The 57,671-nt window shown below is 43.0% G+C and carries 20 protein-coding genes (2 of these 20 cut by a window edge); 1 reads left to right on the forward strand and 19 read right to left on the reverse strand.

The features are described from left to right. The 13 genes from N3I35_15825 to N3I35_15885 form a co-directional block, all read right to left on the reverse strand. Positions 1-287: the 5' portion of a citramalate synthase gene (locus N3I35_15825; protein MCX8131548.1), read on the reverse strand. Its footprint begins 772 nt before the window's first position; 287 of the gene's 1,059 nt are visible here — the first part of the coding sequence; the start codon lies at positions 285-287; the stop codon falls past the left edge of the window. A 17-nt stretch (positions 288-304) separates the two neighbouring features. Further along, complete coding sequence (locus tag N3I35_15830; protein ID MCX8131549.1) at positions 305-1,165, reverse strand: ABC transporter permease; 861 nt, start codon at positions 1,163-1,165, stop codon at positions 305-307. A 91-nt stretch (positions 1,166-1,256) separates the two neighbouring features. Then, on the reverse strand, positions 1,257-2,069 hold the full coding sequence (modA, locus tag N3I35_15835) for a molybdate ABC transporter substrate-binding protein (protein ID MCX8131550.1): 813 nt from the start codon (positions 2,067-2,069) through the stop codon (positions 1,257-1,259). Between the two features lie 10 nt (positions 2,070-2,079). Continuing rightward, entirely contained in the window at positions 2,080-2,391 is a 312-nt protein-coding gene (locus tag N3I35_15840) for a (2Fe-2S) ferredoxin domain-containing protein (GenBank protein MCX8131551.1), read from the reverse strand. 45 nt (positions 2,392-2,436) lie between these two features. Next, positions 2,437-5,055: a nitrogenase cofactor biosynthesis protein NifB gene (nifB, locus tag N3I35_15845; GenBank protein ID MCX8131552.1), complete on the reverse strand. Its 2,619-nt coding sequence runs from the start codon at positions 5,053-5,055 to the stop codon at positions 2,437-2,439. 26 nt (positions 5,056-5,081) lie between these two features. Further along, the gene (gene nifE, locus N3I35_15850; protein ID MCX8131553.1) at positions 5,082-6,470 is read right to left on the reverse strand and encodes a nitrogenase iron-molybdenum cofactor biosynthesis protein NifE; all 1,389 of its coding nucleotides are present in this window, start codon (positions 6,468-6,470) and stop codon (positions 5,082-5,084) included. Between the two features lie 41 nt (positions 6,471-6,511). Next, the gene (gene nifK / locus N3I35_15855; GenBank protein MCX8131554.1) at positions 6,512-7,873 is read right to left on the reverse strand and encodes a nitrogenase molybdenum-iron protein subunit beta; all 1,362 of its coding nucleotides are present in this window, start codon (positions 7,871-7,873) and stop codon (positions 6,512-6,514) included. Further along, the gene (gene nifD, locus N3I35_15860; GenBank protein MCX8131555.1) at positions 7,863-9,473 is read right to left on the reverse strand and encodes a nitrogenase molybdenum-iron protein alpha chain; all 1,611 of its coding nucleotides are present in this window, start codon (positions 9,471-9,473) and stop codon (positions 7,863-7,865) included. The genes nifK and nifD overlap by 11 nt, the downstream gene beginning before the upstream one ends. 17 nt (positions 9,474-9,490) lie before the next feature. Continuing rightward, on the reverse strand, positions 9,491-9,874 hold the full coding sequence (locus N3I35_15865; GenBank protein ID MCX8131556.1) for a P-II family nitrogen regulator: 384 nt from the start codon (positions 9,872-9,874) through the stop codon (positions 9,491-9,493). Between the two features lie 15 nt (positions 9,875-9,889). Further along, positions 9,890-10,216: a P-II family nitrogen regulator gene (locus N3I35_15870; GenBank protein ID MCX8131557.1), complete on the reverse strand. Its 327-nt coding sequence runs from the start codon at positions 10,214-10,216 to the stop codon at positions 9,890-9,892. 43 nt (positions 10,217-10,259) lie between these two features. Next, positions 10,260-11,081 (reverse strand): nitrogenase iron protein, encoded by an 822-nt coding sequence (gene nifH, locus N3I35_15875; GenBank protein MCX8131558.1) that lies wholly within the window; start codon positions 11,079-11,081, stop codon positions 10,260-10,262. Positions 11,082-11,285: 204 nt separating this feature from the next. Further along, positions 11,286-11,858 (reverse strand): ANTAR domain-containing protein, encoded by a 573-nt coding sequence (locus N3I35_15880; protein ID MCX8131559.1) that lies wholly within the window; start codon positions 11,856-11,858, stop codon positions 11,286-11,288. Positions 11,859-11,914: 56 nt separating this feature from the next. After that, positions 11,915-12,703: a radical SAM protein gene (locus N3I35_15885; protein ID MCX8131560.1), complete on the reverse strand. Its 789-nt coding sequence runs from the start codon at positions 12,701-12,703 to the stop codon at positions 11,915-11,917. Between the two features lie 431 nt (positions 12,704-13,134). Here N3I35_15885 and N3I35_15890 point away from each other — a divergent pair, with 431 nt between their 5' ends. Next, complete coding sequence (locus N3I35_15890) at positions 13,135-13,677, forward strand: DUF6512 family protein (GenBank protein ID MCX8131561.1); 543 nt, start codon at positions 13,135-13,137, stop codon at positions 13,675-13,677. Positions 13,678-13,765: 88 nt separating this feature from the next. On the opposite strand, the gene N3I35_15895 is transcribed toward N3I35_15890, so the two are convergent. The 6 genes from N3I35_15895 to N3I35_15920 all read right to left on the reverse strand — a co-directional run. Continuing rightward, on the reverse strand, positions 13,766-14,983 hold the full coding sequence (locus N3I35_15895) for an MFS transporter (GenBank protein MCX8131562.1): 1,218 nt from the start codon (positions 14,981-14,983) through the stop codon (positions 13,766-13,768). 292 nt (positions 14,984-15,275) lie between these two features. Then, on the reverse strand, positions 15,276-17,609 hold the full coding sequence (gene fabD / locus N3I35_15900) for an ACP S-malonyltransferase (protein ID MCX8131563.1): 2,334 nt from the start codon (positions 17,607-17,609) through the stop codon (positions 15,276-15,278). A 57-nt stretch (positions 17,610-17,666) separates the two neighbouring features. Next, on the reverse strand, positions 17,667-23,675 hold the full coding sequence (locus tag N3I35_15905) for an amino acid adenylation domain-containing protein (protein ID MCX8131564.1): 6,009 nt from the start codon (positions 23,673-23,675) through the stop codon (positions 17,667-17,669). Between the two features lie 78 nt (positions 23,676-23,753). Continuing rightward, entirely contained in the window at positions 23,754-33,923 is a 10,170-nt protein-coding gene (locus N3I35_15910) for an SDR family NAD(P)-dependent oxidoreductase (protein MCX8131565.1), read from the reverse strand. Positions 33,924-33,966: 43 nt separating this feature from the next. Further along, positions 33,967-48,867: an SDR family NAD(P)-dependent oxidoreductase gene (locus N3I35_15915; protein ID MCX8131566.1), complete on the reverse strand. Its 14,901-nt coding sequence runs from the start codon at positions 48,865-48,867 to the stop codon at positions 33,967-33,969. Next, positions 48,868-57,671 carry the 3' portion of an SDR family NAD(P)-dependent oxidoreductase gene (locus N3I35_15920; protein MCX8131567.1) on the reverse strand. 1,702 nt of this gene lie beyond the right edge of the window, so the window shows 8,804 of its 10,506 coding nt (coding positions 1,703-10,506); its start codon lies beyond the right edge, outside the window; the stop codon is at positions 48,868-48,870. It lies immediately after the preceding gene.

Below are 57,671 nucleotides of genomic sequence, written 5' to 3' on the forward strand. Positions count from 1 at the left end.
TCGAAGTGAAGAACATTACTGTTTATTACAACAGCCTTAAAAGAAAATAGTGATAATCCTTCCAGTGCTGATTCCGAATCAACTCTGTATAGAAAATCCGGTTCTGCAGGTAGTTCGCCTGCTATTTCAAGTATGCGAAGGTCTACTTCTATAAAATCTACACCAAGGGTATTCAGCATCCGGCTCAGATTTAAAATATCTATCCTTCTTAATTCCTTATTAGAACAAAATACTTCCGGCAGTGTCCTGTCTATTATTTTCTTGTTTCTTTGTCTATTAATATCCATTTCCATCACCCCCACACTCAACCTCTGAAAATAATCTTCAGTATGAAAAGCAGGAGAAAAGAAATTACTAAAAGTAATATTGAAACAGAAGCAGCCAACATTATATCCGTTTGCAGGAGAGTATATATTTGAAGTGGAATCGTACGGGTTATTCCGCTCATATTCCCAGCAAACATTATCGTAGCTCCGAACTCGCCCAATGCCCTTGTCCACGAAAGCATAAGCCCGGCTATCAAAGGCTTTGCCAGCATGGGAATTATTACTCTTATAAATGTCTCCACTTTCCCCAAGCCAAGCAGATAGGAAACTTCAAATATTTCAGCGTCAATTGTGTCCATACCTGTTTTCAATACTTGTATGTAGAAGCCTGATGCAACAAAAAACTGTGATAAAACAACCGCAGCAGGGGTAAAAACCACTTCAATATTCAGCCGGTCAAGACAGGCTCCTATAAACCCTGTTCTACCAAACGCCAGGAGCAGGCCGATTCCTGCAACAGCCGGAGGTAATACAGTAGGCATACATACCAGGATCTCCAGTATCTTCGAAAATGTATTTTCTTTTTTGGTTGACAGGTAAAACACTACAGGCGTGCATATTAAGAAAATAAGCAGGACAGTAAAAAGAGTGGTTTGGGTACTTATCCTCAAAGCAGCCATATTATCAGTTTTTGCAAGCGAAGAAAAGATGTTTTTTATACCTGCTGAAGAAAAAATGGCATAAATCGGGATAGCAATCACTATAAAGTACAGAATACTAAAAAGCAATGTTACGGGACGCAATAACCATTCCCTGTCAAATCTCAGCCTATGAACCGCTGCAACATTTTCTACATGCATTTTCCCATAGGTACAATTCCCATTTACTGTCCTTTCCATAAACCCACATCCCATCAACTTAATAATGCTTTGTATTTATAAAAGAAAACAAAACCTGCAATGTGTTACAATTGATCATTAACATCATAATCTAGTCATCAGTAATAAAATTATGCTTTTTCAAAATTTCCTTCCCTCTGTCGGATAATAAAAAATTGAAGAATTTAAGGGCTTCCGTATTGCTCTCGGAGTCTTTTAAAACGGCTGCCGGGTAATCTGAGCTGAATCTTTCAAAAACAGGCAGACTTATATATTCAATCTTTCCTGATAAAGCCCTAGTAATATCCGTCCTATAGACAATACCAACATCCACTTCATTTAACACGACCTTACCGACAACATCCTTAACATTAAGCTCTATGGTTTTTATATTACTTTCTATCCTGCTTTTTTCCTCATCATCCATTTCACCATTGCCCAAAGCCTCTTCAACCACCTGTTCCCAGTACATCCCTACAGGTACGCTTTTGTCACCTACAGCAATTTTCATACCATCCGCGGCTAAATCACCCAGTTTTTTTACACTGTAACTGCTGCTTGAATTTTTGATCAGTACAAGTTTGTTTTTTGCAAATATTGAATATTTATTTAGGTATCCCTTTTCTTTAAGTTCATTAATATATCTGGTATTTGCGCTTGCAAATATATCAGCTTTCACACCATTTTCAACCGACGTCTTCAATACCTGGCTTCCAGCAAAATTAAAGACAACTTTCGCTCTGCCGTTTTCAAGCCCTTCAAATTCAGCTCCCAGTTCAGTAAAACTCTCGGTAAGGCTTGCTGCAGCAAATACTATGATTTCCTGCGGTTTATCCTGGTCAACATGTGTTTTTCCAATCCCGCAACCAATAAATATATATGAAAAAACTATACAGGTAAAATACACACATATTCTTTTAGCCATTTCCCCAACCTCATCTTATTTCGAGTCTCTCAACCTTTTTGCCATTTTCAAAATGAGATTCTACAATTTCTGCTACATCCCCGGCAGTCACTTCCTTGTACCATACTCCTTCAGGATAAACAACCACGATAGTACCCGTGCTGCATATTCCGAAGCATCCTGTATTTGTTACCATTACCTCCCCCGACAACTCTCTGCTGTCGATCTCTTCCATTAACGCCTGGACTATTCCCACTGAGTCCTTTGAATGGCAATATCCCTTCTGCTGCCCATTAATCCTTGAACTTGTACAAACAAATACGTGATATTTTGGTTTTACCATGATTGCACTCTCCTCTTATATCCTTAATAAATACGCTGGTCAGACTTATACTACACCTGCCATATGCTCTTCTTTATCCACGATTTCGGTTATAGCCTGTCTAATAGCATCCTCAACCGGACTGCATACCTGGATAACCCTGATATTTTTTTCTTCGAGCCTTTTCATAGGACCGTACCCTATCCGCATTACAAGGATCGCATTGCAGTCCTCAATCATTTTTATAATACTGGTGATTTTGGTTTCCTCGCTGTCACATTCTTCCCCGCCGTCACAATATTTTATAACACGGCGTTTTTCTATAAAGCTTATGGCTGAATCAATATATCCATATATATGAAACTCCTCTGCATGCCCGAAATGCTGGTCAACAAGCACACCCGACTTAGTGGCGACAGCAAAGGTATAGGAGGCCTTTTTACTTTCCTTTACCTTTATGCTGCATCCCCCGCATTTGCTGCTTCTGAATTCGGATGACCGGTCCTGTCCCAATGTGCCGACAGCGTCAGCCCTGCACTGTTTACAATGGTACATCTGCTTCAAATCAATTTCACATCTTTTTCGTAAAGCATTGAGTTCAATGTTGTTTGTCATTGGCATATTTTCAAAAACACTTCCTTTTGCAGGTATAAGAGGCATTATATTTGTCATGAAAGCACCACATTCTTTGGCTTTCTTCACAACCAAGCCGATGTGATCATCGTTTATTCCCTTTATCATTACAATGTTTACTTTGCATACAACACCTTTCCACGAAAGATATTTCAGACCTGCCAGCTGGTTTGCTATCAAAACTTCAGCAGCGTACTTTCCTGTAAGTTTAGAACCCATATAGTTTACTTCTTTATATATTTTTGCACCTATCTCAGCATCAATTGCATTTATGGTTATAGTAACGTGTGATACCCCAAGCTTTATAATTTCTTCTGCATAGAACGGAAGCATCAATCCATTAGTGGATAGACAAAAGGTAATATCAGGCTCCGCTTCCCTTATCAGCTTTACAGCTTTCCTTGTGTTCTCAAAGTCAGCCAGTGCATCACCAGGTCCCGCAATTCCTACTACTCTCAGATTGTCGATCTTTTCTCTTATCAGTACAAATTTTGCTGCTGCTGCTTCCGGAGACAGTACTTCACTTGTTACCCCAGGCCTGCTTTCATTTACACAATCAAACTTTCTATTGCAGTAGTTGCAGGATATGTTGCATGCAGGCGCTACAGGTATATGCATCCTTGCATTGCTGCATGCCCCGCCCGAGAAGCAGGGATGCGATGCTGTTTTATCCTCTTTTCCCATACCTTCATATCCCCTTCCGTCGAAGTATTTGCTAAACATAACTGACCTGTATTTCTCATATTTCTTTTCGAGAAGTGTGTTGGTTATCTCATCCAAAAGCCTTAATGTCCCGCTGTACCCGGTATATGCCAGTCTTTGTCCTCCTACCCTGTCGTGAATAGGGAATCCTGCTCTGACTAGCGGAACACCCTCTTTTTCAGTAATCATCTTGCCATCCGAGTTCCCTATAAGGATATTGGCATTCAATTCTTTAACATACGACTGTATTGTTTCAAAGTCAGTTTCGTCAATAACTACAGGTGCTTCATTGTTCCGAATGCCTTCCACAAGCTGCTTTAAAACCTTATTCTGACTCCCGGTGCTTATGAGAACAGGCGTTATTCCATTTTCAAGGCACATGCTGCTGATTGCAAACACCAGTTCAGGCTCACCATATATGACTGCTCTGCCTTCAGCATTATGTTTATGTGAATCAATCATTCCATCTAGGAGTCTCCCCCGTTCTTCCTGCAAGGAAGGCGGTACAGGTTTTCCTGCCAGTTTTGAAAGAATATTGATAAACTTATCTGTATTTCTGACCCCTATCGGCAGCGGACACCGGAACAACGGAACATTGAAATTTTCCTTCAAAAACACGCCTGGCGATATGCTTTCAGGGATTGTAAGCCCCAGTTCTATCGTCGCTATGGCTCCTCCCATCATCTTTATGTCCTGCAGCCTGGTACCTCCTTCAGGTATTCTTTTAAAATCTTTATTATAGGGTGAATCCAACGTTCTGGATACATCAGGAAGCAATACATAATCTATATTGAACGCTTCTAAAATAGCCTTGATGTTTCTTACGTCTCCGGGATTTAAACTGGGAGTTATAATGTTAATCCTTTTATTTGGTTTGTCGTCTGCTGAAAATTCCTTCACTATACCTGTTAATGCAGCAAAGTATCCTTCAAATTGTGTACCCCCGTAGCCTGGGGTACAGAGCGGAACTACAAAGCACCTTTCCAGGCCTTCTTCCTCCATGTATTCCCGGGTGATCCTTTTAATGTCCTCTCCTATGGTTTCCGCCAGACAGGTTGTTGCTACGCCGATTATCTCAGGATTATAGAGCCTTATAACATTCCTGAGTGCTTTTTTTAAGTTGCTCTCACCGCCGTAAACCGTGCCCTCTTCATTCAGTGAGGAGGATGCTACATCTATGGGTTCATTATAATGTCCGGCCATATGCCTTCTGATGTAAGTACTGCAACCTTGGGAACCATGGAGGATAATCATGCTGTTTCCTATGCCTTTAATGGCTGATACAGCCCCCATCGGCATGCACATCTTACAGGGATTTATATTTAAATTTACAAAATTGCGGTTTTTCATAGTTAACCTCCAGTTCCAGCAGCTTATTATGCTTCATTCAACAGTTCCCATACCGGGCTGTTTATAGTCCGATCAACTTCTTTTGCAAAATTGACCGCACCTTCAAATCCGCATAGGGGATGTTTTCTTTCATGGTTATGGTCACAAAATGCAATCCCGAGCTTGTAAGCCAGAGGCCTTTCCTTGACACCGCCAACCAGAATGTCAGCGCCTTTTTCTTTTATAAACCTCTCAAGCTCTGCCGGGTTTGTATCATCCAGTATTACAGTTCCAGGCTTTGACAAGCTTTTAATTATTTCGTATTCATCCTTTTTTCCTGTTTGTGTTCCAACCATAACTGTCTCAATTCCCAAATCCTCAAACTGTTTTATTAGAGATATTGCTTTAAACCCTCCACCCACATATATAGCCGCTTTTTTACCTTTTAGCCTGTTTTTGTACGGATTTAGCCGGGCATGTGCTTCTGCCTCCCATTGCGCTATAAGCTCCCTGGCTTTTTGTACAGTTTGCGGGTCTTTAACTGCTTCTGCAACCCTTATCAGCGAATTTTTTGTATCTTCAATACCAAAAAAACTTACCTTGATAAAGGGTATGCCGTACCTTGCCTCCATCTCCCTGGCAAGATACGTCATTGACCCTGCACACTGTACTATATTTAATGACGAACCGGTTGCTTTAATAATTTCTTTGCATCTTGAGTCCCCTGTAATTTTAGCTGTAACTTCAATTCCAATCTCTTTCAGGTAGTTTGTTATGATCCACATTTCTCCGGCCAGATTAAAATCGCCGAGAAAATTAATACCCCTAGCCCGTGGTAAACCACTCCTATACTTTACATTTTCAAGCTGTACCGGCTTATCAACGTGCGAATACTCCATAAGTTGTATCAGCGCATTGCAAGCTGCCTTGTAGCCCATGGATTTATTGCCCGCAAAACCACTTGATTTCACTGGAATGACCCTTATGGAATGCTTCTTTTCCGCAGCCTTGCATACACTTTCAATGTCATCCCCTATTACACCCACAATACATGTAGCGTATACAAAAATGTATTCTGCATTAAACTTTTCAACAATTTCATCTATTGCTCCAGCTAATTTTTTTTCTCCTCCAAAAATGACATCATTCTCCCTGAGGTCTGTTGAAAAGCTGTTTCTATAGGTTTCCGGCCCGCTTGACAGACTTCCTCTTATATCCCATGTATAGCTTGCGCATCCGATAGGGCCATGAACTATATGAAAAGCGTCAGTGATGGGATTGAGCACAACTCTTGCTCCGCAGTATACACATGCGCGCTGGCTTACAGAGCCTGCCACACTGTCTGCTTCACACTTGATATTTCCTCCCTTTTCACTATTACAGCATATAGATGCTTTTCTTTCATCCAGTATCGCTACTCCTGGATTGCTTCTCATAACAGTCACCCTCTCTATAATTTGTTTAACCCTACCCACTGCTACATAATAAGCTCCATATCCTCATCTGCACAATCTCTGTCTTGCCTGTCAAGCAGTGTATTACTTATCATCTCTATCAACCTCATGGCACCCTTGTAGCCTACTATAGGCATATAGGAATGAACACTCCTGTCAAGGATGGGAAATCCAACCCTTACAAAGGGTATATCCTCTGCCCGTGATATATACTTGCCATAAGTGGTACCTAAAAGCAGATCAACAGCTTCTTCCTTTATCCACTGGTGAAGTGTGAATAAATCTCCCCCACTCTTCACCTTTCCTTCTATCCCGGCTTCCTTCAGCATATCTCCTACGCTTCTTTCAAAAGCCTCTCCCGGTGTTCCTGTAAGTACATATTTCGGTATCATTCCAAGATTTATGGCAAATTCAGTAAGAGCTGTCACCACATCAGGGTCTCCAAAGATTGCACAAGTTTTACCATGATAATGGTAGTGACAATCAACCATAACATCCACAACCTGGCCCCGTTCCTCCTCAAGCTCTTGAGGAATCTGCTTTCCAGTTAGCTTGGAAAGAGCCATCAGGAAGTCATCTGTCGCTTTGATGCCAATCGGAGTTTTTAATACCCTTGCAGGAACCTTGCATTTTTTTTCAAGCTCATATGCACCGTCTGAAGCTGCAAAATATCCAAAGGCCAAAGTAGCTGTTGAATTTCCTGCATCAATGATTTCCTGCGGCTTTGTGCCTCCCGAAGGATACATTTCATACTTTCCTGTCATCGGCGCGTCAAGCACTCCGCTGGTATCCGGCAGCATGATAAATTCAATTCCCATAGTTTTTATGATCCTCTTCATTTCCCGCATGTCTCCCGGATTTACAAAGCCGGGTATTATGTTGATTTTCCCATTGCTGCTTCCGCTTTTCACAGAAAGGTATTTCACCATAGCCTTAACCATATTTGAAAATCCGGTTATATGTGAGCCGACATAGCTGGGCGTATTGGCATGAATAACTATCTTCCCTTCCGGCACCTGTGACTGCATTATGAATGTCGGAATATCGTCTCCTATCGTTTCGGAAAGACATGTTGTATGAATAGCAACAACATCCGGATCATAGATTGAGAATATATTTTTTATAGCTGTTTTCAGGTTTGCACCCCCTCCAAAGACAGATGCACCTTCTGTAAAAGAGCTTGTTGAAGCCATTACAGGATCCCTGAAATTCCTGGTCAAAAACTTTCTGTGATATGCACAGCACCCCTGTGAGCCATGGCTGTGAGGCAGGCATCTGTGTATCCCCAGAGCTGCGTACATGGCACCTACAGGTTGGCATGTTTTAGCAGGATTTATTACCAATGCTTCTCTTTTCACATAATCTTTCGGTGTATTATCCAACATTTTCATTCCCCCCTATATAACTTCCTTCAATCAATGGTTCCATTTTCCACGGAGGATTAACAAACTTCCAGGAAGGTGTGGTAAGTCCCATTACAATATCCCTTGCAAAGTTCACAGCCCCTCTAAAACCAGCGTATGGGCCGCTGTAATCATAGGAATGCAGCTGTTTTGAGAAAATCCCGGCTTTGTGTGCTACATATTTATCCTTTATTCCCGAACAGAAGATATCTGGTTTCAGCATCCTCAAAAATTCTTCTGTCTCATAATGGTTTAAATCATCAACGACAATACTTCCATTTTTCATATCTTTCATCATTCCTGCATAATAGTTCAACGGAATTTCATCTTTCAGTTTTTCATATCTTTCATTAGATAAAACTACTCTATAATGCTTCTCATCGGGCTCCAGTTCCAGATTCTCTATGTTTTTGCTGTCAGCATCTTCCTTTATGAGAGGTATAGCTTCTCTGCCCTCGTAATCATCCCTGTGTGCAAATTCATATCCTGCAAGTATTGTCTCAACTCCGAGATCTTCAAGCAGCTTGTGATAGTGATGCGCCCTTGACCCTCCGACAAAAAGCGCCGCTGTCTTTCCACTACAGATACTCTTGTATGTTGACATCTGTGGAGTTATGTCAGCAAGTTCTTCCTCTATAACCTCTTCAGTCCTTTTTATCAGAGCAGGGTCATCGAAATATTTTGCAATATCCCTCAAGCTCTTGATTGTACTCTTTACTCCAATAAAATTTACCTTTATCCAGTCTGTTCCGTATTTTGTTTTCATCATTTCGCCGATATAGTTGATCGAGCGGTGGCACTGCACTACATTAAGATCTGCCATATGAGCATTTTTCAATTGCTCTACAGTACCATTCCCGGTCATCATAGATACAATATTGTAGCCGATTTTCTTTAAAATCCTTTCAAGCTCCCAGCCGTCTCCGCCTATATTGTATTCCCCCAGGACATTTATGGAGAATTTACCTGCCACAGCATCTCCTGTGCCGATAATATGCCTGATAAGCCCATTATTCGCAATATGATGTCCTCCTGACTGGCTTACACCTTTGTATCCCTCACAGCTGAATGCCAGTACTTTGATTCCGTATTCCTTTTGTGCCCATGCAGCAACCGCATTTATATCATCTCCAATCAGACCGACAGGACATGTGGAGCATATCATTACAGTCTTGGGTTTGAAAATTTCTACCGCTTCTGTTATAGCCTTTCTAAGCTTTTTTTCGCCCCCGAAAACTATATCGCCTTCCTGTAAATCTGTTGAAAAGCAGTAGTTAAGAAGATTCATTCCGCCGTCTTCAGATCTCCCTTTGTTCCTTCTTGTACCCCACGTATAATATCCACAACCTATAGGACCGTGTGTCAAAATTACTGCATCCCTCAGAGGTCCAAGTACAACACCCTTGCATCCAGCATAGCAGCAGCCTCTGTTGGTTATGATTCCGGGAATAGTCCTTGTATTGGCAGTTATGGTTTGCTGCTCCTGTTCCACCCCACTGTTCTTTACCAGAATGTGTTCCTTCCTGTTTTTGAAAACACCCGCAGGGTAATTCTCAATAATTCTTCCCAATTTTCCTCTCATTGTGATTCCCTCCGTTTTCAGACTGCATCTTCTCCCATTTCACCTGTTCTGATTCTTACTGTTTCAGAAACCGGCATTACAAATATCTTCCCATCGCCAGGATTTCCTTTGCTGTTCACTCTGATTATGGTATCAACCGCTTTTTTTACTTCATCATCCTTTACTACAAGCGAAAGAAGCCTTTTAGGTATTAATCTGTGCTCTTCAGTGATAGTCTCTGCAACTACCGGCGGCGCACTTTGCATTCCCGTTATCATGTTCTGAATCAGAGAAAAATCTACTTTCTTTCGGCCCCGCCCTATCACCTTACGACAGTTTAGTGCCGGAAACCCATCTGCCAGAAGGGCTTGCTTAGTCTGGTTAATCATATTCATTCTAATAACAGCCATAACTTCTTTCATAACAGCTCCCCCTTTCTAAAGTTGGTTTACACCGGAGCTTATCGTATAAGCTTCCTCCACAGGACTGACAAATATTTTCCCATCACCGAATGCACCCTTTTCGCCTGTTTTTGCATTTTTCATAATTATTTTTATTACATCATCCTTATCTTCGTCTTTTACAACCATCATCAGCATTTCTTTTGGAATCTCATCATAAAATACATCTCCAACTTTTACTCCTCTTTGTTTGCCACGACCCATAACATCCATCTTCGTCACAGCTGGAAAACCCGCATCACATAATTCTGACAATACTGCTCCAACTTTTTCGGGCCTGATAATTGCTCTTATCATCAACATAGGAATCTCCTCCTTGTATTTATTAATTCTTCAGCCTGTCTTGCTAAATATCCAATATGCCGTGCTCCATCAAAATCGCTTCCAATCTGTCTTGCGGCATCGGCTTTGGTACTACAAACATGTCATTGCTGTCAATCGCCCTGGCGAGGCCTCTATATGCGTCTGCCTGAGCAGCCTGAGGGTCATAGTCTATTACAGTTTTTTTGTTAATCTCTGCTCTTTGAACCATATTGTCTCTAGGCACAAAATATATAAGCTGACTCCCAAGCTCTTTAGCGAAAGCCTCCAACAACTCCCTCTCTCCGTCAACCTTTCTGCTGTTGCAAATTATACCGCCAAGGCGGGTGCCCCCGGTATTCGCATACTTTTGAACACCCTTGCAAATGTTGTTGGCAGCATACAACGCCATCATCTCGCCACTTGCAACAATATAAATCTCCTGTGCCTTTCCTTCTCTGATAGGCATTGCAAACCCGCCGCAGACAACGTCTCCGAGTACATCATAGAATACATAATCCAGATCATCGGTGTAGGCTCCCAGCTGCTCCAGCATGTTGATCGAGGTAATTATTCCTCTTCCTGCACAACCTACTCCAGGTTCTGGCCCACCGGATTCAACGCATCTGATTCCAAAAACTCCATTTTTCATTATGTTTTCAAGTTCAACTTCTTCACCTTCTTCCCTGAGAGTATCCAATACACTCTTTTGAGCCAGACCTCCAAGAACAAGCCTTGTTGAATCAGCTTTTGGGTCACACCCGACTATCATAATGTTTTTTCCCATTTCGCCTAAACCTGCTGTCAGGTTTTGAGTTGTTGTGGACTTTCCAATGCCACCTTTTCCATAAATAGCTACCTGTCTCATAGTTAATACCTCCTGCTTTTGAATTTATAGTTTAAAAAACAAAAAGGCACCAAAATCAATAATTGATTCTGGCGCCTTGGCCTTTTGATATAAAAATCTTTCAGTGGATTCTATATCGGATATTAAATTTATTAACCTTATTATAACTGATGTTCCTAATAATGTCAACCCTATTTTGCAATTTTATTACTAAAATCCTGCATTTTAATTTCTGGCAAGTATAATTGCTTCTGCAATTTCCTTCATTGCAATCCTGTTATCTCTGCTTTTTTTCTTAATAGCTTCATATGCTTCAGATTCGGTATACCCTTCTTTTTCAACCAAAATCCATTTTGCCTTTTCAACAACTTTTCTGCTAACAATCGTATCATTAAGCTTTTTTACCTTTTGCTCATATTCCATAACCCTCTTGTAATTCATAAGTGTCAAATCAGCAATCTGAATTACTGCTTCATCAAATACAGGTTTGGTCAAATATGTTATTATTCTGGAGTTCCTTAAAAAATTAAGAATCTCATCATTCCGTGTCTCAAAGACAAGGACACATGCAGTAAGCAGTTCTTCATCCAGTACTTCAAGAGTATTCCTGATTTCCGTAAACTTATTGGTAATTTCAATAACGACAAATTCTGGATAACAGCTCCTTACATGCTTTAAAATATTATGAGTATCATTGGAATATCCCAAAAATATATGTCCATTTGAAACAAGGGAATTTTTGATCACTGAAAGAGTCTTCTTATCATTCCCAAATAAAATGAATTTTGCATAATCCACCTTTATCCCTCCAGTAGCTCCCTCATTGATAAGATTTTGTAAACATTGTACAGACTTTAATTCGTAAAAGTTTTTATTTCAACTATACTTACTTTCTTTGAAAAAAGCTCGCAAAGCATAGTCATTTCAGTCAAACTCGGCGTATGAACAGCTTTAAGTTTTCCATTCGGCAGCGCAGGTATGAGTCTCATGGATTTTACTCCAAGCTCTCTGCACAATTCACTGATATTGAAAATATCATCTCTGTTAATATCCGGGAAAAAGATAGTGTTTATCTTAACTTCTATCCCATTCTTTATACAAAGCTTTATTCCCTCAATCTGACTTTCCCTCAAAGTGTCTGCTATCTTAGCCTTATCGTTTATAATCCTTTCATCCTTTATTAATCTTGAATATAGTTTATAGCTCGATTCCGGATATATGGAGTTTAGGGATACTTCCACCATTCCAACATTTAAACGCAGTAAATCATCTATCCTTTCCTTCAGCAGCAGTCCGTTTGTGCTTATGCTGAATATATGATTAGGCAAATGTACATTAAGCCTTTTTAAGACTTCAAAGGTTTGTTTATTAAATAATGGTTCACCAGGGCCTGAAATCTTAATAACCTTTATACTCTTGTTTTTATTTGCACATGAAACCGCCCAGTTAACCGCTTGCCGCGGAGTCATTACCCGGCTTAACACTGACGGATTATTTGCATTACAAATACAATCACTATCTCTAGAACAGAAGTTACACATCATATTGCACGCAGGAGCAACGGGAAGTGCCAGTTCTTCAAACCATGCAGTTATCAACCTGCTTTTAGCGGATATTTTTTCCTTTGCTATGCTTCCAATCATAAAACCACTCCCCTTTCAAAATTAAAGCAATAACCGGAATAAAACTACAAAAAAAGCTCTCCCATAACAGCATTATCTGTTTCAGGAAAGCTTCCACGCTAATCGTCATAGGTTACATCAAGGTAACCTAGATTATTAATATAGTAAAAATAATAGCATAAATAAAATATATTTGCAAGTTTATTGTATCAAAATTTCATAATTAATTTTATGGTACAGAATCCTCCCTTTACATAATAGATAATACAGTAAACTCACCGTAAACATTGAAAGTAAATTAGAGTACTCCTGCATTTCTGTAGAAATTAATCATTTATCCAGCTTCACCCGGGTAATATACCTGCTTAACGCTATTTCTTATTATTGCCCCATTCATAGGTCAAGCTGTTTCTACATATACTATAATATTCTTTTATAGGGGTGTGGCTGTTGTGAATAGTTCCAGATCTTTATCCCCCGATAAAGCAGCACAAAACTGGATACTCTTAGGTATACCTGTCCTCAGTATCGCAGGCTGTCTTATGCACTTTGTATACGAATGGTCAGGTAATCTGACAGCAGTAGGCATCTTTTCCCCAGTAAACGAAAGTGTATGGGAGCATTTGAAATTGACATTTTGGCCTATGCTCATCTGGTGGATTTCAGGATATTACCTGCTAAATAAAAGAGGAAAAATATCAGCAGCCCAGTGGTTTTCTTCCTGTACTGCAGCAGAGTTAGTATGTCCTATGGTTATAGTATCCTTCTTCTATTCATATACGGGCGCTTTGGGTATCGAATCACTCATACTTGATATCTTTTCATTATTCCTTGGCATAATTGCAGCCCAGAGCTTTTCACTTCACTTATATAAAAATGCAGAATTCGGCAATTATTGCTTGTATATTTCTATTACTACACTTGCTTTACTTGCAGCCGCCTTCACGATTTTTACCTTTACCCCCCCGCAGCTCCCTCTGTTTATGGATTCGTAAAAAGGCGGTTATGCTAATGGAACATATCACCTGTATATATTGAAACACCCTTTTATTTTAAACCACAGAAACTAGGTTCATATCCATCTTATTCAGAAATTGGCTTCCCCGCCTCAATCAACGCCTTATTACCTATGAGGAAAAATCCCTGGATAAACATCAGTATACCTGTTCCCATCAACAGCCATTCAATCACGATTACATCGGACAGAGGACCAAACACAAGCATTCCCAGCGGCATCATAGAACTTGATATCATACCTAAAACACCAAATACCCTGCCTAGAAAGTCTTTTTCTACCTTCTGCTGTAATAAAACCGTTGCAGGTGTATTGAACATCGGCATGGTAACTCCAACCAAGCCCATGAAAATCAAATACAACCAAAAAACCGGAATAAGACCAAACGCGAAAGTACATCCACCTATAAAGAGACTTGCAAGAGTCATCGTATGAATTTTGTTCTTGAATCCACCCCAGGAAGCCATTGTGATACCTCCCGCCATCATACCTATTGAAAAAGCGATTTCAATAGCAGTCAGGCGCCAGACATCGTCACCAAAGTTCCGTGTAACCTGCAACGGGGTCAAAAACGCAACAGGCGCTGCAAGGAAAAAGAAAAAGGCGCAAAATATAAAGAATTTTTTGACATAGTCATGGTTTTTTATGTAGACAAACCCTTCCCGCATATCGGCAAAATAGCTTAGGGTTTGTTTTTCCAGGGCCTTTGCATGAGCCGGCACCTTTAAGAATAAAAATAACGTTACAACTGCTACAGCTGCTGTGATAACATCTATAAAGAATATGATTTCAATAGTAGCAAGGGTAAGCAGTGCACCGCTGAGCATCGGAGCCAGAAGCATAACCATGGATTGGATAGTGCTGCTTGTCGCATTCACCTGTGTAAGTTTATCTTCCGGCACGAGCTGGGGAATGAAAGCTCCGACCGCAGGTGTTTGAATCCCTGTACCAAAAGCTCTTATAGTAGAAATCACAAAAAGCAGCCATACCTCTCCGTATCCCATCAAGAACAGCACGGCCAAAACAAGCGTTGCTATGGCAATCATACAATCTGCCAAAATAATAAGCATCTTGCGATTGTAGCGGTCCGCCCATACTCCTGCAAAGGGCGAAAGGAAGAAAGTCGGCAGAAAACCGCAAATAATTGCTATGGTCATCATTACACCTGACTGTGTTTTCAATGTAATATACCATGTAATCGCGTACTGAACCAGCATAGATCCAAAAAGAGATATGGTCTGACTGGTTAAGAAAAGAATTATGTTATGTTTCCAACTCTTATTCATACTTATAATATACTCCTATTCCATATTTCTATAACAGTTTGCTGTGCTCGCCTTAACGATAACGCAATAACAGTGTTTTCCTGCTAACACAGTACTATTTATTTTAGAGTATTATCGCAGCTTAATATTACAGATTAGTATCTTATCCTTTTATACACACATAATTCTAACTTATTCCAAGCTGTTTGTCTGTACAAATTTATAGAATTTCCATATTTGATGTTGTGCCCTGCTTCCAGAAATAATTTCTTTTGCAGGGCACTGTTTATTCTTTATTCAGAAATATAGTAATTCATGCTAAAGCTTTAAAACGTTCATTCAGATATTTTGCCGCCTCAGTCATCAGCATCTTTCCTATTTCATCTACATGCCTATTCTTCCAACTTTCAAGGTTTGTACCCTTTACCCATTGATTAAACGCACCGAGAGAAGGCCCGCAGTGTATCTGATAATCAATTCTGCTGCTTTGGTCACCATTTAATGCAAGCAGATTTGTATAGGCAAAATACCATCTAAATATCATAGCCATCTTATGCTTGGGGTTTCTTTCCGCCTTCTCGATTTCCTCAGCAGAATAGCGGGCCTTAACCTTTTCATACACTTCATCAATACTTCTTTTAAAATACCTTTCTTCCAGTTCTTTTTTTGTTTTACTGTCAATTTCGTCCAAAGAATTGTATTGACGGTACAGGTCATATAATCTATTTGCTCTTGCCGGAAAAAACACCCCTCTTTTCAACACCTGTACTTTAGCACCTATTTCAAACATATCTCCTGCAGGTGCATAATCAGTATCCTGTATGTTTACTTCCTGCAGTAAATCCTTAACTTCATTGCTGGTGCCCGATTCAAAAGTACACTGGTTTACCGAGCCTGTCATAATAAAATCCGCCCCCAATACAAATGCCGCCGCCGCAGCTTCAGGAGTACCAATACCACCTGCAGCTCCAACCCTGATATTTTTGTTGTAGCAGTATTTACTCATCATATTGTTTCTTAATTTTATGATAACCGGCACTAATGCATAAGCCACCCCATGATCGGTATGTCCGCCCGAATCTGCTTCAGCACACAGATCATCGGCCATTGGAATTAACCTTGCCAAGTCGGCCTCATCTTTAGTTATTTTGTTTTCCAGAAGCAGTTTATTCACAATCCGCTCCGGAGCAGGACTTAAAAAGGCTTCTGCAACCTCTGGCCTGGATATCTTTGCAATTATTCTGTTTTTAGCTTCCGCTCTACCCGCCTTATCCTTTGTCAAACCTTTTAGCCTGTATTTTACCAGAGCGGGTGTTATGCTCATAAACCCAGCGGCTTCAACTCTCCGTACTCCATGCTTCAAAAACATATCTACCAGACGTTCTTCTCTGTCCAGCCTGTTAGGATTGTGAAGAAGATTCATTCCATAAGCTTCGCCATTTTTTAGTTCACTCTGAATATATTTTATTGCTTCTTCTATTTCAGCACTATCAAGTCCGCCAGTTCCGAAGAAACCCATCATTCCAGCCTTTCCTACACTCACTATCATTTCCTTTGAAGCAATTCCTTTATACATCGCCCCTGTCAGATATGCATATCTGATGCCATAATCACTCTTAAATTCACTGCTTCCAAGGGATTCCGGAGTAATATGGCAGCACGATCCAGCAGCTTTGTTTTCTTTGCTTGCCGAAACCTCCCTGCCTACAGCTGATACCTCCTCATAAACGCACCCAACAGGTTTTTCAATCACTTCCTCCTCCATATCCTCTTCAATCTCATCATCAGTAATAAGAGGCTGAGCTTCTCTTTGTATCGTTTTGACAAGGCCGGTAAGAATATTCCCTGGCCCAACCTGAACTATTTCTTCCACATTCTTCCCCATGAGATACCTTATACTCTCTGTCCATTTGACTGAGTTGGTTATCTGTATGGCTAGAGTACTTTTTAGATCTTTTTGTCTGTAAGGCCTTGCATATACATTTGAAATTACCGGAGTTTTCATTTTTAAAAATTCAAACTGCTCCATAAATTCTTCAAAACTCTTCCTTGCATCCTCCATATATCTTGAATGAAATGCCCCGCTTACTTTCAACACAATATATCTCATGGCACCGGAAGCTTCAAATATGGATTGCGCCTGTTCAACTGACTTTTTAGGTCCTGACACTACTATTTGTGTCGGAGCATTGAAGTTTGCAATATCCAAATCAATTAATTTATTCTTATCGATGACTTCCCTAACCTTTTCTTCACTCAAGCCAATAACCGCAGCCATTCCCCCTTCGGTTGCCTGACTCATTAGTTCCCCTCTTTTTTTTACAAGCTTTATCCCCGTCTCAAAGTCAAAAACTCCGGAAGCTAAAAGGGCATTATATTCACCCAGGCTGTGCCCCGCCACATAATCCGGCTCCTTTCCCAACTGTTTTATTTTTTTTAGATAGGTCAGTGCATTTACTACATACAGTGCCGGTTGTGTAAAATTTGTCTGCCCTAACTGCTCCTCAGGATCTTCCATGCATAACTTTCTTATAGAATACCCCAGTATTTTATCCGCTTTCGCGGTCAGTTCACCGAATTCTTCAAACAGGTCGCCTCCCATACCTTTTACCTGAGAACCCTGTCCCGGAAAAACATATGCTATCATGCTATACCCCTTCCTTTCTATATTAAGATTAGACAATATTTATAAACGCTTATTTTGCTATATCAAACGCATAAATTCGCTTAATTTCTGCTCTGGATTATCAACAAAGCCTTTTAGTAAAATATGCATATTCTTCAACATCTGAGAAATCTCCTTACTATCGAAGCAGCGTTTATAGTAAACCATATTTATGCATGTTCCTACATCCAGCGGAAGTATTTCCACCCTTAGAGGTTGGTCTGTCTGAGCCAGAGCACGGATGGAACCTGCACCGATTTGTGAAAACTTTTTAAAAGCAGCCGATAGCTGGGGAATCTGTTCGCTTACTGTATAGCTTTCAAACAGCAGGTTTTCTCTTGCTATTCCGCACCACTCATAGATTTTCCGTATCGGAGTATATTCATAGCTTATTACCTCCATTCCATTCCCTTGCAGTTCTTTCAGCCAGGGCAACAGGCCTGCTCCTAAATCGATCCGAACCCGTACAGGAAGGATATTAAAATGCTGCCCCACACTATCTTCTATACCTGCAAGCGCAGTACCACGTCCGGAAAAGACAGAACCGAAAACCACATCATTTTTGCCGCTCCTACGGGCTAACTGCAGTGCCCATGCTGCTTGCACCAAAGTATACATTGTTATATGCTGTTGCTTTGTAAAAACTGTAAGTCCTTCCATCAGTTCCTGCGGTATTACACTCCACTCAGCATGCATTACAGCTTCTTCATCAGTACTATGCCCGTTTATGACCTGTACCAGGGGAGTCGGTACTGTAACGCCATCAAGGTTTTCCCTCCAGAATCTTTCAGCCTTAACCAAATCCTGCTGACGCTGCCATGCTATGAAGTTTCTGTATGAAGAAACCGGTTCGACTTCTATCTTTCTACCTTCACAATAAGCTTCGTAAAAGTCAAGCAGATTCCTCATTATAACGGGATAGCTCCACCCGTCCTGTACCATCAGATTTATAGCATGAATAAAATAGTATTCATCCTCATTTATTTTAATAAGAGATATGCGCGTTTGAGGTACAGGTCCATTTATTTTAAAATCCTCTTTGCGGAAGACATTCATATATGCTTCCAAATGCGTTTTCTGAATATCCAGGGGAATATGAGTCCAGTCTTCCTGCTCCATCCTTATGCTCACATCCCTGAACACAACCTGCATAGGTTCATCCAACCCTTCCCATACAAACGATGTGCGTAGGACAGGATACTTCTTTACTATATTTTGCCATGCCTTTTCAAAAGCAGAGACATTAAACTCTTTTCCTTTTATAACATAAACCGTATCAACCATATAGAGGCCCGTATCATTGGCATTGAGTCTGCGGAAAAGCATATTCTCCTGTACTGCACTTAGAGGATATACATCCTCTATACCTTGTATTTCAGAAAGCATCCCGTTGATTCTTGCCCGATCATGCTCAGTCAGTTGAATTTCCAGCCTTTTCCCATGTAAAGTTAAATTGGAGTCTGTTGGGTTTATCTGTTTATCATCTTCAATCAAACACATATTTATGATTTCTGCCAGACCGGCTATGGTCTGGTGCTGGAAAATTTGTTGCGGAGTAAGCTCAATGCCCTTCTGTTTAGCTCTGGCCACTACCTGTATGCTTTGAATGGAGTTTGCACCTAATTCAAAAAAATTGTTCTTTATACCGACACGTTCCAGGCCTAATACATCTGCCCAAATTTCAGCAAGGATTTTTTCTGTTTGTGTTACGGGCTCAACATAGTCCTCTTCCATATCGGGTATTTCCAACAACGGTGCAGGAAACGCCTTCCTGTCCAGCTTCCCGTTCGAATCCACCGGCATTTCCTTGAGAACCATAAAGGCAGAAGGTATCATATAATCCGGAAGTTTCTCCTTTAGATAACTTCGCAGCTGCGGTATCAATGTCCGGGTAATCCTATCCAGCAAGGGATTGTTTGCATAGCATTCCAGCTGTTTACCGGCAGGTGCGCTGAAAGGGTGTATTGCAATTGTCATATCATCTTCATTATCTCCGGATATCTGTTTGCGCCTTAAAATCACCTGAAGCCTGCCGTCATTACACCCGTTTGCCCAGGCAATGCTGGCATTATACTGCAGCTCACAGCATAGATCCCATAATTCCTCCGGATCTACCCCTGTATCATCCTTACAGCTGTTTATAATCTGTCTCAGTTCACCTACGCTCTCAGGGCATCTGGTGTCAGAGAGCAGTTTTAAGCACCTGTTGATAGATCCAAGCCTCTTATTTGGAACATTAGTAATACCGAGTATATCCGTTCGGCTGCTTACCAAGGTTTGACGAAGCCGATCCAAATCCAACATTTCATTTTGCCAGTCCAGCCATGGAAAATCCATGACATGCTGCACTTTTTTACCGATATGAAGTATGACATCATAGCGGTATATGCTCATCTCATTAAGGTGACAGCCGCGTTTTATCTGGAATTCCACGTGACTGATTTGAGGTGTTTCACTTTGAAGTGCCAAAAAGAATTCAGGATCAATAACCAGCTCATTCTCCTGATGCATGCGCTTTTGGGTACGATGCCTCAGTTGTTTGATTGTCAGCGAATCCTGAGCCTTCGCGAGCTCTACGTCAGTATGGAATGCCTCCAGCAGGGGCAGACTTCGTATATCACCAATAAATATATATCCGGTATGGGCTATCAATTCTGCTGCATTTCTAATTACCCCGGACAGATACTCAATTCCCGGGAAATACTGAACTACCGAGTTCATGACAACAACATCAAATTTTTTGCCCTCAAGCCCGGAAAAATCATCAGCATTTTTCCTCAGTAATTTTACATGAGATAAATCCCCTCTCCGTTCTAACAAATGATCAGTGACATAATCGACGGCTGCCGCAGAAATATCTGTTCCCCAGTATTGCTCACAGCTTGGAGCAATCCGGGACAGCAGAAGCCCTGTACCACATCCGATTTCCAGTACATTCCGCGGCTTTAGTGCGAGGATACGTTCAACTGTAGAATCTACCCATTCACGCATCTCCTCCATGGACAAGGGAAGTCCGGTGTAGCTGCTGTTCCAGCTAGATATATTGAAGCCTTCATCCTTTTGATGTTCGCTTGTATCATATGCCTCGTCAAACACCTTTTCCCATTCTGAAACCTGTACATAAGGCAGTTCCTCGCCAGTTAAGCCTTCAACCTCTTCCTGCACGTGCAAAGCAGGATTCACATATGCTACCAGTTGTTTTTGCCCCGGTATATATTCGTTATCCCTCGCCAGAACTACTGCTTTCTGGACAGTAGGGTACTGTTCGAGAACAGCTTCAATCTCAGGCAATTCTATCCTAAATCCGCGCACCTTTACTTGAAAATCAATTCTACCGAGAAATTCAATATTGCCATCTGGCATATAACGTGCCAAATCTCCGGTTCTATAGAGCCGCGTCCCTTGTTCAGTACTGAAAAGATTCGGAATGAATCTCTCATCTGTCAGCTCCTGACGTCTGTAATAGCCACGAGCCAGCTGAACACCACCGATATGCAACTCACCAGGCACTCCGACAGGTACAGGGTTTAAATACTTATCAAGCAGATATATCTGTGTGTTCGCTACCGGGCGGCCGATTGGAACTGTCCTCAGACCGTCTTTCTGGCTGCAGGCCCAGAAAGTAACATCAATCGCCGCTTCTGTCGGGCCATAGAGATTGTGCAGTTCTGCGTGAAGCCGTTCAAAAAAGTATTCCTGAAGGGAAAGTGATAATGCCTCTCCACTGCAGATAACCCTCTTTAATGAATTACAGCCTTCAATTTCCTTTTCTTCTAGAAATACCTGCAGCATGGAAGGCACAAAATGAACAGTAGTAATATTTTCACTTTTAATAAGCCTGGCTAGATAAGCCGGATCCTTATGGCCTTCCGGCTTGGCTAAAACCATACAGGCACCTGTAGCCAACGGCCAGAAAAACTCCCATACCGATACATCAAAACTAAATGGAGTCTTCTGTAAAATCCGGTCACTCGTATCAAGCTGATATTGCTGCTGCATCCACAAAAGCCGGTTTACAATACCCCTGTGCGTGTTCATGGCACCTTTGGGCTTGCCTGTGGAACCTGAAGTGTAAATCACATATGCAAGATTATTACTTACAGCCCCGCTAGCTGTACCTACTCTGCTCTCCTTACTGATAATATCCCAGTCAGAGTCCAGACATACAACTTTGGCTCCATGCTCAGGCAGATCAGCGTACAGATGCTTTTGGGTCAAAAGCAGCGGTACTTGTGCATCAGCCATCATAAAAGCTAAACGCTCCCTCGGATATGCAGGGTCTAAAGGAACGTAGGCACCACCTGCTTTAAGAATGCCCAGCAGCCCTATCACCATCTCTATGGACCGTTCCACAGAGATACCGACAAGAACTTCCGGCCCTACACCCATCCTGCGGAGATAATTTGCAAGCTGATTGGCCCGCTGGTCAAGCTCCTTATAAGTCAATTTCGTATTCTCAAAAATTACTGCCGGAAAGTCAGGTGTAAAAGCAGCCTGTGATTCAACCAGTTCGTGCAGGCAAAGATTCTGTTGAGGGTAATTTATAGCAGTATCATTCCAATCAAATAACAGCTTCTCTTTCTCTTTCTCAGATAAGATAGGAAGACCGGAAATCCTTTGTTCTGGGTTTGACACAATACCGGCAAGTAGTATTTCATAGCTTTCCAGCATCCGCATTATGGTAGATTCACTAAATATGTCTGAATTATATTCCACTTCACCATCCAGCATATCGTCTTTTTCTACTAGCTGTATCCATAAATCAAACTTAGATGTATCATTTCGGATTTCTTCACCACCTTCATAAGCAATATCAAATTCATTTGTCGGTATCTGGAACTTTTGAAAGTTCTGCAGGACAAAACACACCTGAAAAAGTGGATTCTGACTCATATTACGCTCAGGCTGCAAGTCTTCCACCAATAACTCAAATGGCACATCCTGATGCATATAAGCCCCATTTGCAACTTCACGTACCCGTCCCAATAGCTCCAGAAAGCTTGGATCACCCGACAGGTTCGTTTTATACACAAGTGTGTTGGCGAAAAAGCCGATCAAATTCTCAATTTCTGTCCTATTCCTGTTTGCTATGGGTGATCCCACTAATACCTCTTCTTGTCCGCTGTACCGATGCAGCAGAATATTTAGTGCACCAAGCATAACCATATACAAAGTAGCATTTTGTTGCTCACTTAGTGATTTAAGCGATTTTGTAAGAGAAGTCGGCAGTCTGAACTTGAAATTGCCTCCCTTGAAAGTCTGTACAGGCGGTCGTGTATGATCCAAAGGTAGTTCAAATGCATTTTTTTCTCCTCCAAGCTTCTCCCGCCAGTAATCCAGCTGTGATTCAAGCACTTCGCCTTGCAGCCACTGCCGCTGCCATATTGAGAAATCAGCATACTGAATGGGAAGTTCGGGAAGAGGAGACTGCTCCCCTTTGGAAAAGGCTATATAGTGAGTGACTAACTCTTTAAAGAAAACACTCAATATGGACCAGCCATCAATTACTATATGATGTACATTTACTAGCAATATGTATTTCTGATTCCCCATATTAAACAAAGTAACACGCAAAAGAGGGCCTTGAGACAAACTAAATATATATTTTGCTTCCTCTTTGGCCAGTTGTCCAAATTCAGCCTCCCGCTCAGATTCGGGATATACAGTCATATCAATAACAGGAAGCTTCAATATCAACTCCGGCGAAATTACCTGGAAGGGCTGCCCGTTATCACTCTCGAAAGTAGTCCTCAGAACCTCGTGCCGACGGACTATTTCATTGATGCTCTGTTCAAATATTTCCTCCCGTATGTTGCCCGATAAATGCAGCGCCATAACCACGTTATAGGCAGGGCTGTTTGGAACCAGCTGATCCAGGAACCATAGTCTTTGTTGTGCAAAGGAAAGCGGTATCCGTTCCTCCTGTTTACGTTTTGGTATAGCTGCAGCATTGACCTTAACTTTTGAATGTTTCAGCTTTTCCAGAATCGCTAGTTTTTCCGGCGAAAGCATGGATTTACGTTCTGAAAAAATATTATTATCCGACATATTTACTCCCCTTTTACTAAAATATTAATTTGACACCATGTGTCAGTTGGATTTTATGACTAGACCTTGACACAATAATCATATTGTAAGCTGCATTGCTGCATCCTCCGGAAGCTCTTCAAGCTTTTCTATGATCTCACGTTCAAGTAATTCTGCCATACCTGCAACTGTTGAAGCCGTAAAGAGCTCTTTCAAGCTTAGTTCAAAGGGATAGCTCTCCCTTAACCTGGAGATCACCCTGGTAGCCATAATAGAGTCTCCGCCCAACTCCTGAAAATTATCATAGATTCCGACCTTTTCAATGCCAAGCACCTCCTTCCAGATTTCCACAATAGTATTTTCAAAATCATTACGCACTCCATCATTATTTTCACCGGTATGAGCTACGACCTGGTCTTGCAATGTTTCTGCCGGTGAAAGGTCTTTTATCTTATATGGTGCCGCTATGTCATCTGCCTCTTTGCCCGTTTGAGCTACCCAATACCTCTTTGGGCTAAAAGGATAGGTAGGAAGCGGTATTTTGGAAAACCGCTCATTTGAAAACAGCTTTTCAAACTCTAGTGAATATCCCTGTGTATACAGGCTTGCAATAGTAGACAGGTATTCCAGATATTCGTCAGCAGAATCCGTATTCAGGCAGTTTTGAATGCATTCATTTCCAAACCTTTTCATGAACGCCTGCTCTTTATTAGCGCTTTCCACAGGTTCTGATAAATAAACCTGTGAAGGCTTATCTCTTCTCAACCATTTCTTTAGGAGCATACCCAGCTCATCCCAGCTCCTGGCCACACATGCCAGCCTGTAAGCAAAGTGTTTTCTTCCCAGAAGAAGAGTATAGCTCACATTCCCACAGTCTATCCTGGTTTCCTTCTCACAATACTCAATCAGCTGTCCGGCCTGTCTCTGAAGCTGCTCAAGAGAACGTGCGGATAAAACTATCAGATAACCGGGTTTTTCTGAATGCTTAGACTCTATAGCCGGAGCTTCTTCAATAACCATATGTGCATTGGTCCCACTGAAGCCAAAAGAACTGACAGCTGCACATCGTTTGGTAGCAGGCATTACCTCCCAATCCTTGAGATGTGTATTAATATAGAATGGGCTGCCCTCAAATCGGATATTAGAATTAACCGATTCAAAGTGAAGTGATGCAGGAATCTGTCTATGCTTTAGTGACAACAGGATTTTTATCACTCCGGCAACTCCTGCAGCAGTAGCAGTATGACCCAGATTAGTCTTGATTGATCCTATCGCACAGTATTCCTTTTTGTCTGTATCTTTCCGGAAAGCTCTGGCCAATGCTCCAAACTCGATTGGATCACCCAGTTTTGTGCCTGTACCATGAGCTTCAACCATCTGGATATCTCCGGCACTAATATTAAAGGCATCATATACATAGCGTTCCAAGCTTTCCTGAGAATTGGCACTAGGTGCCGTAATTCCATTAGTAGTCCCATCCTGGTTAATTCCCGAACCCCGGATAACTCCGTAAATATGGTCACCATCCTCAATGGCATCCTTAAGCCGTTTCAGAACAACTACTCCGACACCCTCGCCAGGGACAAAGCCGTCTGCCTTCTGATCAAACGTACGGCATCTCCCCGAGGGTGACATCATTTCTGCCCGGTTTCCTGCTATATAGTATTCGGGTGTACACTGTATGAATACCCCGCCGCCTAGTGCCATTTCCGTTTCGCCTGTCCAAAGCCCCTGACAGGCCAGATGAATTGCAACCAAAGAACTTGAGCACGCAGTATTGACTGATATTGCAGGTCCTCGAAGGTTTAGGTAGTAGGCTATGCGGGCAGGAATAACGGAGCTGTTGTTGCCCCACATTGCTTGCGCCGGGGCATCATTGCCAAACAGCCTGTTATAGTCTCCATCTCCGCACCCAACATAAACTCCGCATATACATCCCTCGACACCTGCTCCTGCATATCCGGCGTCCTCCAATGCCTTCCATGACTCCTCAAGAAAAAGCCTCTGCTGTGGATCCATATAGGTAGCTTCTAGTCCGGAAATATTAAAAAAGGAAGAATCAAACTTTTCAATACTCTCTAAAAAACTACCGTATTTGCAGAATTTTTCATTATCCGTGTGATATTGTGAAAGGTTCCATCTTGTAACCTCTTCAACCAGGTCGACGCCATTTGCAAGATTCTCCCACAAGTCATTTACCGTCTTTGATCCTGCAAACCGTCCACTCATACCAATAATAGCAATTGGCTCTTTTGAACCCGCACCTTCTGTACACTCCTGTTTCTTTCCGGTTTCATCCCCTTCCAAAAGTTCCTTTCTTCTAAGAATTCTCTTGGTTTTTGGGTAAACGATATCACTCTCTTGCACATCTGAGCTGGAACTGTTGTCTAAATCCATACATTTCGCATTCTTTTCCAGCCCTTTGACAAGTATATCTTTATATTGCGAAAGAATATGTGCTGTCAGTTGGTTTACAGAGCTGTAACTAAAAAGGCTTGTAGTTTCCAGGTCGATCATCAGCGCCTGGTTAATAAGCTGAACCAACTGAACTCCGGTAATGGAATCCAAACCATAGTCAGCGAAGGATTCATCAAAGTCTATGGCCTTGGCATTTACTTTTAATGCTTCCGATAATTTTTCTATAATTAATTCTTTAACATGATCCTGGACAATTTTCTCAGTTATGCCGGCATCCCCTTGTTTTTTTACTCTTTTCTCTGCTGACTGCTGCTGTATCTTCCTGAAGCACTCTTCCGATGCCTTCTCTTCACCAGATCCCAACCAGTCCGTTTCCTGCTTACTTGTCTTATAAGCCGGTTGCACATGGGGTTTTGATTGCTGTCTTTTGCGGATTATCCCGTTGCTTTGGGCGACAATAATCTGCTGTCCCAGCTTATGCGCCTCACTTGCCGGAAAAATAACCGGACTCAATCCTTCACTCTCCAGTACCGCTTTCCACGCATCAGGAAATAATCCGGGACAGCCCGGGATACGCAATGAAGTATCTTCATATAGCCACCAACCCTCCAGCAGTCCAAATGTCAGGTGGGTACACAAGTTGTTACTGCTTATTTCGTTTAGCAAAAGCAGCCCGTTTTTACATAAAGTTTCCTTAACATTGCGTAAAGTTTTGCGGATATTTTTTGTTGCATGCAACACATTGGTGGCAATTACAATGTCATACATTCCTGCTCCGATATCCTGTACCATTATCGGTACCTCTGCGTCAAATATCTTATAAACCAAATATGGTACCTTAGGACCATACTCCCTTTCTGCATGCATTAAAAATGCTTTGGATAAGTCTGAATAGCAATATTCATGTACATGATCCCGGTATGGCTCAAGCCTTTTGAAAACCATAGCACTGGTTCCCCCTGTACCTGCACCGATTTCAAGTATGCGGATCCGTACAGACGGCTCCTGCTTTATCCGTTCCTGGATATAGTAAACTAGGGTGTCGGCAAGCACTTTGTTAAAATAATCTGCAATCGAATTGTTTTTATAAATTCCTTCAACCAATTCCATAGATGAGCAGGGAAACATTATCTCTGTAGCGGCTGTTTTTCCTGTAAGTATTTCCGGCAAAACCCTCAGTGTTTCATTTACCAGGACTACATAGGCCTTAATATCCGGATTATTGACCCAAAGGCTCTTTTTTCGCTCCCATTCTTTCCATAAATCATTTATGTCTTCCAGGTCTGTATCAACAACGGAATACTCCTTTCCATCATAAGCAAGATAATTATTTCTCAGCAAAACCGCTGTACTTTCTTCAAGCCACCTGCTATAAAAGCCTTTCAACCCTGTTTTCACTTTATAGTCCGGTAATGATTGAGATTTCATAGTAAAAATGCCGATAGACTGAAGCTGTCTTAATAACAAACGACAAAGAAGATCATCAATCTCCTCTACCAGCCTGATTTGCTCAGAGTTCTGCTTTATAATATGCTGCGGGTGCTCCGGCACTGTAATGCAGGACGGAAGCTCCTGGTCTGAATCCGGACAAAGCTGTTTTGACAGCAGCTCCTTGTACTCTGATATCAATCGTTTTGCCAGTCCATGAAGGCTGTCGCATTCAAAAACCATTCCAGGCATCAAATCAAACTTGAATTTCAGATTGAGTATGTTTACGAATTCTGTGAGAGTCGCCGGTTTAAAGCCATATTCATTTAATCCGGTTGAGGCGTCAATAGCTTGAACATTGACTCCTAATACCTCAGCCGCCGCATTAATGATAACTTCCTCCAATTTGGCAATAAGTCTGTCAGTATTGTTTCCGATTGTAGAGCAGGCTGCACTATCCGATTTCGAGATATCCGAGCTATGAGCCTGGTTTTCAAGCATAACGGAAGGAATTTTTTCAGGTATGAAGGAAACCAGTTCTTCAGTACTTACTTCTTCCATAACCAGGGGTTTAGTTGTTTTTATCAGAGAAATCTGATTTATAGGCCCATCCAGCAAAAACTCCAATGCTTCCATAGCTTCAGGAGGCTCGATTGAACCTATACCTGCCTGTGCCATTCTCTGCTGATAATCGATGGAAGCAACACTCCCTGTACTACCCCAGTAACCCCAGTTCATTACTTTAACTGCACATTTCCATTCTGTAGCGAGTTGATGGGCAAAAGTATCAGCAAATGTACAGCCTGAAGCATAATTGCTTTGTCCTGCAGCTTTTGAGAAAGACTGCAGAGAGGAAAAAAACATAACAAAATCCAGTGATTCCCGTTGAAAAACCTGTGCCATACAGATGCTCACGTTGGCTTTAGCCGAAAATACGTTTTCAAACTGTTCTTCTTCCATATTTGCCAGGCTTTGATCCGATAACACCAGCGCAGAGTGAATGACTCCATTTATCTTGGTATATTTTTTCTTGATCTCTAAATAAGCCTGCTCAAGAGAATCGCGGTTTGCTGCATCTGCTGAAATATAGACAGGTGCAATTCCCTGGGTAGCAAGTCTGTCTATTTTTGATTGGATCACTTCATCCTTTTCCCGCCTGCCTATCCAAACTATACGGACTTTGTAGGTTCTGACCATATATTCACTCCAGGCTTCACCAATACCACCCGCTCCTCCTATTACGACATATACGCCTCCGGCCTTGTACGACTTCCCGGCACAAGACTGGGGGTCTACAGGTATTAATTTCTGTCCGTACCATTCAAATCTTCTATAAGCTGCAAAATTCCCTCTTGAATTTGCAGACAATGAAAAAATATCAGCGGCAGGCCATTCGCAACCGGATTCCAGATCAACAGCCCGTATCTTCCAGCCTGGATACTCTTTTGCCAAAGAGCCAATCAGCCCGTGGAGGCTTGCGTGGGCAGGATTTACTATGTCATTTCCCGTAACAGGCTGGGCTTGAGCAGTAATTATACTCCAACCCAGATCCTTTTTACCATAGCCTGAGCGCAGCAAGGCTTTTATTAGCCTGAATGCCCGGATAACCTCACTTCCCTGTTCTATGGCGACTGCATTTCCTGCCTGAGAAGCAAAACTGCTGTCTCGAGCAATCCAGATTATATGATCTACAGGTCCGAGACTCTCTAATTTTTCCTCAATTTCCCCAATAGTATCTTCTGATTGAATCTCCATTGACATTACTTCAGGGTAGTACCCCTGTATGCACTCTTTGTTCTCTTCATTCCCTCCAACAATGACGATTTTTGAACCCGGTTTTGGGAAATCTCCTTTTTTCTCTATCTGAATAACATCCCATACCGGAGTCAGGATATTAACCTCCGTATGCAGTTCTCCGGAGGTTTCACTCTGATATGGGTTTGTCACGCCATCTTCCTGAACTTTTTTTTCAAATACCCTTGATGAGAATCCCTTCATTCTAATGCACAAATATCCCATATCGTTATATACATCAATATCAAGTTTTTCTACCTTTCCCCCTGCCACGCTTCCTTCACTGTACTGTACATGAGCCCACATAGTGGAAGTGCATTTATCAAAGGTTTCAAGTTCTTGCAGGGCAAATGGCAGTACAGGCCTTGCGGGTGTGACATCTCCAGGGTTTATCAAGCCGTCTGGCCGGATCTTTAAGCCTATGCATGACTGTAATGCAGCATCCATCAAGCCGGGGTGCAGCACAAACCGGTCTGCTGTATCAGAAATACACGAGGGCAGTAATATTTCCGCGATTACTTGCCCATCTCCTACAAATATCTTTTCAAGTCCCTGATGGCTTGACCCGTATTCAATTCCCATTGCACCAAATGCTTTATAGCACTGTTCCCGTAAAATCACGCCCTTGCTGCACATAGCTTTAACTGTTTGAATATCCAAAACCGGAACTTCAGCGTCCCGTTTCATTTGTACGCTTCCTTTGCTGTGGATCACGCGGCCACTTCCGGCCTCTCTGGGTTTGCTATAGATTTCATAATTAACTTTTTTACCATTCTCAGCGTTAAGTGCTATATGTATTTGAACAGGCTCTTCATTCAAAGAAACCGGCCTCAGCCATACTACATCTTTAATGCGGACTCCCGTCCAGTCTTCTTCACAAACTTCAGCCGACTGCTCCACTGCTGCCCTGGCCATCTCAAGGTATGCTACCCCAGGCAGGACACTCTGTCCCAGCACTATGTGATCCCGCATGAAAAACTCCTGGCCTGTAAAGGTCGAGGTAAACCGCTGTTCATATAAATTTGAAGTGTTTTTATGCAGCAAAGGGTGAATCATATACTGGGCGGCCGGATCTCCGTATGACCTACAGACATCGCTGCCATCGGCCTTCTGCACCCAATAACTTTCTTTTGCAAACGGATAAAGAGGTAGACTGATCCTGAGCGGCTTATGATCCTTGTAAAGAATGTTCCAATCAACTTCCAAGCCCTTGACCCAAAGACTTAAAAGTTTTTCATATTTCCCTTTCGTTATCCATACCTCCACTGTCCTGGCCATATCTTCATCTGCAGCGAAGAGAGCTACAGTGTCTTTATTGGTTTTAACCTGTCCTCTGTACAATTCTGTAATACTTTCATTGCCTTCCAAAAACTGTACAAGCTTATCCTCAAGGTCTTTGAAGGAATTCACAGTAGCAGCCAACCGCTCTTCCATGGCTTCCCTACCTACCTGCAGGGTGTATGCAACATCCGCAAGATTGCTGTCAGATAATTTTTGCTCCCTTATTGCGGTCAATATTCTCTGAACCTTTGCTCTAAGACCTTCCTCATTCTTTGCCGACAACACTATTACAGCGGGCTTCTCAGGTGAAACAGCAATTTCACGCCCCTCCTGCCGGGATGAAATGTATTCCTGTATTACTATATGGGTGTTGGCTCCACCTGCCCCAAAGGAGGAAATACCGGCAATCCTCGGATACTCCCGCGACTCACCATTGATTTCAACTACCGGCCGTTTCCATTCTGTCAGCTCCTGTTGGACTAAAAAGGGAGTACTGCTAAAATCAATATTGGGATTAAGCACCTTTGAATGAAGTGATGGTACCAATTGGCGGTACTTAAGCTGAAGCAGGACTTTTGTGACTGCAGCAATACCTGCAGCACTTTCACAATGACCTATGTTGGATTTTACAGAACCAATGGCACAATAATTCTTATCACGTGAATATTCTTGAAAAGCTTTAGTCAGGCCGGAAACTTCTATAGGGTCCCCTAATGATGTTCCCGTCCCATGAGCTTCAATATAGCTGATTGTGCGGGGATTCACCCTTGCTATCCGCAGCGCTTCGGAAACCAATTTATACTGGGCATTTGGATTGGGTACCGTATAGCCATTGGTTTTTCCTCCGGAATTTACCATACTGCCTTTGATTACTCCATAAATATGGTCACCATCAGCGACAGCTTTTTCTAAAGGTTTTAGTACAATTGCTCCAACCCCTTCTCCATCGACAAACCCGTCCGCATTATCACCAAATGCTTTACATTGTCCATCGGAGGACAGCATTGTTGCTTCCGATAACCTCAAATAATGGACGGGGTCCATAATAAGGTTTACTCCCCCCGCAACAGCACATTCACTCGTTCCGTTGTACAAACTTTCCAATGCAAGATGGATCGCTGTCAAAGATGAGGAACAGGCAGTATCTACTGCCATACTAGGTCCCTGAAAATTAAACACATATGAAACACGGTTGGCAACCGACCAAAAGCTTTGCCCGGTGGGATAGTTTCCATTCATGACGCCTACGAACACGCCTATTTTTTTGTTTTCGGATAAATTGTAAGGCGTATACCCTGCATCTTCGATACTTTCATATGCCACTTCAAGGAAGAGTCTCTCCTGAGGATCCATCCTCTCAGCGTCAACAGGAGATATATGGAAGAATAGCGGATCGAACTTATCAATATCCTTTACAAATCCACCCCATTTGCTGTATATAAAACCTTTCCTTCCCCTCTTCGCATCGAAGTACTTCTTCCAATCCCAACGGGCTTCCGGGATTTCAGTAATACAATTCTTTCCTTCCTTTAAATTGTTCCAGAATTCATTTGCATTGTCTGCTCCTGCATAGCGCCCGGACAGGCCAATAACCGCAATATCCCTAGATATAGCAGACAATTCTGTTTCCTGCTCACGGTCTTGCAGGAAATGGAGTCTTTTCCCAAACGAAGCTTTATTTTTTACTGTCAAAGGGGCATCTTTTGAAGCGTAGCCTGCACTTTCTGCATTATTTTCACCTACCGCTTCCTCCAGGCCTACAAGTTCAGACAAAGAATCTTTTTGCGTTTTTATAAAGTGTTCAACCAGAGCATCAATAGTCTGATATTCAAACAGCAATGTACTGCTGATATCACTTAGTACTTCACGCAATGCATTGGTGAGCTGGATAACCAAAATCGAATCTATACCGTATTTCTCCAATTGCTCTGAAGAATCAACCTTGTGGTATGGAATTTTCAGTATACTGCTTACCAATTTTCTAAAGTATGCCCTGCTTTTTTCTCTTAGTAAATCCACACTGTTTGCTTCTATCTGCATTTCCGAAGGTTTTTTGTTCAAAGACATTCTTTTCTTGAATTCTGGGGCATTATTCTTACCCGCTTGATTTTCTGATACCTTGTTCTGTCGTCTTTGTCGGACAACCCCGTCACTTTCCGCAACAATGATTTGCTGCCCTGAGTCATGTGCTGTATGAGCAGGAAAGAAGACAGATCTGAAACCTTCACTTTCCAGAACCTCCTGCCAGGTCTCTGCAAACAGACCGGGACAACCCGGTATGCGCAGCTCCTGGTCATCATACAACCACCATCCTTCTAAGAGCCCAAAGGTTAAGTGGGCAAACAAAGAATTACTGCTTATCTCATTTATAAGAAATAAACCGTTATTCTTAAGGGTAGCTTTAGCATTCCGAAGTGTCTGCCTTATGTTTTTGGTTGCATGCAGTACATTAGTAGCAATCACTACGTCATATCCGCCGGCATCAATATCCTGTCCGGAGAGCGGCTTTTCCACATCAAAGATATGATAGGTCAAATACGGATTTTGGAGCCCGTACTCATTTTCTGCATGCAGTAAAAAAGCTTTGGATATATCCGTGTAGCAGTATTCCTTTATACTTTCCTTATAAAACTGAAGCTTTTGGAAAACAGCCGCACTGGTTCCTCCTGTACCTGCTCCGATTTCAAGGATGCGGAGCCGGGCAGCCGAATCCTGTTTTAGCCTCTCTTGTATATAGACAATCAGAGTATCCGCAAGAACTTCATTAAAATAATCGCAAACTGGATTGCCCTTATATATTCCTTCAACCAATACCATTGAGGAATCAGGAAAGATTACTTCCGTAGCCGGCTTTTCCCCTCTGAGGATTTCCGGCAACGCGCCCAGTGCTGTTTCTACAAGAGCTACGTGATATTTCAAGGAGGGATTGTCCACCCAATCGTCTTTTTTCAGTTCCCATTCCTTCCATACCGCATCCATATTCACCGCATCAGTATCAACCGTAATGTATGACTGTCCGTCATATTTAAGATAGTTTTTACGCAATAAAAACCCTACACTTTCTTTCAACCACCTGTCATACAAGCTGACAAACCCGATTTTCGCTTTATTGTCGGCTATTATTTGCTTATCCGCTACAAGAAGACCATTTGACGCCAATTGTCCACAAAGCAGCTTGCAGAGAAGCTTATCCATTTCGTGAACCTGCTGTCCTTCTTCCTGGTTTTTACATTGGTACTGCGAGGTTTGCTCTAAAATACTGTGTTTTATACTCTGGATATTTGAAGGAATACTTTCAGGATAAACCGTGATAAACTCTCCTAACTGCAGTCCTAGACTATAATTCATAATTTCACCCCTGATTTACAAATATTTATTACCCTCACAATTTTTATTCCATAACAAAATGCCCTGTGGTTTTCACTAGTGCTACCTGATTTATTGGTCCGGACATCAGATTTTCCAGCGCCTCCATAGCCTCTGGAGGCTCAATGGAACCTATACCGGCTTGTGCCATGCGCTCCTGATAGTCTTCAGAAGCAACAATACCGACACTCCCCCAGTAGCCCCAATTTATAGTTTTCACTGCACAGGGCCATTCCATGGAAAGCCGGTTTGCAAAAGCATCCTTAAAGGTACAGCCTGCAGCATAATTACTTTGTCCGGCAGCTTTTGCAAATGAGTTGAAGGAAGAGAAAAACAACACAAAATCCAGCGGCTCTTCGTGGAAAACCCGGGCTAAATTTACACTCACATCTATTTTTGATGAAAGCACTGCCCTAAACTGTTTTGCTTCCATCTTGGCAAGGCTTTGATCTGACAGTACGATGGCAGAGTGTACTACTCCGTTAACCAGGGAGTGTTTTCTTTTTATTTCCTCATAGGCCTGCTGCAGAGAATTTATATCCGTCGCATCAGCAGTAATATAGCTGGGTGTAGGTCCCAGTCCGGCAAGCCTGTCCAGTTTTGCACGAATATCGGTATCCTTTTCTCTCCGCCCAATCCAAATAATCTGAGCCTTATAGGTTCTGATCATGTACTCACTCCATGCTTCTCCAACTCCACCGGCACCTCCGATCACCACATATACTCCCCCACATTTAAAATGATTCTGTTTCATTTGAGCAGGGCTAAATGGAAGCAGTCTCTGTTGATGCCAGTTTTTATTCCTGTAAACCAGCAAACCACCCTTCATATCCTGAGGCAGGGTAAATATATCCGGAGGCCATTCACCGGCAGACTCCAGGTCAACAAGCCTGGTCTTCCAGTTTGGATACTCCTTAGCCATAGAACCTATAAGTCCAAAAATCCCTGCATGGGTAGGATCTGCCTTATCCCTTTCATTGATGGGTTGAGTCCGGATCGTGATTATGCTCCAACCCAAGTCTCTGGTTCCATAGTCTAAGGTAAGCAGTGCCTTTATCACATTGTAAAGTTGAAGAACTCCTCTGTTCTGTTCATCAATAACCGTATCCTCAACTACTGACTTTATAGAGCTGTCAGGTGCAACCCACAGGATGTGGTTAAAAGGCCCCTGCTCTCTCAGCTTTTCTGCTATGCCTTCCACGGTATCTTTAAACTGTATATCTACGACACAGGCATTCTTATAATACTGCAGGATTATTTTTCTATTTTCTGTATTTCCCCCTATGAGGGCAATTTTATCTGTTGTCAATGGAGACATCTGTCCTTTTTCTATGGGCACTGAATCCCATACAGGTGTCAGTAGTATACTTGCATTTCCTCGCTCTTCAACGTTGCCGGCTAAACCTACCTTCGTTTCAGTTTTTCTTTGCAATCCGCCTTCCAGAGTTCTAAATGAGACTCCTTTCATCCTTACACAAATGTTTCCAGCTTCATCACACATATCAATATCTAACTTTTCCAGCCTTCCTCCATCTCCGTATCCATCACTGTATCTGATTGAAGACCACATACCCGGAGTACATTTGCCATGCACTTCAAGAATTTCCATGGAAAAGGGTAGAAGCTGCTCATCAGAATTTTTGCCTATTAACCCTATCGATGCCTGTAAAGCTGAATCCATGAGGCTGGGGTGCAACACATATTTGTCCGCAGCATCTGCTGCACAGGAGGGTAGAGCCAGCCTGGCTATTGCCTGGCCTGTTCCTAAATATACTTCCTGAATACCACGGTGTCCGGGTCCGTATTCAATTCCAATAGAGTTAAAGGTTTCATAACACTGTGCTGGAGATAGATATCCAAGGCTGCATTGAGCTTTCAGAGATTCGATATCCAGCAAAGGGTGTTTGGGGAGCAGGGACGGCAATGCCCGCCCCTCGCTGCATACTACCGTTTCAGCCTCGTTCCTTCCTTGGAAACTGCTGATCTGGAAGGAAATTCTTCCGTTTTCGTTCAGGTCAATTCTCAGATCTACCTGAACAGGTTCTTTACCAACAGCAACAGGTCTGGTCCACACAATATTTTCGAGGCGCATTCCAGCCTGTTTTCCATATGAATCCCCCATTACCCGCTCAACTGCTTCTCTAGCCATTTCCAGATATGCTACGGCAGGCAATATCTTCTGTCCATTCACAGTATGATCGGAAAGGAAAAATTCCTGTCCTGTAAAAACAGAGGTAAATTTCAATCCAGAAAAATCAGAAGTGTTACTGTGCAGCAGCGGATGAAGCAAGGCAGTATTAACAGGATTTGCTAACGGACTGCAGTCGGACTCCTCTCCCGCATTTGGCACCCAGTACCTTTCCTTTTCAAAGGGGTAGGCGGGCAAACTTATACGGCAGGGTTTAAGGCTGCCATAGAGCTTGTTCCAATCGAAATTCAACCCCTTCACCCAAAATTCCGCGATCTTTGAAAATTTGCCCTTTCTTATCCAGATTTCAATTATCTGTTCCATATCTTCATCTGAAGCCAAAAGACCTATAGTCTCTTTATTTCTCTTGCTTTGCCCTCTATACAGTTCTCTTATGTTCTCCCTGCCGTCCAGATAATCATTAAGTTTCTCTTCAAGCTCCTTAATAGAAACAATAATCACTGCCAGGCGTTCTTCCATTGCTTCACGCCCTATTTGCAAGGTGTATGCCATATCAGCAAGACTGTAATCTGTGAGCTGCTGCTCCGAAAGAGCAGTCAGCAAGCGCTTCACCTGCTCTTTCAGCCTTTCTTCACTTTTTGCCGACAGCACAACTATTGCAGGTTTGTGGGATGTAATCATGATTTGTGTTTTTGCTTCACTTTCGGTTGTGTACTCTTCTACTATTACATGTGCATTTGATCCTCCTGCACCAAAGGATGAAATACCGGCAATTCTAGGGTACTCTCTTCTTTCTCCGCTAATCTCGACTATTGGGCGTTTCCATTCTGAAAGAACTTGTTGAACTATAAAAGGGGTACCGGCAAAGTCAATTTTGGGATTCAATACCTTGGAGTGAAGCGATGGTACCAACTGGCGGTATTTCATCTGAAGAAGGACTTTGGTCAATCCGGCAATACCTGCTGCACTTTCACAATGTCCGATATTTGACTTGGCTGATCCTATGGCACAAAATCCCTTATCCCTCGTATAACTCCCGAAGGCCTTTGCCAAACCTGCAATTTCAATCGGGTCCCCTAAAGAGGTTCCTGTCCCATGAGCTTCTATATAGCTGATTACTCTTGGGTTTACCCCTGCTTCCTTTACTGCCCTTTCAATGACACCGGCCTGGGCATTCGGATTTGGAACTGTATACCCGTTAGTCTTTCCTCCATGATTGATTGCGGTTCCTTTGATAACTCCATAAATGCTATCTCCGTCAGAAACAGCCTTGTAAAGCGGTTTCAGTAGGACTGCTCCCACACCTTCTCCTGGGACATACCCGTCTCCGCCTTGCCCGAAACTTTCGCATCTGCCGTTACTGGATGCAAATTTCCCTTGCGCAAGCAGTAAATATTTGTTTGGATGTACTGAAATATTGACACCGCCCGCAATAGCCAGCTCGCATGCTCCCCGCTGCAAACTCTGGCAGGCCAGATGAATAGCTGTCAGTGAGGAGGAGCACATAGTGTCTACAGCCATACTGGGCCCGTGAAAGTTAAAGAAATAGGATATCCTGTTAGCAATAGAGGCCGGACTTCCATAAAGAGCGACAGGCCTTCCGCGGAGTGTTTCCTGAGCACCATAAAGCTGATACTCTTCATACATCACTCCCACGTATACCCCCACATTACCTTCCAAACCCATGTCCTGGTTCATACTGAGGGTTTCCCTAGTATATCCCGCATCTTCAAGGGTTTCATATACGCACTCCAGAAACAATCGTTCCTGTGGATCCATGAGTTCTGCTTCCCTTGGAGAAATATTAAAAAATAAGGGGTCAAATTGCTCTACTCCTTCTAAAAACCCTCCCCACTTGCTGTAGGTTTTTCCAGGTTCGTTTTTGTTTTCAGCAAAGTATAATCTATAATCCCAGCGGTCTTTGGGTATTTCTGTTATGCAATCTTTTCCGTCTCTCAGGTTTTTCCAGAATTCTCTCAGGTTTTTCGCACCGGGATAACGTCCGGATATACCTATTATGGCAATGTCCGGTGTACTCTCATCATTTTTTGCCTCACTTTTTCTTCTGACAGGTGAAAAGCGTAACCGCCTGTAGCTTTCAGCAGCCGGTTTTTCCGGTCCGGTTACAGCTGTTGCCTCTACTGCTTCCCGCATAATTGCCTCTGCTTTTTGTTCTATCCCAAGCAATCCGCTTAGCTGCTGACGGTATGAGCTCATAAAATACCCGGCTATATCCCTGATATTCTGATATTCAAAAAATAAGGTTTTTGGCAAAGAACCAAAGATTTTTTCCAACTGATTTGTCAATTTCATAACCATAATGGAATCTATCCCGTATTTTTCCATAGGGGCATCTGCTTCGATTCTCTCTGCCGGCAGATTAATAACTTCAGAAAGCAGTTCTTTGAAATATTTCTCAGATTTTTCCCTGAGTAAACCATCTTCTATTACCGGTACTGTCATTTTATCTTGAAAGAGTATTTCTACAGCTTTATTTGGGGTCTGACGCTCAAGGAATGCTTTCTTAAGCCTTTTTTCGTCTCCGCTTAACACCAATACCTGTTCCTTTCCGCAAGCAAAAGCCTGATAAAAAGCCCGTATTGCTTCTGAAGTTCGGATAGCTGTAATGCCTGTGTTTTCCGTCAGCATCCTTTCAGTTTCTGCCTCAATCTGCATACCTCCATCTTTCCATAAAGGCCAGCTAATGGACAGCGTTATACCATGGCGTTCTTTTTTTGTCACCAGCAAATTGCGATACGCAGAATAGGAGTCTAAAAAGGCATTTGCTGCCGAATAGTCTGACTGCCCCGGGTTGCCCATCCTTCCTGATATTGATGAGAAGGACACGAAGAAGTCCAGCGGCAGTTCCCTGCTCGCTTCATCGAGATTTACCAAGCCTGATACCTTCGGAGCCATTACTTCCTTCAGTTCATCCCCCGTTTTCTTGATGATAAAGTTATCCCGTATCACCCCCGCACTATGTATTACACCGTTTATACCTCCATGCTCTTTGCATATGTCCTGTATCAGATTTTCAACGGACTTCCTGTCGGCAACATCGATACACCTGTATTCTGCTTTGGCACCCAAAGCCTCTATTTTGCTCAGTTTTTTCTGTTTCTCACCATCCAACTCTGACCGCCCCACCAGTATTATGCTTGCACACTTAACTTTTTGAGCTATCTCGCTGGCAAAAATCGTCCCCAGCCCGCCTGCTCCACCTGTGACCAGATATGTTCCATTATCTTTCCATGGCATATACACCATATCTTTTGCAGGTTCCACTTCCTTAAATCCCGCTACCCAGCGTTTGCCATCACGGTATCGTATATGCCCGTCAAATGGTCTTCGACTGTTTTCTATCAGCTTTTCAACTATTCTTTCGGGGCCTTCCTCAATAGCTGCTTCAATAAGCTGACAGCTAATATTCGGATTTTCCAAATGTGTCGTTTTCAACATAGCAGAAATTCCTGAAAACAACTCCACCTCTCCATGAGCAGGCGCGACAACCTGTATCAGCACATTCCCTGCAGGTTTCTTCCTGAGTATGCTTTGAATTTCCTCAAATACCTGTACAGCATATGCTTCAAACCGTACTGCAACATTCCCGCACTCACTCTGCAAGGGAATACAGCTTACATCACCCATAAATGCTTCAATATCTTGTCTTAGAATATCAGGCTGCTCACACAGCATCACCAGGTGTCGGGCATACTCACAGCCAGTTGCTTCCTCAACAGAAGTATCTTCCCTCCAGCAGGGTTCGAGAAGCAAAGTTGTAGAATTTACCGGAGCTTCTTTTAGTGACAATCCTTCATTCAAAGTTATTAATGAAAGCCCCCTAAACTGCACACAAATTTTGCCCTGTTCATCACACAAATCTATATCAACTACCTTTAGCTTATCTCCAGTCTGACCGGAACTGCCATACCGGATCAACGCCCACATATCAGGACAGCATTCATCAAATACCGTAATCTCTTGCAGCGCAAAGGGCACTATCGGTTTATTCATGGCAAAACTGCCGGAAAAAATCATATCACCGTCACCTGCCAGCAAACCTATTGACGCCTGCAAAGCTGAATCCATCAGTCCAGGATGTAGCACAAACCGTCCGCCTGCATTAAAGGTTTGAGTTTTCAGAGACAGCTTTGTTATGGCTAGCCCCTCTCCTATGTAGACTTTTTCGATTCCCTGGTATCCAGGCCCGTAATTCAGTCCTATTGCCCTGAATGCGTCATAACATTCTTCAGAGGTGAGTATACCCTTGCTGCACTTGGCCTTCAAAGAAGCGATATCTATAACCAGATCCTCACCAGGCTTTCTGAACACAGCTATTCCCTTGCTGTGTTCAACCGGCTCCGCTCCTTCTTCATACTGGCTATAAATTTCATAGGCAATCTCTCCGTCTTCTTCAGGATAAAGCGCTATATTCACCTTGACAGGCTGGTCTACTACAGCAACAGGCCTCAACCATACTACATTCTTAAGTCTGATTCCTGATTGAGCCTCTACCATTGCCTCCATAGATTGCTCCAATGCTGCCCTGGCCATTTCAAGGCATGCAACCCCGGGTAGAACCTTTACCCCATTAACTAAATGGTCTTTCATAAAAAATTCTGCACCGGTAAAGGTCGAGCTAAATCTCTGTTCCAGCAAACTCGAGGTATTCCGTTGCAACAACGGATGTATGTATTGTATTTCATCAGGTAGCACTGTACTGATTACAGCCTTGTATGCTTCATCTTCCGGAACCCAGTATTGTTCTCTGGCAAAAGGATATGTAGGAAGATGGGTACGCCGCAGCTTAATACCACTGTAAAGCAAATCCCAGGGAATTTCATGACCCTGGCAATAAAGGTCTGCCAGTACATGAAGTGCCTCCTGGTATTTACTCTCATCTCCAAGCAGCAGCCGGGTTTGTTCTGCTGTATCTATAACATACTGCTTCATCGCTTTTTGAGCTTTAAAACTACCGGAAACCTTTCCCACAAACACATTGAACAATTTCTCACTGTCACCTGCATGGCTTAATGCATATACAGCTTCTTCCTTTCCCCGGATCACTACGGCACAACGGCAACTGAAGTGCTGGCGCCCCTCCATCAGGGTATAGCAGATTCTATGCAAATCCTGTTGCTGCACATCTCTGTTCTTCAGCATATTTATCATATCTTTGATTCTTTCCTGCAAGGCTTCAGGTGTCTTGGCTGAAAGTACCAGCAGAAAACACGGCGGTACTGCAGAAGGCTCAAGTCCATCCTCTTCTGAATAGCTTCTTACAACCATATGAACGTTTGTCCCGCTCATCCCAAAGGCGCTTACAGCTCCTGTGAGGGGTTTTCCACCATCCTTTACCCATTCTTTGGTTGTCTTATTGACATAAAACGGGCTTTTTTCCCAGTTGATATAGTCATTTTCTTCTTGGCAGTGCAGACTGGCAGGAATTTTTCCATGTCGGAGAGCTTGCACCAGACTGATCAGACTTACTACACCGGAAGCCGCCAGCGTATGACCTAGATTTGTCTTAGTGGAGGTAAGTGCACAGTATCCCTGCTTGTCTGTATAAGACTTATATGCATCATATAATGCGTTGATTTCAACAGGATCTCCCAATTTTGTACCAGTTCCGTGTGTAACTATATAACCGATGTCTTCGGGATTAATCCTGTATTGATCATATACCGTTTTCAATAGATTAGCTTGTGCAACCCCATTTGGAGCCGTAATACCATTGGTCTTCCCGTCATAGTTTATCCCGCTTCCCTGTATAACTGCATATATGGGATCTCCGTCCGCTCTGGCCTGTGATAACCTTTTAAGTACTACCACCGCAACTGCTTCTCCCGGAACCATGCCGTTTGCCCGCTTGTCAAAGGCAAAGCATTTACCATCCGGGGACAGCATCCCGGCTTGCCCCATCTTCACATAAATTTGTGGAGTGAGCAGCAGATTTACACCCGCCGCAACAGCTGTATCACATTCATAATTCCGAAGGCTCAGACAGGCTTCATGTACAGCAGTAAGTCCAGAAGAACATGCGGTATTCACAGCTAAACAGGGTCCGTTCAGGTTAAGAAAATATGACAGTCGCGCTGACAGGACTGCATTGTGATTTGATGTAATGCTGCTTTTGTCTCCGGCAATAAGGTGATAATCACCATCTTCTACTCCTACAAACATACCGGTTTTGTTTGTTCCAGCCTTATGCACACCGTATCCTGCATCTTCAAGCGCATTCCAGGCTTCCTGCAGCAAGAGCCTGTGCCTCGGATCCATATACTCCGCTTCACGGGGTGAAATCTCAAAAAACAGGGGATCAAACTCTTTCACACCCGGGACACAGCCACACCATTTACAATTGGTCTTTCCCTGATCTTTCATAGGATCACCGAAGTATTGCCGCCAGTCAAAACGTTCAGCAGGTATTTCCTGAACTACTTCCCTGCCTTCCTCAAAGATCTTCCACAGCTCATCAATATTCCGCGCTTGCGGAAAACGTCCGCTCATCCCTATAATAGCAATAGGTTCCTGATTGCTCTTTGAAGTGCTGCCTGCTATAAACCTGTTTTTTTTCAGGACAGGCATTTCCTGTTGTATAGCAGTTCCGGCCTTAACTGCCGGTGATACGGCTTTTTCTTCAATTTTTTCATTATAAAACTCTCTGATGGCATCCCTGTGCTTTTCCCAAAAATACTGCACTAATTTTTCAAAGGTAGAGTATCCATAAAACAAAGCCGGAGTAATTTCTATACCGAAATGGCTGGTTAACAGTGCTGCAAATTCAGTCAGAGCAAGAGAATCAAAGCCAAAGTCTGCCAGGTTTGCTGCATTATCAAGCTTTTCCCTGGAAATCCTGAGCAGCTTGCTTGTAAGTTCCTTAAGGTCCCATTCAATACACTGTTCCGGACTTAGTCCCCTCATTTCCAAGCGCCTTCCTGTACCTGAAAATACAGATACCTTGGCAGGTGCGGTTTTTTTGTACTCTGTAAGACCAAGGAAGCTTTTCACCCTGCCTGGCTGTCCTACTATCACCAACTGCTGCTCAATATTCTGGGATAATATCCGTTCAAATACAGCCATACCCTCATTTGCTTCCAAAAAGCTTTGTCCACTGGAATTCAGATAGATTTTAGCATTTTCACTATTGCCAAGACCCATCCCTCCGTCCCTCCAAAGAGGCCAATTAATAACAACAGCTTTTCCATTATGTTTTTCCGGATATTCCTGCCTGTTCCGGTAATGTGCATAGGCCATCTGGAAACGGTTGGCTACTGCATAGTCGCAGGAACCGAAGTCTCCCATAATAGCTGATGATGAAGAAAAATAGCATATAAACTCAAGAGAAGCTTCTTCCAATATTTCATCAAGCACAAGAGTTCCTTGTATCTTAGGTTTAAGAATCTTATTAAAGCTTTCTATATCTTTTTCCAGTATGCTATCCTTTCCCTGTATCCCTGCTGCATGAATGATTCCATGAATTTCACCAAAGAGTTTTGTTGCCTGGTTCAATCCTTCCTTCATTCCGTCGGCATCACATACATCTGCCTGAATATATAATATCTTGCTGCCGAAACTTTCCAGTGTTTTTATCCTTGCCCCCTTTTCCTCATCTATGGGGGAGCGTCCGGTTAATATAAGATTTACCGGCTGGGTTTTGGCGAAATGCTCTGCAAACAAAAATCCCAAACCTCCGCAGCCACCTGTAATGAGGTAGGTTCCTCCGGGCTTTATCAGGCTAATGCCCTGTTCAATTACTGTAGGCCGTATTCTGCACACATTCCGCATCTTGTCCTTATACAGCACACTTTGTGCTTTTGATGCGTTAAGTTCTGCCCAGACCCGTTTCATCCACTCTTTCATGTCAGGTTTCAACACCTGCCCGTAAGCCTCCTCGAGTATTACCGCCATCTGTATACCCGGAAGGACAAGCCCGAGTGAGCGTTCAAATCCAATCAATGATTCCAGGTAACACCGGTCCAGTCCATTCTGCGCCTGTGCTGCCAGCATTAGTCTGTCCGGTTTTAGCCCTGAAACTGCTATAGCCTTTATGATATATACGATACCTGTGAAATCATAGATATGCCTCAAGTCTTCAAGCGCCCATAAATACAACACTGCGTCGATTTCCCCATAATCCACCCTTATACTACTCAAAGCCTCAGTATATGTGTTTTGATCAGTATTTGATACACTATATACCTCTTTGGAGTATTTTCTATAGGTGCTGCCTTCCGAAATAAAGACAATTTTAGTCTCTGGGTTAAGAGATTTCATAGTCTCTGCAATTACTTGCTGGTAATGTGAATTTGAAAGAAAACAAACCACGGTTTTAATCATTGGAGGAGAAACACTCTCCAGTGCCTGCTCTACCCATACTTCTTCAAACGTCATCATCTGATGAATTTGGTCTGCATCAGCATTTTCCGCAACCTGACGACTTATATTCATAAAGGTATCGGTTCCAGCTTCTGCACTCCCTGTTATTTCAAATCCTTTTATACGCAAACAGATATTGCCTTGCCCATCGCATAAGTCTATATCTACTTTATATGTGGAGTTTTGATTTTTAGCTCCCTCACTATACCGGATATAAGCCCATTCTGTAGGAATGCAATTGCTTAATATATCAAGTTTGTGCATATTTAAAGGGATTAGCGGCTTTCCAACATCCAAACCTGTCATAAACTGCACTGCTGCCCGCAAAATAATATCCATTAAGGCGGGTTGCACGGTAAATTTATTCCCTGTCTCCGGAGTGGATAACGGTAGTGCCAGCTTCATCAGTACCTTGTCCAAACCACAGTACAATCGCTCAATTTCCTTATATATGCATGTATCTTTATCACCCGCTGCATGCTTATCCTCACCGGACCGGAATGATGAAAATTCAAACTGATTACACTGGTGCCGTATAGCTTCCAAGTTCAGTGCATAAACCTGTGAGCCCTTATCCAATACAACACTCCCCCGGTTGTACACTACCGGTTCTGCACCAGTCTCAGGAGAGTCGCTGTAAATTTCATAAGTAACATCCCCATCGTCTTCTGAGTGCAGCTCTACATGTATTTTTAGGTTCTCTCCGGCTATTACAGCAGGATGAATCCAAACTACATCCCTCAGATGTATTGCATTGTTTTCATGCTCCATACCTCCTGCTGCCTGAACTACAGCTACTCTGACCATCTCCAGATAGGCCAGTCCCGATAAGACCTGGCGTCCATTCTCTGTATTAACAGGCAAGTAGGATTCCTTACCGGTAAAAGTCGAACTGAACCTCTGCCGGAAGAAATCTGAAATATTCTGATGCAGTAAAGGGTGGATAAAAGCTGCAACCTTTGTATTTGTCCTGCTATTCGGGTTATCAGGAACCCAGTAGCGTTCCATTGCAAAAGGATAAGTCGGGAGAGAAATTTTTGAATACCCCCCGTCTGAGAACAATTCTTTATATTCCAAAGAATATCCCTGTACATACAATTCTGCTACAACTGATATATGCTCCAAATATTGATTCTCGTGATATCCGTTTTTGCAGTTTTGTATACATTGGTTTCCATATTCCTTCAATAGATGCTGTTCACTATTATCATTTTCATGAAGCTGGGAAAGATAAACCCGGGATGCCTTTCCCTTTTCAAGCCATTTATTTAGAAGCTCCCCAAGTTCCTTCGTACTACGTACTACACATGCCAGACGGTGGTTGAAATGCCTTCTTCCTAAAAGAAGGGTGTAGCTCATATTTCCACAATCCGCCTCTTGATTTCTCTCATAAAACGCAATCAATTGTCTGGCTTGCTGCCTCAACTGCTCTAAAGTACGTGCAGATAATACAATAAGATAACCCGGCTTCTCAGCATGCTTAAACTCTACCTCCGGAGCTTCTTCTATAGCCAGATGTGCATTGGTTCCACTAAAGCCAAAAGAACTTACAACTGCACAGCGCTTGATATCATGTGTGACCTCCCACTCTTTCAGTTCTGTATTGACATAAAAAGGACTTTCCTTAAACCGGATATTTGAATTACCTGTTTTAAAGTGAAGTGATGGAGGTATCTGCCTATGCTTTAATGACAGCAAAATCTTAATTACTCCAGCTACCCCTGCTGCAGTGGCTGCATGTCCCAGATTGGTCTTAACAGATCCTATGGCGCAATATTCTCTTTTATCCGTATACCGCCTGAATGCCTTAGTAAGAGCACTAAACTCAATCGGGTCACCCAGTTTTGTTCCTGTACCGTGAGCCTCCACCATCTGGATGTCCTGCGGGTTGATTTCAAACTCATCATATACATGGCACTCAAGACTTTCCTGGGAAATTGCACTGGGCGCTGTAATGCCGTTGGTTGTTCCATCCTGATTTATACCCGAACCCCGGATTACGCCATATATATGATCTCCATCAGCAACAGCTTCTTTCAGCCTTTTTAAAACAATTACACCTACCCCTTCTCCGGGAACAAATCCATCCGCCCGCTCATCAAAGGTATGGCAGCGTCCTGTCAAAGAAAGCATTCCGGCCCGGTTTGAGCACAAGTAAAACCCTGGCGTGGATTGAATGAATACCCCACCTGCCAGTGCCATATCTGTTTCCCCGGTCCATAATCCCTGACAGGCTAAATGTATGGCAACCAGCGAGCTGGAACAAGCAGTATCGATACACACTGCAGGTCCCTTGAGATTAAGGTAATAGGCTATCCTGGCAGGAATAACAGAACCAGAATTTCCCCAAAACGACTGCGGTGGCGGATTATCTCCCAGTAGTTCCTGATAGTCTACCCCTCCACATCCTACATAAACTCCGCATGAATGCCCGTCTATATCTGCCCCTGCATAACCGGCATCCTCCAATGCCTTCCAGGATTCTTCAAGGAAGAACCTCTGCTGCGGGTCCATATATGTCGCCTCCAGGCCTGAAATATTGAAAAAAAGCGGATCAAACCGGTCAATATCCTCTAAAAAGCTTCCATGCCTGCAGTACTCAGCCCCCTCAGGATATAGCGCTCCAATATCCCACCGGCTGATTTCTTCAATAAGATCCATTCCGTTTGCCAGATGATTCCACAATTCATCCACTGTTTTTGACTTGGCAAACCTTCCGCTCATACCAATAATGGCAATAGATTCTTTCTTTATTGAAACATTTCCCATACCCACCTTTTCCTTGATATCAGCTTCCTTCAGCACATTTATTTTTTGAAGTCCCCTGAAATGTTCGGAACTGGTTTGTATATCCCTGCTTTCCCCGGAATGCCGGCTGGTTCTCTCATACTGTTTTGTATTTTGCCTTAAAGCATTTACAATTACATCCCTGTATCTGGATAATATATGTAAAGTTAATTTGTTTACCGAACTATAGTTAAATATGCATGTGGTCTCCAGATCGATTTTCAGTATCTGATTAATGGCCTGTACCAGATTAACCCCGGTAATGGAATCCACCCCATAATCCGAAAAGGATTGATCAACATCCACCAAACCTGTGTTTACTTTCAGCCAGTGAGACAATTTTTCTGTTATAGTTTCCTTTATATAATCTTCAGCCATCTGATCTGTTACAGCAATTTCGGAATGTAGGGTTTTTTCCTCAGTCTTAATTAAGTCGTGCCTCTTTTCTGCCGAAACCTGTAAAACTCCGCCTTTTTCCTTCTGATATCCCAGGCTGCCGTTAATTTTGTCGTCATACTTTCCGGTCTTCCCGTATTGCAGCTTTTGCCTGACCACTCCATCACTCTGCGCAGCAATGATCTGCTGTCCGAGATTATGTGATTGACGGGCAGGAAACAAAACCGTATGAAACCCCTCGTTTTGCAAAACTTCCTTCCAGGTTCCGGGATACAGTCCCGGACAGCCCGGAATCCGCAAACCAGTGTCTTCATACAGCCACCATCCGTCTAAAAGCCCAAAGGTCAGATGGGTAAATATTGTATTGGCGCTTATCTCATTTAATAAGAGTATTCCGCCTTTCTTTAAAACCGCTTTAGCATTCCGCAGGGTTTGTCTGATATTTTTTGTAGCATGAAGTACGTTGGCTGCTATAACGACGTCGTACCCGCCCGCATCAATATCTTGAACTGCTATTGGAACTTCAGCATTGAATATTTTATAGGTAAGATAATTGTATTCAGTCCCAAACTCCTTTTCCGCATGCATTAAGAATGCTTTAGATATATCCGTATAACAATATTCCCCTATATTCTTCCTGTAGGGTTCTAACTTACGGAAAACCACAGCGCTGTTCCCACCCGTACCCGCGCCGATTTCCAGTATACGGACCTGTGCTGCCGCTTCCTGTTTTATCCGTTTTTTTATAAAGTCTGTTAAAGTATCAGCGAGAACATCGTTGAAATAATCCGCAACGGGACTGTTCCTATAAATCCCTTCCACCAGTCTCATGGAAGAATCCGGGAACATGACATCGGTAGCCAACCGCTTCCCCCTCAGAATTTCAGGCAAAGCCCTCAGCATAGATTCACTCAAAGCAGCCTTGGCTTCCATCCCAGGTTCTTTCAACCATGAGCGCTTTTCCGCCTCCCATTCAGCCCATACCTTATCAATATTCAAATGTGTCACAACAGAAGAGTATACTTCTCCTGTCTGCACAACATAATTATTCCTTACCAAAACCTCTATACTTTCCTCCATCCATCTGTCATACCGGCTGCACAATCCTGATTTTCTCTTTAATTCGGCCAATGCCCCCTCCGAATCCCTGAAAAGTCCTATGGCTTGCAATTGACACAGCAGCAGCCGGCATAGAAGTTCATCCATTTTCTTCATTTACAGGTCCCCTCCTTCAGTTACTATACATCCGCTATCCGGTTTTCCTTCTTGATTTACTCTATCTGATGTAAATGCAACAGAACTTTTCAAGTCCTCACTGCCGATACATTTTTCACAGCCTCCCTGTAAAAAACCTGCCTGTTCAAATGTTTCAGCCAACACGTCTCCATATTCTTTCATCAAATATTCTGCTGCATTGTATAGTGAGTGATCTTTTGTCAGTATGGAAGAGGTCAGCTCAAGGTTGAATTTCCGGTTCAGCATTTCAATCAGACCCGCCAGCATAGCAGCATCAAATCCATACTCACTCACTCCTGTAGCAGCATCAATATATTCTTTATTAACGGCTATCAATTCTGCCACAGTGTCTATAAGTACAGTCTGTATTTTCTCGAGCAGTCCGGAAGAACTAATAGTATCACTTCCAGCTTGAGTATCTTTCTGCATGTCCCGGATATCAAGCCTGAATTCTTCCGGATAAGCCACAACTAACTCTCCGGCAGGTTTTATCCCTTCAAATCCTGAAGGTTTTGTAGCTTTTACCAGTGCTATTTGATCGACCGGGCCGGCAAGCAGCATTTCTAAAGCCGCCATTGCCTCAGGCGGCTCAATAGACCCTATTCCCTTATTCTCCATCCAGTGTTTGAACTCTTTAGAAGCCGCAATATGTCCGACACTTCCCCAGTAGCCCCAGTTCATCACCTTTACTGAACATGTCCATTCTCTGGAAAGACGGTATGCAAAAGCATCCGTGAAAGTACAGCCTGAAGAATAATTGCTTTGTCCCGATGCTTTTATAAAAGAATTAATTGAAGAAAAAAATACGATAAAGTCCAAAGGGTCTTTACTAAATACCCGGGCAATACGCACACTTACATCCACCTTGGCAGAAAGTGATGCCCGGAAATCTCCTTCTTCCATAGTTTCCAGACTTTTACCCATCATAATCATTGCAGAATGGACAACTCCGTGAATCTGTGCATATTTAGCCTTTATTTTTTCGTGAGCCTCAAGAAGAGATTTATCATCAGCTGCATCAGCTGAGACATAAACTGGAGCAGGTCCATCAAAGCCTGCAAACCTGTCCAATTTGGCCTGAATGACAGCATCCTTTTTACGCCTGCCTATCCAAATAATATGAGCCTTATATGTACGGATCATATACTCACTCCAGGCTTCCCCAATACCACCTGCACCTCCGATTACAACATAGACCCCCCCTGCTCTGTAGGCAGTTTGTCCGGCTGTAAGAGAATTGAATGGCAGCAGCTGCTGCCTGTACCACTCCTTACATCTGTATACCAGCAGTTCACCACCGGTATCTGCAGGAAGGGTAAACATGTCACCAACCGGCCAGTTTCCCGCCGCCTCCATATCTATAATGCGTATTTTCCAATTCCTGTATTCCCTGGCTAATGAACCGGCAAATCCATGAATGCAGGCATGTGAGGGGTTTGCCGTATCGTTTTTGTGTACCGGCTGTGCCTGTATAGTAATAAAGCTCCAGCTTAAGTCACTGTTCCCATAACCCAGTGTAAGCAAGGCTTTAACTATCCGATACACTTGCAATACGCCCTCGTCCTGTGCTTTGATTATATCCTCATCTGCCAATGAGCTTATGGTTTGATAAGGAGCTATCCATATAATATGTTCAATGGGATCAAGCTGTTTTAGTTTCAGCATTATATCCTCTGACGTATCTCCAATCTGAAGTTTCAGCACCTCCGACTTTGGATAATACTGCCGGATTGATGTTATCTTGTCTTCATCGTCACAGATAAGTACTATATTGTCGTTCGGAGGCGGAAAACAAACCTGACTTCTCTCCATGTGAACCGGGTCCCAGGCAGGAGTCAGCAAAACAGTCCCTGTCATTGTATCTTCCGGATTATACTGTGAAGGCTGCTGCAAGACTCTTTTAGTTGTACCTTCTGCTCCCATTGTTCTGATTGAAGCACCTCGCATTCTGATACGGATGTCTCCTTTCTCATCACACAAATCAATATCCAGCTTTTGTATCTGATTATTTTGTGGTTTCTCACCGCTTATCCTTATAAAAGCCCACATTACATGTGTACATTCATCAAATATTTCTACCTCGCTGAGTTCAAACAACAGAGCAGGCTCGGTCAGTGCCATGCCATCAGCATGTATTAATGCAGCAAAGTCCGTTATCAATGCAATAGATGCTTGAAAAGCTGAATCCAACAAACTTGGATGCATTACATACCTTTCATGCGTATCGGCTACGGATGGTGGTAAAGAGAGTTTTGCCAGAATCTGTCCTGCACCAGTGAATATTTTCTCAATCCCCCGGTGTCCGGGGCCGTATTCGATTCCTGCAGCTTTAAAGGTTTCATAACACTGACCGGAAGTAATAGAACTCTGGTTGAACTGGGCTTTCAGTGCAGCCAGATCCAACCCAGGCCTCCTCCCGACCCGCTTTAGAAGCGCACTACCACGGCTATGAGCAATATTTCCCACTTCCGGTACACCGGAATTGGTATAGATTTCAAAAGCAATTTCTCCTTCATCTTCAGGCGACAGCCTGATATGTACCTGTACCGGCTGATTTTCAACAGATATAGGGCTAATCCAGAGTATGTTCTTGAGCTGAACTTCCATCCGGTTTGCTTCCATAGTCCCTGATGAAAGCTCTACTGCTTTTCGTGCCATTTCCAGGTAAGCTGCTCCCGGGAGTATCCGCTTTCCTCTAACTACATGATCTGAAAGGAAAAACTCCTGTCCTGTAAATGTCGAACTAAAACATTGTTGCGAAAAATCCGAAGTATTACGGTGAAGCAGTGGATGTAATACAGGAATAACCGCCTCTTTCAAGTCCTGTACCTGTTCTGACGAACCGAAATGTTTTATTCCTTCACTTAAAACCCAATAATGTTCTTTTGCCAGAGGATAGGCAGGCAGGCTCATCCGTCTGACCCTACTGCTGCCATATAATCTACCCCAATCAAAATCCATCCCCTTGACCCATAAACCGAGGAGTTTTGCATATTTTCTCCTCGCAATCCATTTTTCAATAGCCTCCTGCAATTCCTCATCTTCTGCAAACACAGCCATAGCATCCTTGTTACGCTTTACCTGACCCCGGTACATCCCGGCAGTCATTTCCCTGCCGGCTAAAAAGCCTTCTATTTTTTCTTCAAGTTCTTTGACAGAACCTGCCAAAAGCGCCAGACGTTCTTCCATAGCATCACGTCCAACCTGGAGAGTGTAAGCCATATCTGCCAAAACCGTATCCGGGTATTCATTTTCCCTGATCGCTGTCAATAGCTGCTGTGCCTGTTCCGTCAGCCGCTCTGCGTTTTTTGCCGACAGCACTATAACCGCAGGATTTTGAGTACTAACTTCAATTAGTGTTTGCTCCGCTTCTCTTGGTACATATTCTTCAATGACCACATGGGCGTTGGAGCCGCCAAACCCAAAAGAGCTTACTCCCGCCCGCCGTGGAATATCTTTACCTTCCTCATCCTGCAAAGGATTCCATTCCTTGCATTTGTTGACTATATAGAAAGGACTGTTGTCCAGCTTTATGTATGGGTTGATACTATCGCAGTGAAGACTTTTAACAAGCATCTTGTTTTTTATCTGAAGTACTACCTTAATAACACCAGCAATTCCTGCTGCAAGCTCTAAATGCCCGATGTTGGTTTTTACAGAGCCCAACCCGCAATGAGCTGCCATTATCTCCTGATTTCCGGTATCCTGGTACAACTTTTTGAAGGCAGCTTTCAGCGCATTGACTTCAATAGGATCTCCAAGTTCAGTCCCTGTCCCATGTGCTTCAATATATCCGACAGTCCTGGGATCAATGCCGGCTTTTGTATATGCCTCAACCAACAATTCCGTCTGTGCTTTCGGGTTGGGTGAAGTAAGTGAATTAGCTCGTCCACCATGATTTTCAGCAGTTGAACGGATTACTGCATATATATGGTCCCCTGCTGCCTCTGCCGCACTCAGTTTCTTTAGCAGAACCATTCCTGCACCTTCACCTCTGACATACCCATCCGCTTTGCTTGAAAAGGTTTTACACCGGCCGTCTTCACTGAGCATTCCAGCTTTATTGAAGCTGATATGGACTTCCGGAGTAATTATGGTATTTACACCTCCGGCTATAGCCATCTCACATGTATCTTCCTTTATAGCACTAACCGCCCGATGGATTGCAACCAATGAGCTGGAGCATGCTGTCTCAACCGGTTCACTTGGTCCATGTATATTGAGAAAATAACTCATCCTGTTAGGACCCACTGACGGTACGGCACCTGTGGCCGAGTACCCTTCAATGGCTTTATTGGCACGGGAAATCAAACTATTGTACCCGCTGCTTGCCGTTCCTACAAAAATCCCAGTCCTGGTTCCTGATATGCTGCGGGCAGAATAACCGGCATCCTCAATAACTTTCCATGCATAAGTCATTAAAAGCCGCTGCTGCGGATCCATAAGCTCTGCTTCTCTGGGTGAAATCCCGAAAAACAGGGGATCAAATTCATCCACACTCTCTATAAAACCGCCCCACTTAATGTTGCTCTTATTTACTTCCTTTATGGGATCGCCGTAATACTCCCTCCAATCCCACCGGCTTTTGGGGATTTCAGTGATGCAATCCTTGCCCTCCAGAAGATTTTTCCAGAGTTCATTTATATCCTTTGCCATCGGGAATACGCCGCTTACACCTATTATGGCAATGGGCTCATCAGCACTGCTGTTTTGTGACAACCGGGCCATTTCTCTGACCTTTGAAATCCTTGAACCCCGTATGCTAAATGACGGCTCTTTATCAAAACTGTTTTCTTCGGAAAATACCGGAGTTTTCCTTCCTCTTTTGTCACTTATTAATCCGGCAAACGCAGACTTATACTCTTCTGAAAAGAAACGGGCCAGACTTTTTATTGTAGAATGTTCAAAGAATATTGCCGGAGTCAGCTCCAGTTTGTATTCTTCATTAAGCTTGTTTGCAAACTCAGTAAACGTAATAGAGTCAAATCCATATTCACTAAACTCCGAACTGATATCTATATCTTCCATTTTAATTTTTAGCAACTCAGATACTGAATGCCTCAAAACTGACTGCACCTTTTCCGGCAAGCTGTATGTCTCCCCACATGCTAAAAAATCATCTTCACCGGATTGTCCTCTTCCTTTTTGTGAAACATAATCCATCGTAGAAAGAAGTTTTTGCTTCATACGCTGTAAATTTCCATACATCACCAAAACCCTGTCTTTACCGCTTGCTATCCCCTTATAAAAAGCCTTAACAGCGGTGTGAGTTTCTATAGCAGCCATACCCATACTTTGCATCATCATCTTCTCAGTTTCTGAATCGACATGCATCCCGCCCTCTTTCCAAAGAGGCCAGTTGATAGATATAGTACTTCCCCTGCGCTTTTTTAGCGCTGCTAAAGCATTTCTGTATACAGCATAAGCATCCATAAAGGCATTGGCGGTAGAATAGTCTGCTTGTCCGGGATTTCCCAGACATCCTGCTACAGATGAAAAAAGTATGAAAAAATCCAGAGGAAGTCCGCTGCTTTCCTGATCCAGGTTTACCAAACCGGCAACCTTAGGCGCTAAAACCTGCAAAAATTCCTCTTTGCCCTTTTTGACAATATAATTATCAGATATCACTCCCGCACTGTGTATGATGCCATTCAGCCCTCCAAATTCAGTACCTATATACTCTAACAAGCTTGCTGTATCAGCCTTGCAGCTCACATCTGCCTGTCTGTATTCAATCCTAATCCCATTGCCTTCCAGTTCCTTTAGCTGAACAGACTTCTCTTTAGAAAGCGGTGATCTTCCCGCAAGAATGACCACCGCATTCTGCGTTTTGCCGGCTATTTCCTTAGCAAATATCAGTCCCAGGCCACCGGCGCCTCCTGTAATAAGATAAATTCCGCCATCTTTCCATGGAACAGCAGCATCTGCCTGAGAACCTTCAATTTCACTCCAGCCCCCTACATAACGTTCCCCGGACTGATAACGTACATGGCTGTCATTGGGATACCGGCTGTTACATATTAATTTTTCTATGAGTTCCCTGAAATTCTCACCTTCTTCAACTTCTATAATCTGTCCGAGCAGTTTTGGGTTTTCAAGCCGTGCCGTTTTTACCAGGCCCAGGAGACCGGAAAAAAGTTGCTTCTCTCCCTGAGACGGAACAACAATTTGTACCAGAATCTTTCCCTCAGACTTGCTGCCGAGCATGTCCCGTATTTCCTCAAATGCACTAACGGCATAAGCCTGAAATCTTTCTTCAATTGCATCCTCCTTGGAATGCAACACCAGGCAGCGTCCCTCTTTTATTCCTTTTTCTATATCATTTGTCGATATGTTATTTAGTTCACAGATAATGACTAAATGCTGTTTGTAGTCTAAAATCTCACCATTACCGGCTATCCCCTGCTGCTTCCAGCAGTGGTTGAGCAGTAAGGTGCCCCGGGGCTCGATAGTCTTTAAGGAGCTTATTCCCTCTGCAGCCGCTCTGACTGAAAGCCCCCTCATCCGCACACATACCCTTCCTTCCTCATCACATATGTCAATGTCAAATTTCTGTATCCTATCTTCCCGGCTTCCGCTGCAGTGCCGTACCAGAGCCCACATTTCAGAACTACAGCCTCTGAAGATATAAAGTTCCTGAAGCGCATAAGGCAACGCAAGTTCGGGATTTACATCATCCAGCATCAATGCTGCCTGAAAGGCAGAATCCAAAAGGCTGGGATGAAGTAAAAACTTATTGCCGGAGTCGCAAACCGATGCCGGAAGCGATAACCTGGCTAGCAGCCGGCCTGTGCCCTTATATATTCTTTCAATGCCCTGGTGTCCGGGACCATAATCAATTCCAATTTTTTTGAATGCAGCATAGCATTGAAGTGATGAAAAAACACCTTGGCTGCATTGAGTCCGCAACCCGCCCAGATCCATAACGGGAGCTTCACCAGCTTGAAGCAGTACAACCATACCTTGACTGTACACTTCACGCTCTCCCTTTATTGTGTTCTCCGGGCCGTATATTTCATAAGCTATTTCTCTTTTGTTTTCCGCAAATAGTCCGATATTAACCTGGAGCAGCTGATCTTCCACTACAGCCGGACGAACCCAGACTACGTTTTTGAACATAACCCCTGGCATGTTTTCCCTAAAAGCGTCTGAAGACTGTTCTACGGCTGCTCTCGCCATTTCAAGATGGGCTGCTCCCGGAAAAACCTTATTTCCATTTATTATGTGATCAGCCAGAAAAAACTCGCTGCCAGAAAAAAACGAACTGAATTTCTGTTCATAGATATCTGATGTGTTTTTATGCAGCAGCGGATGAATATGTCCATATGTATTCAAATCAGCTAAAGTACTGTCAGCTTCATTTCCAGGTATCCAGTATCTTTCTCTTGCAAACGGGTAAGTAGGCAGGCTGATCCTGCAAGGCTTGCCTGTTCCGTACAACAGGTCCCATTCCATAGTAAAGCCGCTGACCCACAGTTCTGCGATTTTTTCCATCTCTCCCGTTCTGACACATTTTTTTATTATCTCCGCAGCTTTCTGCTCTCCTGCTGCACAAGCTATGCTTTCCCCATTATCTCTGGCATTGCCCCTCATATAATTACCGTCCGGCGCCCTGTCTTCTCTGAAAGCTTCAAGCATTTTCACCAGTTCAGGAATATTCTTGGATAAAAAGGCTACACGCTCTTCCATGGCTTCACGTCCTACCTGCAAAGTATAGGCCAGCTCATCCATTCTGATGCCCCGGTAAATAGTATCTGATTCCTGTTTCTTTGCTTTGCCCTGTGTTTTTTCGGAAAAGCCGGAGGAAAAGAGATGGTTTTTAAGAAATTCGAGCAGCTCTCCGGCATACGCATATAGACGCTGTTTATTCTTTGCAGAAAGGGGGATAATTACAACTTTTTCCTCTACGGGCTGATTCAGCGGTAAACTGCATTGGGCTTTCTCCTGGACAAATTCCTCCAGTATGATATGCGCATTGGAACCGGTAGCTCCAAAAGAACTCACTCCAGCCCGTCTCCGATAAGCAACCTTACAGCCATTCTCCGTTATCATAGGCTGCGCCCAATCCTCTACGCAATGTTGAACATAAAAGGGAGATTCTTCAAATCCGATGTATGGGTTTAATTCCTCTGAATGCAGTGATGGTACAAGGGTTTTATGATAAAGCTGCAATATCACCTTGTGCAGCCCGCAAACACCTGCTGCAGATTCTGCATGGCCTACATTTGACTTGACTGAACCGATCGAACAGAATTTCCTGTCTTCTGTATATTGGCGGAAAGCTTTCTCCAACCCCTGAATCTCAATAGGATCACCCAATGACGTACCTGTCCCGTGAGCCTCAATATAGCCGATAGTTCTCGGATGAATCCCTGTCTTTTCCATGCACTCCATAATCAATTCTGCTTGAGCGACAGGACTGGGAACCGTAATCCCGCTCACCGCACCTACATGGTTTATGGAGCTTCCTTTTATTACAGCATATATATGATCCCCGTCACTGACAGCTTTGTTCAATGGTTTTAGTAAAACCGCACCGACACCTTCTGCCGATACATAACCGTCCCCATCCTTGCCAAAAGTATGGCAATGACCGTCACTGGCGTGCATGCCCATCATTCCGTATGTAATATACTTGTCCGGGTGAAGAGATAGATTTACTCCACCAGCCAGAGCCGTATCGCACTCTCCCTTCTTTATGCTTTCTAAAGCCAAATGCAATGCAGTAAGGGAAGACGAACAAACAGTATCAACAGCCATGCTGGGTCCGTGAAAATTGCAAA

This window comes from Clostridia bacterium (assembly GCA_026414765.1).
Taxonomy (GTDB): domain Bacteria; phylum Bacillota; class Clostridia; order Acetivibrionales; family DSM-27016; genus SKW86.

Bases quoted from the DNA above. Each gene is read 5' to 3' on its own strand.
- fabD (MCX8131563.1), bottom strand. From the start codon at position 17,609: ATGATAGCATATGTTTTTCCGGGACAGGGTTCTCAGGTAAAAGGTATG.
- N3I35_15895 (MCX8131562.1), bottom strand. From the start codon at position 14,983: ATGAATAAGAGTTGGAAACATAACATAATTCTTTTCTTAACCAGTCAG.
- nifD (MCX8131555.1), bottom strand. From the start codon at position 9,473: ATGAGAGGAAAATTGGGAAGAATTATTGAGAATTACCCTGCGGGTGTT.
- N3I35_15910 (MCX8131565.1), bottom strand. From the start codon at position 33,923: ATGAATTATAGTCTAGGACTGCAGTTAGGAGAGTTTATCACGGTTTAT.
- N3I35_15905 (MCX8131564.1), bottom strand. From the start codon at position 23,675: ATGTCGGATAATAATATTTTTTCAGAACGTAAATCCATGCTTTCGCCG.
- N3I35_15915 (MCX8131566.1), bottom strand. From the start codon at position 48,867: ATGAAGAAAATGGATGAACTTCTATGCCGGCTGCTGCTGTGTCAATTG.
- N3I35_15865 (MCX8131556.1), bottom strand. From the start codon at position 9,874: ATGAAAGAAGTTATGGCTGTTATTAGAATGAATATGATTAACCAGACT.
- nifH (MCX8131558.1), bottom strand. From the start codon at position 11,081: ATGAGACAGGTAGCTATTTATGGAAAAGGTGGCATTGGAAAGTCCACA.
- N3I35_15830 (MCX8131549.1), bottom strand. From the start codon at position 1,165: ATGGAAAGGACAGTAAATGGGAATTGTACCTATGGGAAAATGCATGTA.
- nifE (MCX8131553.1), bottom strand. From the start codon at position 6,470: ATGAGAAGCAATCCAGGAGTAGCGATACTGGATGAAAGAAAAGCATCT.
- nifK (MCX8131554.1), bottom strand. From the start codon at position 7,873: ATGTTGGATAATACACCGAAAGATTATGTGAAAAGAGAAGCATTGGTA.
- N3I35_15840 (MCX8131551.1), bottom strand. From the start codon at position 2,391: ATGGTAAAACCAAAATATCACGTATTTGTTTGTACAAGTTCAAGGATT.
- nifB (MCX8131552.1), bottom strand. From the start codon at position 5,055: ATGAAAAACCGCAATTTTGTAAATTTAAATATAAATCCCTGTAAGATG.
- N3I35_15885 (MCX8131560.1), bottom strand. From the start codon at position 12,703: ATGATTGGAAGCATAGCAAAGGAAAAAATATCCGCTAAAAGCAGGTTG.
- modA (MCX8131550.1), bottom strand. From the start codon at position 2,069: ATGGCTAAAAGAATATGTGTGTATTTTACCTGTATAGTTTTTTCATAT.
- N3I35_15870 (MCX8131557.1), bottom strand. From the start codon at position 10,216: ATGTTGATGATAAGAGCAATTATCAGGCCCGAAAAAGTTGGAGCAGTA.